Raw genomic sequence first — 54,960 nt, 5'->3', positions numbered from 1 at the left:
CCTCCGACATCGCCGGAGACACCTACGACTACAGCCTCGACAACGACACCCTGCACCTGTCCATCACGGACGCCATGGGCCACGACGTCAACGCCTCCCTCACGGCCACCCTGCTGGTCAACACCTCCCGCGGCGCCCGTCGCGCCGGAAGCGACCTCGTCGAGCAAGCCCGCCGGACCCACCGAGCCCTCCTCGACCACGGCAACCGGACCTTCGCCATCGGCCAACTGCTGCGCATCGCCCTCGACGGAACGGGCGCCCAGCTCGTCAACGCGGGCCACCCCTGGCCGCTGCGGCTGCGCGACGGTGCGGTCGACGAGCTGGACCTGGCCGTGGACATGCCCTTCGGTGTCGCCCATCAGGGCCCGTACCGCGCCCAGAACCTCGACCTGCGCCCCGGTGACCGCCTCCTGCTCCACACCGACGGCATGCAAGAACGCCAGGCGGGAGTAGTCGACCTGCCCGCGCTTCTCCGCAAGACCGCCACCGAGCACCCGCGCGAGGTCGTGCGCACCCTGGTCGCCGCGGTCAGCGGCGCCTACGGCGGCGGGCCGCCGAAAGACGATGCCACCGTCCTGTGCCTGGACTGGCACGGACCCCACACCTCAGGGCGGCAAGATCTCCACGGTGCGACGGAATGGGGTAATTGAGCACGGAGGGGGCAGGTGTCATAGAGGCCCCGATGTGAAAGGAGAAGCCGTGGCCACCGCCCCCGTCCTCGATCAGCCCGTGCCACGCACCGGCAAGCCCACGACATCAGCACGCAATGCCACTCGCCGCTTCCTCCACCACGCCGCACTCGCGAGGCCCCCGACCCGGCCCGAAAGCGCCGATGCGGTGCTCCTGATCGTCGCCGAACTCGTCACCAACGCGATCCGCCACACCAGCGGGCCCTGCACCCTGCACCTGGAACTGCGCGACGACCACATCGAGATCCGCGTCACCGACACCAGCCCCCGCCCACCCCAGCCACGCCCACCCCACACCGACGGAACCGGCGGCTGGGGGTGGTTGCTCATCAACCACCTCACCACCCACACCCACACCGAACCCACCCCCGACGGCGGCAAGACGATCTACGCCGATACCCCCTGGTAGCAGCGAGGTGTGCGGGGGCCGGTGCTGCTGCAGGACCACCACCTGCGGGAGAAGATCACTCACTTCGACCACGAGCGGATTCCCGAGCGCGCGGTGCACGCCCGGGGCGCGGCCGCCCACGGGATCTCCCACCTTCGGCCAGATCCCGATCAACCGGCCGCACGCCCCCGTCAACGACATACTCCGCGACGGCATGCACCAGACCGCCGGGCCCGCCCCGTACCGAGCCGCCGGTCGCCATCCGCCGCTTGGACGGTATTTCGGCCCACCGCCGCTCGCTACGGCATGTCCGGAGAGATCTTCGCAGCGTGCATGGTGAGTCGGCCGATCCGCGTTTCATGACTGGTCGCCGTCGAGCTGTGGTCGGTGGTCGAGTCCGGCCTGGCATCAGTGAGGTACCAGGTGGTGGGCGGAGCCGCCGACCCCGCCCTGATCTCCTCGATCTTGACGTTGCACGGCTCGGCGGGATCCTCCGTGGACAGGGCCCATTCCTGCGCCCCGGGCACGTCGGTGAGGACGCAGTCGTCGAGGATGATCGTGAGCACCTGCCCGGGCAGGCCGAGGTCCCCCTGAGGACCCAGGCCCGTCACCTCACCGCAGGTGAAGCGCTCTCCTCGGACGGTGACGTAGTAGCTGCTGGACACGTTCGCAACAGATTCGTTCATGCCCACCGCCTGCCCCGCCAGCCCCCTCCCAGACACCGTGACGGCATGGCTCTGAGAGAGCCTCGGGCCACGGACTGACCTCGCAGTGGCAGGTATGCGTCCGCCCTGTTTGGCTGGAGAGGACATACCCCTCCGACATGAGGATTGATCATGAGCACCGAAAGCCAGCCGAGCGAGCGCGCCCAGCAGATGCGTGACAAGGCACAAGAACTGGAGCAGGCAGCCCAGCGCGCAACGGATCCCGCGGAGCGGCAGCGGCTGACGGACAAGGCCATGCGCATTCGCGAGAAGAGCGAGCAGGAGAACGGCCCGGGCAGCGGAACCATGGACCCCATGTAGATCGCGCCGCCATCACCGGACCGACCCGGAGACCAGCGGTGGTCACTCAGCTGTAGCGGCGCTCCGAGCCGACCGGCCTGGCCGGGGACTTCGCCTTCCCGCCCGCCGCCGGGCCCGCACTTCCTTGATCTTGGCGATGGCGAACCCCACACCCTGGCCGGCGTACGGCGTCGTGGAGATCGGCCGGCGGCAGCCGGTAGGTCTTGATCGTCATGAGGTCACCCAGCAGCATGCTCAAGCTGGTCGGAGCGCGGTCTTCTTCCGGGCCGGGAGCGGGTCAGTCCCCCTCGCCGAGCACCGCACGGATCAGTTCCCGCTGGTCGCCGGTCAGGCCCGCCTCGTCGAGGTCGACCGTCTGGCCGTCGATCGTGATCCGGTAGTGGAAGCCGTCCGCGACCGGTCGTACGGCGCGCCGCGCGAGGCTCTCCCATTCCGCGGCGTCCCGCCGGACGGAGGTGTCGATCTTCCGCATCCTGTCCACGCCGGTGAAACCCCCGGAGCGACTGACAGTGATCAGCATGGCCGTTCTCCTTCGGATGTCGAAGCTGTCGGTGGACTCGCCTGCCCCCGATCGGGCGCTGCTCCCCCGCCGGGCACGCGCTGCGGGGCCAACGGCTGGAACTGGTCGGTTTCCGGCCGACGGCCGGCGGGTGGGGCGGGAACGGGCGGTTCGGTCGGGAGCACTTCGGGGTCGGGTCCGGTGAGTTCCGGCTCCAGGCCCTCGGCCACCACGCTGCGGCGCCGTCCGGTGTCGGACCGCCAGGCCTCGAAGACCAGCGCCGTCGCGGTGACCACCCCGAGGCCCAGCAGCCAGCCGCCCACGACGTCGCTGACCCAGTGGACCCCGAGCGCGACCCGCGTGTAGCCGACGCCCGCCACGGTGACCAGCGCGACCGCCCAGGGCAGCGCACGCCAGGCCCGCGGAATCAAAGGCAGCAGGACCAGCAGCAGGACGGCGCACGTGGTGGTCGCCGTCATCGCGTGGCCGGAAGGGAAGGAGAAGCCGGGCGCGTGGGCGACGGGGTCCGGCAGGTGAGGCCGCGCCCGCTCCACCGCGCTCTTGGCCAGGAGCCCGATCAGACCGCCGGCGACCGCCGTGACGCCGGCCCAGGCCGCCAGCCGCCAGGCGCGCCGGCTGACGAGCCAGGCCACGAGCACGGCGACCAGCAGGCGCATGGTGACCGGGTCCCACACCCAGTCCGAGAGCACGCGCAGGAGGGCCACCCGGTCCGGGTGGGCGAGCGCGGCGGCATGGAGACGTTCGGCCGCGCCCCGGTCCAGGCGGTGCAGTGGCACCCACTGGGACTCCACCACGACCAGGGCGAGGGCGAAGGGTACGGCTGCCACGGCCGTCGCGGCTGCGGCGAGCAGGAGTCTCGCGCCGAAGGTGGCGTCGGGCCCGGCGTGCCGCGCCAGCAGGCGCCGTAGCGGGGCTCGCGGAGGATCCGGGCGTCCTCCCGGACGCCCCGGCCCTCGCGGATGTCGCTGAACGCCTCGAGTACCTTCCGTGCGCCGTGCCATGGTGGCGGCTCCCTCTGGTGTGCGTGCGGTGGCGGGCCTCCGGCCGCCGGTGGCCGGGGCGGTCAGACCCCGGGGTCGTTCGTGACCGGCTCCCTCACCCCCGCCCGTACGGCTTCCAGCTGGGCGGCGAAGGAGAGGCCGAGGAAGAGCGCCATCGAGGTGAGGTAGGACCAGATCAGCAGGGCCACGATGGCGCTCAGGGGCCCGTAGACACTGGTGAAGGAGCTGCTCTCGCCGATGTAGAAGCTCAGCGCCCAGGTCGCGAGGTTCCACAGCACCAGGTGGACGACGGCCCCGAAGGCCAGCCACGTGTAGCCGGGTTGGTGCCGGCGCGGGGAAAGGCGGAAGATCGCGCTGGTGGCGAGGACGGCGAGCAGGATGCCCAGCGGCCAGCGCAGGAGTTGCCAGGCCTGCACGGTGTCGGGCGAGAGCCGGTACACCTCGGCCAGCGCGCGGGTCAGGTGGGTGCCCAGCACGGTGAGGATGAAGCTGAGTCCCAGCGGAAGTCCCGCGAGGGCCGCCATCACCAGGCCCCGGCTGTACTTGGCGAGGAAGGGGCGGTCCCGCTCGTTGCCGTAGATGCGGTTCGCGCCCCGTTCGACCTGGCAGAGGGCTGTGGTGACGTTGGCCAGGGAGAAGAGCAGGCCCAGCCACAGCGCGACCCGGCCGCCGTCGCCGGCGTGGCGTCTGCTCTCGCTGAGCGCGTCGTCCACGACGGCCTGTCCCGGGCCGTCGGTGAGCCCGCGGATGGTCAGCTCGGCGACCAGGCCCACGTCCTCGGTGTGCAGCACCCCCGACAGGCCGATGGCGGCGATGGCCAGCGGGACGATCGACAGGACGGTCTGGAGGGCGAGCGCGCGGGCGTGGCTGAAGCCGTCGGCATAGCGGAAGCGCACGAAGGAGTCCCGGGCCAGGCTCCAGCCGCCGTAGCGGCGCAGGGCGGTCCACGCCTCGTCGGCGGAGAGCTCCTCGCCGCTCACGTCATGGCGTTGCGGTACGCGTTTCGCGGTGCCCATCGTGTTCCTGCCTTCCGGTGTCGTGTGGAGCCCGCGGACCTACGGGGCTTGCGTCGGCCGGTGTTGAGGGGGGCGCCGGACTTCAGGACGCTGTGCCGGGGACCCTGGCCGGAAGCTGCTCGGCGGGTGGGGCCTGCGGCGCCCCGGGCGCGCGGGGCAGGTACACCTGCAGGGCTCCCGGTTCGATCTCGGCGGTGAGGCGGACGCCGTCGCTCACGGCATCACCGTCGAGCTCCCGCGGCTGCGGTACGGCGCAGCGGACGTCGATCCGGGTGGCGCTGAAGTACTCCAGCACTCCCCCGGCCTCGCTGTCCCCCTCCGGGGCGGCCGCGCCGGGGCCTGCGGGCGGGCGCCGGCGCAGCAGGCGGGCCGTCAGGTAGCCGGCCGCGGCGAGCCATCCGGCGGGGCCGCGCGGGTCGAAGAGCACCACGTCCAGGCGTCCGCTGTCCGGCTGCGCCGCCGGCAGGAGCGGCAGGCCGCCCTGCAGGGTGCCGACGTTTCCGATGACGACCATGCGGGCCCGGCGCCGCAGCCTGCGGCCCCCGTCGACGCGGATCGTGAGGCGGACGCCGGGGTCGCGCAGGTGCCGCAGGGCCGACAGGACGTACGCGGCCCAGCCCATCCGTGACTTGAGGCGCGGGGAGGCGTCCCGGACCATCGCGGCGTCGAATCCGGCACCTGCCATGACGGTGAACCGCATCGGCTCGAGCCCGTCGCCCCGGACCCGGCCGACGTCGATGCCGAAGCTCTCGCCTGCCAGGGATGCGGCCAGGGCGGCGGCCGGATCCATCGGGAGGCCGAGGTTGCGGGCGAGGAGGTTTCCGGTGCCGCAGGGTACGACGGCCAGCGGGATGCGCGTGCCCGCCAGGATCTCGGTGCAGGCGCGCAGGGTGCCGTCGCCTCCGCAGACCACCACGAGGGTGGGGCGGAGGGTGCCGAGCTCCTTCGCCAGGGTGCCGCAGGGGAAATCGCTGGAGGTCGGGATCCACCGGAGGTCCCGGTGGCCGTGCTCGCGCAGAACAGTGGCCAGCCGGTCGGCGAGCTCGTCGGGGCAGCCGTAGGGGTGGCGCACGACGAGGACCGGACCGCCGGTGCTGCGCGGGGCGGGCACCTCCCGGTCGGGCCGCTCCGTTGCGTCGTGCTCCGCAGCGGACCGTCGCCCGCAGAGCAGTGCGAACCAGGTGATCAGCAGGGTCAACGTGCCGTTGAGCAGGCCGCCCGCCACATCGCTGGGGTAGTGCATGCCGCGGTACATCCGCGACAGGCCGACGGCCGGCGGGATCAGCAGGAGGGTGCCGGTGACCGCGTAGCGCCACGGGCCGCGCAGGCGCATCGCGGCGATGACGGCCAGCCCTCCGTAGAGTGCGAGGGAGGCCCCGACGTGCCCGGAGGGGAAACTCGACGTGGGTGGTGCGGCTTCCTGGTGAGGAACGTCGGGCCGCGGGCGGTCCACGAAGGCAGTCACCGTCACGAACACCGCTGACTGCGCGGCCACCGAGACGCCGAGAAACAGTGCCTCGCTGCGCAGTGCGACGCGTGGGAGGACGAGCAGGGCGACGATGCAGACCAGGGTCACGCCGATGACGGCCTGGGTGCCGGCGAGTACGGAGAACAACTCCGTGACTCCGGACGTGACCGGGTCCCGGCCCTCCGCCAGGTCCCTGCCGATCGAGGCCTCCGCCGACAGCGGCCAGTGTCCGGCGCCCGGTCCGGTGACCAGCCGTCCCAGCCCGCCCATCAGGGCCGCCTGCACGGGAAGGAGCAGGAGCGGTCCGACACCACGCGCGGAGGATCCGCAGCTTCGCTTCATGGATGCCTTCTGGCCCGCGTCGACCGAAAGATGCGCGCCCCCCGTCTGCCGCCGCTGCTCCGGAACCGGAAACGGCCCCGACTCGTCGGGTCGGGGCCGTTCAGACGCCGGTTCAGGCGATGGGGTCCGGCCAGACGGTCGGCGCAGACCCTGTGCTCGGCCGGGTCGAGCTTTCAGAGCTCGGCACGCGTGGCGGACTGGGCGGCCCGAACGGCCACGTTGGCCGCGTCCTCTACGAGCGGCGCCGTCCGGCCCCCGCCGTCGGTCAGGGTCCAGCCGCACAGCGCCGCCCACGCCAGCGCTGCCGAGGCCGCCTTGGCGCGCTCGGTCCGGTGGGCCAGGAAGGTACCGAAGAGCAGCGCGTCCCCCGCGTCGATGGCAACCCGGCACAGTACGACCGTACGCAGCGCGCTGCCTTCGGGGACCGCGACCATGGCCGCGCCGACGACGGCGTCGCGGACGCCGAGGGCACGGATCAGCAGGGCGGAGGAGCCCTGTTCTGCCAGGCCGCAGGGGCGGGCCAGCACCTTGGGTCGGCAGGCGACCACCACGCCGTACCCGAGGGTGGCCACACCCATCACCCGTGCCGCTGTGGTGCGCATCCGCGATCACTCCCTTTCGTTGGTTCCGGCTGGGCCGGCCGACGGCTTCGGGCCGTACGGGCGGTCCTGCTCCTCGCGGCCGATCCCCGCGCGCTGCTGCTTCGCCTCGTGTCCGTCGGCATCCGCTTCGCCGCCTCCCGCGTCGGAACGCCGGACGACGGCTTCGTCGGCCTGCCGGCGGGCCTCGCGGTCGCCGCTCTCCCCCTGGGCCTCGGACGGGGTGGTACGCGGGTGACGCCGGGAATTCTCGTGGGCCGTCATCTCGTCCTCCTTCGGTGGTGCGCTCATGCAGCGACTACCCCGTGCCGTCGCCCCCAGACGCCCCGCGCGCCCCCGCATGTGCAGGCTCTCCCCCCAGGGGCAAGACTGGATGGTGCGTCCCGAGCTGCACTGGAGGACCAATGAATGCAATTTTCTTGCACGACGCGAACCTGAGGCTCGAGGTCGACTCACCAGAATGGTCCGCATTCATCAGGGAAAACGGCATTCACGTCACCGGATATCACGGCGACATGGCTCCGCTGACCGAGCAGCTCGAGAAACACACGGCGACATTCTCCTACCTTCCCGTACTCAACGATTTCTATCTGCGCAATGACCCCGCGTACGCGCCGATCGCCAGTGCCGTATACGCGGCGGACGGCACCACGGGCATCCCGAGCGTGCTCATCGTCCTCGCGGACAGCGAGGTCACCACAGCCGGCCAACTTCGCGGCAAGAGGCTTGCCATAGCGCACCGCTTCTGCACAACGAGCTTCCTCGCACCGACACTGCTGGCTCATGACCTGGGAAGCCGTATCGATGAATTCTTCAGTGAACTCGTCATCACGCCACCCTACGAGGGGCAGGTGGAGGCGGTGGTAACAGGTGCGGCGGACGCGACATTCATTCAGGAGGACGTCTGGATGAAAGACCAGGCCAATGCCGGAACAACTCGCCCGATCGCCCGGCGGGACCACCTGCCGACCCCCCTGTTCATTGTCAGCGAAGACGCTTCACCTCAGCTGCGCTCGGCCACCCTCGATTTCCTGCTGAAATACCGACCGCAGAAGAGCGGCTCCGCACTGTTCTCCGGATTCGCCCCGTACGACGCCGCGACGGTCGAGGAGACCTTCCGGACGGCCGCAGAAGCGATCTCCAACTGAATTCCCGGACCACAGCAGGAAGAATGCCGAACAGCTGCCGGGGTCACCCGTCGGTTCGGCCCGGCGGACTCACCGGCCGCACTCTCGGCACTTCGACGAAACGGCGCACCGCATGGCCCCCGTCGCTGTGGCCGGATGACGTTTGTCCGGAACCGGGTGTACCCCGGCGCCTCTTTCACGGCTCTTGGCGCACGTAGCTGTGCTCGCCACCCTTTGAGGAGAAGCCGTGCGTTCGAGAAGGAAACTGTCGGTTCTGGCCGCTGTCTGTGTGAGTGCCCTGGCGGCCGCGGGGCTGGCACAGCCCGCACTCGCGGACGGCTCGGTCAACGGGCCCGTCGAGAACTGCAACGCCGCGGCCGCCGTGTCGCCGGGGTCCTTCGGCACCGGCGCGCTGTCGTGGTGCATCCTGGCGTCCCAGCAGAGCGGTCAGGCCAAGAAGCTGGCCCGCGAGGGGTTCGTCAAGGGTCTGCTCGACATGCTGACGAACCACACCGGCGGCAATTACAACATCATGATTTTCGACATCAAGGGCAAGAACGCGTTCGGGGACCCCTGGTTCGTCCACCCCTACACCGCGAACCTCAAAGACGTGGCGTACCAGGGCGACATCGAGTACCACGACGCAACCTCGCGCGAGGACCAGACCTACCGTATCTGGATCTTCTCCGGCGGCGGCAGCTTCACCAACCACGGCGACGGCGGATGGATCAACTGGGGCTTCTACGGCCTGTGGGACCGCAACGGCTCCACCGTCGACTTCCGCCCCACGATGGTGCCGGCCACGACCCCCGGCGTCCCCAAGGGCGAGACGCCCGGTCCCGGCGACACCCCCATCACGCCGGGCGTACCCGCCCAGCCCGGCCCCCGTCCCGGCTTCCGCGCCGACAGCGCGGCGACGACGCCCTCCCGGTCAGGCCGCCCGCCCGTCGGAGTCCCGGTGCGCCTGAAGACCGTCAACAACCTCGGGGCTGCCGCGACGAACGCCGCCTCCGGCTCGACGGTGGTCGCGGGGAAGCTCGGTGACACCAACTCCACGTGGACGTTCAAGGAGGCGGGCGGCGGCCGCTACGAGATCGCCAACGGCCTCGGTCCGGTCCTCACCGAGAACACGAGCACCTACTTCGCGTCCATCACCACCTGGAAGGGCGGCGCCGCCCAGAAGTGGGAGGTCATCCCCATCAAGGGCGACACCTACCAGATCAGGATCAGCGACCAGGACTGCCTGACCTACCACGAGGACTACAAGAAGCTCGGCGTGTGGACCTGCGACGGTTCCCAGGGCCAGCAGTGGACCATCGCCCGCTGAGCAGCACCCCCACGGGGCCCGCAGCCGGGCCGCCGGTCGGGCCGATGTTCATGAAATGGTGCCGGGGATTTCAGCCGAGCCTGCGGCCTTGACGGCGTCGACGACGCGTTCCTGGAGCGCAGCCAGACCGTCTGTCAGCCGCGCGGTGGAAGCTGGTCGTAGGTCTTGAACGTGTAGTACGCGGACAGGTTGATCGAGTTTCCGGTCGTGGCGGGGAGGCCGAGGCGGTGGTTGACGAGGCCGCCGAGGGGGCCGCAGCCCGTCGCGGCCGGGGTGGTGAAGGTGTCGTCGTACGCGTTGAACTTGATGATCGGCGGGGTCTTGGAGACCAACTGGGCGCTGCCCAAGCGCTTGAGACGGAATTCGATCGGGGCGTCGCCGCCGCCGATGACGCAGCCGTCGGGCAGGGCGGGGCTGACGGCGCGGAAGCGCAGGGTGAACAGGCCCATGTTGTTCCCGACGGAGTAGAAGTCGGAGCGCCCGCCGTACTCCGGCTGGAGTGACAACGCCATCCACGGGTTGTGCGCGCCGGCGGGTCGGCCCAGGATCCCGCCGGGCACGGTGGTCGGTCCACCGCGCAGGGCGCCCCAGACCTGGCCGTTCGAGCCATCGGGGAGGGGGCCCTCGGCGTGGGTGATGGTCATCGGGGCGAGCTCGGGGAGGGTGCGGTTGCCGAGGGTCAGCGAACCGGTGGCGGTCAGGACTTCGCACTTCCAGCGGGTCGCGTCGACGCCGTCGGGGATGGCGGGGCAGTCGCTGAAGTCGTAGGCGGGGGCGGCGGAGGGGGCGTTGGCGGCGGGCGCTTCGGCGGCCTCGGCAGCCCCGGTGGCGGTGAAGGCTGCGACGCCGAACACGGCGGCGAAGGCGATCCCGGCGCCGGTGCGGTGGAGGCCGGCCTGCGTGCGCTTGTCAGTGGTGATCTGCATGCCCTCAGCGTGCCGCCGGGCCCCCGACGCGGGCTATCGGGGCGGCCCCTTGGTGCACCCCGAGCTGACCCTGATGCCACATCAGGGTGCGTCCCCTGTAGGGAACTTGGTCCCACCCAGGCGGGTGGCAAAGAGTGCCTTCACTTCATGGGGCCCGGCCCTGCACCCGGCTCAGGTTCCGGGGAGGATGCGGCGCGTTTCGTAGGCCCACATCGCGATCTCGACCCTGTTGCGGGCGCCGAGTTTGGCCATCAGGCTGGCCAAGTGCGTTTTCACCGTGCTGAGGCTGATGTGCAGCGCGTCGGCGATCTCGGTGTTGGTCAGCCCGCGGGCGACCGCCAGGAGCACCTGCTCCTCGCGGGCGGTGACGGGGGCGATCGGCTGGGCCGCGGGCCGGCCGGCGGGCAGGTCCGCGAACGCCTGGAGCAGACGGACGGTGACGCTGGGGGCGATGAGCGCCTCGCCGTCGGACGCCGACCGTACGGCCTGCGCCAGAAGGTCCGGTCCCGTGTCTTTGAGGAGGAATCCGCGGGCGCCTGCACGCAGCGCGCCGTAGACGTACTCGTCGAGGTCGAACGTGGTGATGACGACCACGGCCAGTGGGTCGGCGACGCCCGGGCCGGCGACCAGCCGGGTGGCCTCGAGCCCGTCGATCACGGGCATGCGGATGTCGAACAGGCAGACGTCGGGGCGCAGTTCGCGGGCGAGACGTACCGATTCCTGTCCGTCGGCGGCCTCTCCGACCACCTCGATGCCGGGCTGGGCGTTCAGCATGATGCGCAGCCCGGTGCGGATGATGGTCTGGTCGTCAGCGACGAGGACGCGGATGGGCACCGGTCCGGGTCCTTCCTCTCGGGAGCTCGGCTTCGACGTGCCAGCCCTGGTCGGTACCGGGGCCGGCTCGTAGTGTGCCCCCGAGCAGGGTCGCGCGTTCGCGCAGTCCGGTAAGTCCGTATCCGTCGCGGCCCCGGCCGGTGCGTTGGCCGTTGTCGCGCACGCTCACCCGTACCGTGTGCCGTTCGGCGGCGACCCGGACGACGACCTCGGTCGCGTCGACCGCATGGCGCATCGCGTTGGTCACCGACTCCTGCACGATGCGGTAGACGGCCGCGTCCACGGCCGGGGGCAGCGCGTCCAGTTCGCCGTCGAGTGCCAGGTCCACCCTGAGGCGGCCACCCGGGGTCCGCACCAGGCGCTCCAGATCCGCGATGCCGGCAGGCGGTGCCAGCTCGGCGCCGGCCCCGCGGTTGCGCAGTGTGGCGACCATGGCGCGCATCTCCTCCAGAGTGCGCGCCCCTTCCTCCTCGATCCCCTCCAGCGCCTCGACGGCGGCGGACGGGTCGGTGGCCGCGAGCACCCGGCCCGCCTGGGCGATGATCACCATGGCCGACACGTGGTGGGCCACCGTGTCGTGCAGTTCCCGGGCGAGCTGCTCGCGCTCGCGGGAGCGTACTTGGTCCAACTGCCGCTCGCGAGCGGTCACCCGGAACCGCACGGCAGCTCCGGCCACGCCGTTCAGCAGCAGGAAGGCGAAGCCCGCAAGCTCCTCCACGACCGGCGTCTCGTCCGTGACGGTCACAAGGGCGCAGGCCGCGAGGATCACTGCGCCACCGAGCACGGTCTCCCGTCCCGATCCCCAGCGGGGCAGCGCGTACACCAGCAGGAGCACGACCGCGCCGGTGTCCAGGCCGACCGGTCCGCGCGGTGCGGCGACCAGCGAGGCCAGTTGGAGGAGGATCACCGAGCCGAACGCCAGATTGACCATCGCCAGTGGGCGGGTCCGGCGCCACAGGGGCAGCAGGCACAGCCAGACGGCGAACACCACCGCCACCGGCCGCCACACGACGTTCTCGCGCAGGGTGGCCTCCAGCACCACACCGCCCAGGGCCACGGCGAGCAGCGCCCAGTCCCGCCACACCCGGGCGGGCGCGTCGGGCGGCCGGGGTTCGGTCCACAGGGTGCGCAGGTCGTCTCGTAGCACGGTTCTCAGCGTAGGGACCGCGCCGTGCCGCGCATCGGCCGAAAGTACGGGCACTCACTCCGACTTGGGGACGAGGGATCCGCGGCCCGCGAGCCGATGCCGCCGAGGGCCGTGGCTACGAGCCTTGGCATCGGCGGCCGTACAAGGACGGCCGACGAGGTGGTTGGAGAACCCGATGCTCTCGAACGTTCTGTTGCGCCTGGGCGGGGGCGCCGCCCGCCATCCCTGGCGGGTGATCGCGGCATGGCTGATCGCCGCCACGCTTGCCGTCCTCGCCGCGATCGCCTTCGGCGGGCGGACCGCGGACTCGATGACCGCTCCGGGGCTGGACTCCCAGCGGGCCGCGGAACTGATCGAGCGGGCCGGTACCGGCCAGGAGGGGATGACCGCCCAAGTGGTCGTCACCCCTCTCGACGGCGGTGCGACGTTCTTCGGCCACAGCAGCGCCCGCACCGCTCTCACGCGGCTGCAGACCGAGGTGGAGCGGCTGCCGCACGTGCTCGGCACGAGCGACCCGGCGGGGGCGCTCGACGCGGGCGGGGACACCGCCGTGCGCGGCGGCCTTGTCTCGGCCGACGGGCGGATCGCGGTCGTCCGGGTGCAGTACCCCGACCAGAGCCGGCTGTCGGCCGAAGACCTCGGCGCCCTCGTCGATCTCGGCGACCGGCTGCGCGCCGAACTGCCCCTGCGCATCGAGATGGGCGGGAACCTCTTCTACGCCTTCTCCGAACCCAACGGCGGCGTGAGCGAGCTGATCGGCATCCTCGCCGCGGCCGCGATCCTGTTCCTGGCGTTCGGTTCGCTCGTAGCCGCCGCGCTGCCGATCGGCATGGCGGTCTTCGGGCTGACCATCGGAGTCGCCACGATGACGGTGCTGGCGGGGGTGACGGACGTCCCGACCTTCGCTCCCGTCCTGGGCAGCATGGTCGGGCTCGGAGTGGGCATCGACTACGCGCTGTTCGTGCTCGCCAGGCACCGGGAGTACCTCGCGCGCGGGCTCACTCCCCACGAGGCGGCGGGGCGAGCGGTGGCCACGGCGGGGAGGCCCGTGGTCTTCGCCGGCGGCGTCGTCGTCGTATCGATCCTCGGCCTGGCGGTCGCGAACGTGCCGTTCATGACGGTGGGCGGGATCGCCGTCTCGATCGTCGTTCTGATCATGGTGGTCGCGTCGGTGACGCTTCTGCCGGCCTTCCTCGGCGCCGCCGGCCCGCGCCTGGCCCGGGCCGGCCGGATCGGCCGGGCACTGCAGTCCGGGAAGCCGGGCCGACTCGCGCGGCGCCGGGACCCGGTGGCGGGGGCCGCTCCCGCCGCCGGCTGGCGGCGCTGGATCGGGCACGTCAGCCGGCATCCGGTGCTGTACGCGATCGGGGCGGCGGGGCTGCTGCTGGCCGCGACGCTGCCCGTGCTCGGCCTGCGCGTCGGCCTGCCCGACGACGGCTCGCAGCCCCCCAGCCGTACCGAGCGCCGCGCCTACGACCTCGTAGCCGAGGGGTTCGGCCCGGGCACCAACGGTCCCCTCGTCATCGCCGCGGACCCCGCCGGTGATCCGGGAGTGCTGGACCGGCTCGTCGGGGCGGTCTCGGCGGATCCGGGCATCACGTCCGTCGCGCCGACGCACATCGACCGGGCCACCGGCATCGCGACCCTCGTGGTGTTCCCGGCCACCAGCCCCCAGGACAAGGCCACGGCCGACACCATCGCCCGGCTGCGCACCGGCGTGCTGCCCACGGCGATCGGGGACGGCCCGGCCAGGGCCCACGTCGGCGGCGCCACCGCGAGCCTGTCCGATGTGGGCCGACGCACCAGCCAACGCCTGCCCGTGCTCGTCGCCGCCGTGCTGGCGATGTCGTTCCTGCTGCTGATGCTGGTCTTCCGCTCGGTACTCGTACCGCTCAAGGCGGTACTGCTGAACCTGCTGAGCATCGGCGCGGCCTACGGCATCATGGTCGCGGTCTTCCAGTGGGGCTGGGGAGGCGCACTCATCGGGCTGGAAGCGACGGTTCCGATCGTGTCGTTCATCCCGATGTTCCTCTTCGCCATCCTGTTCGGCCTGTCGATGGACTACGAGGTGTTCCTCCTCTCCCGCGTAAGCGAGGAGTACCTGCGCACCGGCGACAACGGCACGGCGATCGTCGAGGGCATCTCGCGCACCGCCCGGATCATCACCTCGGCCGCCCTCATCATGGTGGCGGTCTTCCTGTCCTTCGCCGTCGCCGAGGACCCCTCCACCAAGATGTTCGGGCTCGGCCTGGCCACCGCGATCTTCATCGACGCCACGGTCGTACGCATGGTGCTGGTACCGGCGACCATGACGCTCCTCGGCCGGGCCAACTGGTGGCTGCCGAGGTGGCTGGACCGGATGCTTCCCCGTGGCCCGGTCGGCACCGAGGGCGCCGACGCGGACGCGCAATCCAGGGGGTGAGTCCCCCTCGTCCACGGCTGGTTGACCGTTGACTCAGCTCCGGCCCACCCGGTCTTTCACATCCAAGACGGTGGCACCGTCTCGCAGCCGAGACCTCCGAGCCGGTCGAGGCGCCCACGAGCGCGCCGCGCTTCTGAAGCCGGCGCACCCTGGGCACGGGCTCGGACGCATACTCACACGGGGCCGCCGTCGGCCGGTCGGGGCACCGCTGGGGAATGGCCTTGAGTCTCCAGTGACTGGAGACTGCAGAGTGGGGGACATGGACGCTACGACCCTCTACTCGATCGGGGAGCTTTCCCGGCGGACCGGCTTGTCCGTGAGGACCATCCGGTTCTACTCCGATTCGGGGGTGGTGGCGCCGACCACCCGTACCCCCGCCGGCTACCGGCTCTACGACCTCGACGCACTGCTCCGTCTGGAACTCCTCCGCACCCTGCGCGAGCTGGGCATGGACCTGCCCACGATTCAGCGCGTACTGGACCGCGAGCTCTCGGTGGCGGAAGTCGCCGCAGCGCACGCCGACGCCTTGGAGCTCCAGATCCGGATGCTGCAACTGCGTCGGAGCGTTCTGCGCGTCGTGGCCGGCCGCGGGTCCAGTCCCGAGGAGACCCAGCTCATGCACAGGCTCACGCAGTTGTCCGGCGAGGAACGCCGACGCCTGATCGACGATTTCATCGACGGCACCTTCGGCACCGTGGATGCCGACCCGGCCGCAGTGGCCATGGTGCGCGCCGCCACGCCCGACCTCCCCGATGATCCGACCGACGAGCAGGTCGCCGCGTGGGTGGAACTCGCCGAGCTGGTCGGCGACGAGGACTTCCGTGCCCGGATGCACCGGACGACCCTGCGCCAGGCCGCCGGGCGCCCGCTCGACATCGAACGCGACGCCGGCGAGGAGCTGATGGAGTTCACCCGCCAGAAGGTGACCGAGGCCAGAAACTCGGGCATCGACCCGCTCAGCAACAGGGCCGCACCCGTCATCGACGACCTAGTGCACCGCTTCGCCGAGGTGTTCGCGCGCTCCCCCGACTCGGAATTCCGGCATTGGATGGCGCAACAGTTCGAAGAAGCACACGATCCCAGGGTGGACCGGTACTGGCGGCTGGTGTGGATCGTCAACGGCTGGCAGGTAGTACCGAACCTGACCCCGGTGTACCCCTGGCTTACCCAGGGCCTGCGAAATGACCGCGCCGCATAGTCACTGCATTGCGCGACTCGCGGGGACCGTCCGCTTCTCGGCCGGTTAGTCTCGGAGCATGCGGATCTCCGTTTCCTCGGACATGGACGAACCCGTGGCTCGCGCACTCCTCGGGCAACTGCGCGACCTCGGACACGACGTGGTGACGTACGGGGCACTGAGCCCCGGCGATGATCCGCAGTGGGCAGCCTGCTCCGAGGCAGCGGCCCGCGAGGTCGCCGCCGGTAACGCCGACCAGGCCGTCGTGTGCTGCTGGACCGGGACAGGCGCGTCGATCGCCGCGAACAAGGTTCCCGGCGTACGCGCGGCACTGTGCACGGACGCCTACACGGCGGACGGTGCGCGCCGCTGGAACGATGCCAACGTGCTCGCACTCAGCCTGCGTCTGACCTCCGAACCGCTACTCAAGGAGATCCTCGACGCCTGGTTCGCCGCTGAGGCGAGCACGGATCCCGATGACCAGGAGAACGTCGCGCGCGTCGAACTGCTCGACAAGAGCAGAAACCGGTAGGCCATCGCGATCGCCTGCTGGGCGCAGGCTCGTTTCTGCGGTGAATTCGGCCACCCGCGCGGGTGAGTTGTCCGCCGAGGGCCTTTCGGGGCAGGTGTCGGGCCCGCTAGATCCCAGTTCGGTTGGTCATGATGGCCGCTCGGACCTCGCCATCGTCGCCACCATCCGCTCCAGGCGGGCCACCCGGGTCTTCTCGGTGCGGGCGGTGACCAGGCTGAGGTACAGGGCGAACTGGTCGGACTTGCCGAGCGTTTCGTAGAACGCCCGCGCCGCCGGGTTCGCGTCGAGCGCCTCGACGAGATCCGGCGGGGCGGTGGCGTTCTTCTGCGAGGCGTATGCCGTCGCCCAGCGGCCGTCCGCCCGCGCCGCCTCGACCTCGGCCAGGCCGCGGGGGCGCATCCGTCCCTCGGCGATCAAGGCCTCGGCCTTGCCGACGTTCACCTGCGACCAGGGCGAGCGGGGGCGGCGGGGAGTCGCGCGCTGCAGGAAGTACGTGTCGTCGAAGCCGCGCCGCAGACCGTCGATCCAGCCGAAGCAGAGCACCGTGTCGACCATCTCTTCCCAGGTGAGCGACGGGATGCCGGAGTGCTTCTTGGCGATCTTCACCCAGAGCGCGGTCCGCTCCCCGTGATGCTCGTCGAGCCATGCCTCCAGCTCGGCCGGGCTCGCGGGGACAAGAATCTCGACGCCGTCCTCGTGTTTCTGCATGAACCACAGGCTAGAGGTCGTATAGGACAGATTCTGACCTATATGCCAGCACCAGCCCGGGGAACGGAGCCCAGCATGAGCGAGCAGACCCCCGCCACAGGCCGCAAGAATTGGGTGGGTGCGCATCTTCCAGGTGGCTAGGATTCGGGTGGCCATGCGTCGTCCAGAGGCCCAGGACACCGCACGCGGGTTCGCCCCGCAGCGGAAACCCCGGTTCGAATCCGGGCGCTGGCCGGGCACGTATCGGCTACCTGGCGGCCCCACCGGGGCGAACATCGTCGATGGTCACGTCCTGGATGGTGACCTTCTTCTTGGGTGCTCCGTCACCTTCACCGTTGGCCTCGTCCGTCCCTGCTTGCGCGACCCTCTCCAGGATGTCGAGACCAGTGGTGATCTGGCCGAAGACGGTGTAGTTCGGGGGCAGCTCGCAGTCGCCGTAGACCATGAAGAACTGGCTCCCGTTGGTGCCCGGGCCCGCGTTGGCCATGGCCAGGGTGCCCTTCGCGTATGTGGCGTACTGGCTGCCCGGGGCGGTCCTCGGCAGGTTCTCCTCGCCGAACCGGTAGGCCGGCCCGCCGCTGCCGGTGCCGGTCGGGTCACCGCACTGGAGCACCTTCAACGCCCCGGTCGTCAGGCGGTGGCAGTCGGTCTTGTCGAAGAAGTTCTTCTGCGCGAGGTAGGTGAAGGAGTCGACGGTGCAGGGTGCCTTCGCCCCGTCCAGGTCCAGCCTGATGTCACCGAGGTTGGTCTTGAGTACGGACCGCACACTGCCCGTGTACGGAGGCGCGAGCGGTGGCGTTCCCACGTTCTTCGCGCCCCGCGCCGTGTTGGGCGAGAACACGCACTCCCCGGCCTTGGGCGTGGCCGCGGGAGTCCTGGGCGGAGCGACGGCCTGGGACTGGGCGGGGGACGGGAAGCCGGTGAGGAGCCCGACGGTGAGCGCCGTTCCGGCCGCCGCACGCAAAGTGGTCGAGAGCATGGAAATCCAATCGCAGACGGGGCCCGGGGAGCTGATCCACACAGGCCAACCACCATGCTCAACGGCCGACGACCTCCTCAGTCACCACCGACCAGGACCGAGCGTCCCGGCCGGCCTAGGCTCCCCGGGCGTTGACGCTGACCTGCTGCGGTCGGCCCAGTTGCGTGCGCCCCTGGCATCGGGCTGCTTCAGGCCGGCGGGACGAGGGTGAACCAGTGCTCGAGGAGTGCGCTGTCACCGGTGACGGCCAGGCCGGTGGCGGGGAGCCGTTGCCAGAGGAACAGGGTCAGCTCCGAGGCCGTGCCCGCGGCCTCGACGTCCACCGGCCCGGTGCCGTCGGGTTCCAGCCGTACCTCGGCACCGGTGAACTCCAGCGTCCAGGACTCGGGGCCGTCGGTGCGGCGGAAGCGGTAGCGCTCCCCCGTCCCCTCCGGAGCCGGCTTCCAGCCGCGCCGGGCAGGGACCATGACCTCGAAGGTCTGGGCGACCGCGTCTGCGGCGAAGGCGGGGTCGAAGGGGGTCGGGGCGCCGGTGACGGATTCCGCGTCCCAGCGGTGGACGGCCTGTTCGATGGTCTGCACGCGCAACCAGAAGCCGCTGGTCCGCTCCGACGACCAGCTCCACACCGGTACGTCCGGCCCGAGCTCCCGCAGCGCCTGCGCCAGTTCCCGGGCGGCCGCCGCCGACCAGTCGAAGAGCTCCTGGGGGACGGGGCCGCGGTGCGGTGTCGCGTCGTGCCGGGGCCAGGCGGCCCGTACCGCCGGGTCCTCAGGGAGCGCGTAGAGGGCGAGGTCCGTGGGGTCGGGTGGCTCCGTGTGCCGTTCGCGGAGGATGTGGGTGAGGTAGCGCTGGACGCTGCCGAGGTGGCCGACGAGGTCTGCGACCGACCAGCCGGGGCAGGACGGCACCAGCGGGGCTTCGCGGCCACCGTCGGTCGCCCGCCGTACGGCGTCGTCGAAGGCCTCCGCCTCGCTCCGGAAGACGGCGAGCCTGGTGAGGTGATCCATACGGTCCACCCTGCCCCGTACGAGGGGGGTTTCGTATCAGCTTGTGCCACAAGCGAACGCCGTCAGAACCTCCAGTGGAGGCAACCTCGGATCGGTGTCCGGTTCACGCTCGCGATCATCACCGGCCGGTGATCGGAGGGGGTGCCTGGCGCCGCCGGCGCCGGGCACCCATCCTCGCTGCCTGGACCTGGCCGGAGCCCGCCTAGCCGACGCAGCCGGGAACCGGGGCCGGGCCGGCGCAGTTGTTCGGGGTGTTGTTGGTGATCGTGGACCCGATCTGGGTCACGACGTTGGCGTTGTAGATGCCGCCGCCCGTGCCACCTCCGGGTGCGGTGTTGGTGCTGATCGTGCTGCGGGTCAGGCGCAGGACGCCGGAGTCGTTGTTGATGCCGCCGCCCTGGCCTCCGGGCGCGGTGTTTCCGGACACCGTGGTGTTGGTCAGCGTCGCGACACCGGAGTTGAGCAGCAGGATCCCGCCGCCGAACTGCCCGGTGTTCCCGCTGACGGTCGCGCTGCTCGACTGGAGCGTGCCCCAGTTGACGATGCCGCCGCCGAAGCCGGCGATGCCGCCGTCGTTGACTCCGGCGAAGTTTCCGGTGACCCTCGCCCCGTTCAGCGTCAGGGTGGCGCCCGGCGCGTTGTAGATGCCGCCGCCGCCACCCGTGCCGCCCGCGGTGAAGATTGCCCGGTTGCCGGACACGACGGTGGAGTTCAGGCTCAGCGTGCCGTTGTTGAAGATGCCGCCGCCGTTGCTCGCCCGGCCGCCGGTCACGGTCAGCCGCATCAGCGACACCGAGACGCCCGGGGTGACCGTCAGCGCGGTCCCGGAGCCGGCGGCGGTCAGCGTGGTGGTCGTCGCCCCGCCCAGGGTCAGGTTCTTGTTGACGGTGAAGTTGCCGGTGCACGTCCCTGTGATCAGCAGCAGCTCCCCCGGGGCGGCGTTGTTGATCGCCGTCTGCAGACTGCTCGTGGCGCAGTTGACGATGGTCAGGGCGGCAGCCTGTGGTGCCGCCGCCAGTGAGCCCGCCGCCACCGCCCCCGCCGCCACCACGGCTGCTACTGCCTGCGCCGACCGGCGCCGGACCGTCTGCCCCGTACCCTCGAACATGCGTACTCCTGACTCTGTGCGCGGGACGCGCCCAGGGTCGTTCTCCACATCCGCCCGGGCGCCATTGCCTGGAGAACCCATGCCACGGCCGGTTGGAGGTCGGACGGGACGGCGTCCAGGCTCCCCCGAACGGCCCGGAGAATGACCACACCGGCCCATCAGGCGTCCAGCGCCGCCGCGAAAGCTTCGTAGGCACGCTCGTCGAACAGCACGAACCGCACCTCCTGCACCTCGGTCCGCGCGGACCGTACGGTCTCCATCGCGATCCGCGCCCCGTCGTCCATGGGCCATCCGTAGATGCCGGTGGAGATCGCGGGGAAGGCGACGCTACGGGCTCCCAGTTCGTCGGCGATCCGCAGCGACTCCCGGTAGCAGGAGGCCAGCAGCGCGGAGCGGTCCTCGTCCCGCGACCAGACCGGGCCGACCGTGTGGATCACGTGCCCGGCCGGAAGCCGGCCGGCCGTGGTGGCGACCGCGCGGCCCGTCGGGAGGCCCTTGCCGTAGTGCGAGCGGCGCAGATCCTCGCAGGCGGCCAGGATCTCCGGGCCGCCGCGGCGGTGGATCGCTCCGTCGACCCCGCCGCCGCCCAGCAGCGAGGAGTTCGCGGCGTTGACCACGGCGTCGGCTTCCTCCGCCGTGATGTCGCCCAGAACGAGCTTGATACGAGGCATGGGCATCCCTTCCGGTGCAGGTGGTGAGGCTATCCGCACCGTGCCGTGTTCGGCGACGCAGCCCTCGCCACGCGGGACTTGGTCCTGCTCGTGGGCGCGGGGCCCTGGACGGGTGGCCGTTCGATCACGGGAAGTACGATTCGAGCGCGCCGCGGCGGCGGGTGTCGAGCGTCGCCCAGTGGAACGAGCCCCCGAAGGGCGCGTAGTGCAGGAAGGCACACGGGACCGGTTCGAACCCCCATCGTTCGAGGGCGCGCAGCATGCCCGTGTGGTGGCGCTCCACGATCACCCGTTCCTCGTCGATCACGAGGACGTTCATGCTGAGCCACTTTCCGCACTTCGACGTGACCTTGAGGAACCGCTCGTCGATGGGGTCGGGCTCGGGCGCGATCAGTACGTCCCACGAGCTCAGGACGTCCGGCAGCCGGTCGACATCGATGTACTCGGGGTTGACCACCACCTTGCCGGGCGCGAGCGGCACGAACGTCGTGTCGATCTCGGTGAGGATGTGGCGGATGGGCTCACCGGGCTCGGGAATCCGGAAGCCGGGCTCGTTGCAGAAACCGCGCGACGACCAGTCGGGGGGCCGAACCGCTGCCTGTGGTCGACCGGGTCCGGCCGTCTGACCGTGACACCGAGCGACTGGAGGAGCGCGACGAACGCGTCGAGCTCGTGCCGGGCCGGCTCGGCCATGGCGCGGGGGTAGTTGAACCCGGCCGCGACGCCCTGGAGCCGGGCGGCCCAGGGCGGGATGTTGCAGGCCACGACGGGATGACGGGAGGGGATCGTGGCACCGCCGACGCCCCCGACGATGACCTCCTCCAGCGGGTCCCACTCGCTGTGTGAATTGACCGGCGGCATCACCCTGTCGACCCGGCCTTCGGCGGCCGTGGGGAGCTGCTGGAAGCCCCCGTGCGAAGTCTCTGCCATGGGGGCGCCTGCCCGCGCCCCGCAGGGTCATGCCTGTGTTCTGCGCCGGCCCCGACCGGAGTCCGCATCGGCCTCGCGGGCAGTCAGCTGGCCCTGGACGAAGGCATCGGTGTCCGGCGAGTACGGGCCACCGTGGTCGAAGAGCAGATCCGTGATGCGTCGCCATTCCGCGACGGTGGCGCGGGTGGCGTCGTCAGCGTTCTCCAGAGCCCCCGATGTCTCTTCGGCGGCTGCCTCCGCGGCTTCGAGTGCCGACTCGGTGTCGTGGTGGGTCAGGCCGGTGGCCTGCTTCCGCACCTCGGCACGGGCCGCGCGCTCCGCCTCGGAGGGAGCATGCGGTCCGTTCGCCGGGTCCTCGGTCATGGTGGTCCGTCCTCGCTTCCCAAGAAGATGTTCACACGCTGCTCGACAAGGAGGATCAGGTTCCTCCAAGAGGTCGAGAACGGTGCCTGACCCTGTTCGAACAGGGTCAGGCACCGTGCCCTCGAGGAGCTCCGGGCGTCACCAGTAGTGCCGGCGGCCGCCGACCGCGTGTCCGACCGAGCCCAGGATCCAGAGCACTGCCCCGATCACGACCAGGATGATTCCGATGGTCCAGAGGATGGAGATTCCTGTCAGGAATCCGATGAGCAGGAGGATGAGTCCGACGAAAAGCATGATGGCCTCGCTCTCGTATCGAGGTTCTGCGAACGGTCACTGCGCGCGGCGTCCCCTCAGCTGTCGCCGCCGAGGGCGCGCCGCAGCTGTGCCTTGTTCATCTTCGAGCGGCCCTCGATGTTGCGGTGCTTGGCTTCCTGGTAGAGCTGGTCGTACGTGCGGCCCTCGGCTCCGCTGTGCGAGCGGTGACCCCCGCGTTGGCCGGACGACATGTCCTGCAGGGAGAGGCGGCTCGCCGTCTTCGACTCGCCGTGGCGTGCGCGTTCCTTGTTGACGGTCCGGGCGGCGATCTCCTCCGCACGCTTCGTGCTCTCCCCCCGGTCGAGCGCGCTCTCCTTGATGTGCTCGTACTGGCGCTCGCGCTTGGGGCTGGATCCACGGGGCATGACGCTGCTCCTTTCGGTTCAGCGCGCGGCTACCCGAGGACGCACGTTCCAATCCTCTGCGAACGCTTCGGCGTCGCGATCAGTCCTCGACGGCGGACGGAACGGTGTCCCTCACGTCCAGGACGGTGTCGGCTCCGGTGATCGCGAACAGGTGGCGGAGCTGGTGCCGGGGAGCTGCGATGCGCAACTCGGTGATCCGGTGGACCTGGAGCAGCAGGTTCAGGAGGGAGGAGTCGCCGAAGCTGATCCCGGAGGCGTCCAGGACCACCCTGCTGTGCGACCGGGCCGCCTCGGCCAGGGCGTCGGAGAGCGGTGCGACGGTGCCCAGGTCGAATTCGCCCCGGGCGGCGATGACGCAGGTACCGGGGGTCTCGTAGGAGACGGTCACCGCCGTATGTGACGGCAGCTTCGGATCCTCGGGGGAACGGTCGTCACCGCCATCGTCCATGGGTACGAGTATGCCGCCGCGACGCGAAGCGGGCGCCGTGGAGGGCCGGAAGGGCAACGGCGCTCACTCGCGCGGGGCAGGAGAGGGGGCCGGGCGGCCCTCGGGGCCCCGAGGCCACCGGATCGGCGGGCCGTAGCCGTCGGCAGCCACGCGCGCTCACCGTCGCCGGTGCCCGAACGGTGAGCCGTAGACTCGGACGCAGGGAATCCGGCTACCGGACGTGTCGCCCGACAGGAGCCGATATGACGTCGTCTTCAGCCGAAACGCCCGCCCCGGGCCGGGCCGGGGAGCCGGACGAGCACGTTCTGGCCACGACCATCACGGAACTCTCCGGGGAGATCTCGGCCCTCCATGCCGACCGGGCGCGCCGCCGGATCCTCGATCTGGCCACGGGCGTGCTGACGGACCAGATGGGCACCTCGCCGGACGAGGCAGCCGACCATCTGGTGCGGCTTGCCGTATCCACGGGGCTCGGGGCCGCGGATCTGGCCGCCGACATCGTCAACGCCGCCGCCGGCGCGCTGGTCGTCGACGCCCCCGACGGCCGGCCGCAGGAAACCTCCCGGGCCCGACGGGCCCGGCGCAGCACCGCGGCGGTCCTCGCCACCGACAGTGCCATGGCGGCGGTCGGCACCCTGCTGGAAGGCGGCCTGCGGCAGCTCGGCGTGCGCTCGGTCTTCCTGTGGCGGCGCTCCGAGACCGACTGCCTGGAGCTGGTCGGCCACGGCGCCGTGAGCCGTCAGGAGGCCGCCCACTGGCAGTGGGTTCCGCCGGAGGGCATGACCGCTCTGCACCGGGTCGTGGCCGGCGGGGAGCCGCTCTGGCTGCCCGAAGGCACTCCGCCCGGGGAGGCCGGGCTTCCCGGGTCTTCGGATGCCGCGGCCCGCGCGCTGGTTCCCCTGCGGCGGGACGGGCGGGTCTGCGGGGTGCTGCTGGCCGCGTGGGGGGAGCCCACTGCCCTGGACCAGCCCCTGCGTACGGCGCTCACCGAGCTCAGCGGCCCGGCGGCCCTCGTGCTCGAGCCGGCCGGGGGGCCCGCACGCCGTGGCGGCGCTGCTGGACCTGGCTCCGGAGCCCGCCGCGATCATCGACGCGACGCCGGGGAGCCCCGCCGTGGTCGCGCACCTGAACGAGGCCGCCCGCAGGTCGGTCCCCCGGGTGCACGATCCCGTGGGAAGGCCGGTCTCCCAGGTCTTCCCGTACGCCCATGACGGTCTCGTGGCGCTGCTCGCGCAGGCCGCCGGGAGCCCGGGACCGCAGTACGCCGTGTGCCTGCCCGAGAGCGGGACATCGCCCGGCTCCATGGCGCACGTCCGCGTACTGGCCCTGGGCCACGGAATGTCCGCCGTGATGTGGGACGCGGTGGACAGGAGTCCCGTCCTCGGCCGTGTGCTGGAACGGCTGGAGCGGGTCGCCTCCTTCGAGGACGACCTGGTGACGGGCCGGTCCCGCTGGAGCGGTCAGGCCTACCCCATCTTCGGCCTGGGCCGGTCCGAGGAACCTGTACCGCTCCGCCGGCTGACCACCTGGCTGCACCCGGGCGATGCCGATGCCCTTCGGGAGCTGCTGGCCGCCCTGACCGAGCAGCACGAGGGCGCCCAGGCGCTGGTGCGCGTGATCCGCGCGGACGGGGGCGTGCGCCACGTCCGGATCGCAGCCGAGCCCGTCCTGACCAACGGCACGCTCAGTTCCCTCGCAGGCGTCTACCAGGACGTCTCCGCCCAGCACCGTACCGAGGTGGCCCTCAGCGCGAGCTTCGACCGGCTCAACGCCGTGCAGGCCCAGGCCGTCCTGCGCAACCGGGTCGTCCTTCAGCTCCAGCAGACGATCGTGCCCGAGGCGCCCGTGCTGGAGACCGCGTCCGGGCTCGAGATCGCGGCCCGCTACCGGCCCGCGGCCGAGGAGTACCGGGTGGGCGGTGACTGGTACGACGTCCAGTCACTGCCCGACGGGCGGGTCCTGGTGACGGTCGGGGACATCGCGGGGCACGGGATCGCCGCCGCGACCTGCATGGTCGCGTTGCGGGGCGCGCTGCACGGTTTCGGATTCACCGGCCGGCCCCCCGGCAAGCTGATGGAGTGGCTCAACGAGGTGGCCCTGCACACGGCCGGTCAGCCGACGGCCACCGTCCTGTGCGCGCTGTACGACCCCGCGGTCCGTACCCTGCGCTGGACCAGTGCCGGACACCCTCCGCCGCTTCTGGTGCGGGGCGGGCGGGCCCGGCTGCTGGAGACCAACCCCAACGTCCTGCTCGGTGCGCTGCGCGGGGCCTCGTACGAGGAGACGGTCACCCGGCTCCTCCCCGGGGACACCCTGCTCCTCTACACGGACGGGCTGGTCGAGCGGCGGCGCGTCGGGCTGGACGAGAGCCTGGCGGGGTTGCGGCGGGCGGCCGAGCGGCTGGGGCCCGGGACGCCCGACGAGCAGGCGGACCAGCTGATGGCCGTGCTCAGCGGGGACACGGACGACGACACGAGCCTGGTGGTGGTCCGCGTGGCGTGAACGGGGTCTCCGGGGCCCCGCCTTCGGCGAGCGCGGCTCCCGGAGGGATTCAGCGGTCTGCAAGGCAGGCCCGGACGACCTCGATCAGTTCGGCGACGTCCACCGGCTTGGTCACGTACTCCGTCGCTCCGGCAGCGAGCGCATCGGCCCGGTCGTCCGCCATCGCCTTGGCGGTGACGACGATGACGGGCAGGTCGGCGCGGCCGGGCATCCGGCGGATGGCCCGGGTGGCGGCGTACCCGTCGAGGCCCGCCATCATCAGGTCCATCACCACCAGGTCCACCTCCTCGCGGTCGCTGACCAGCGCGATTCCCGCCTCGCCGTTGTCTGCGGCCAGTACGTGGATGCCGGCCGCTTCCAGCATGGCGGTGAGTGCGAAGACGTTGCGGGTGTCGTCGTCGACCACCAGTACGGTGCGGCCGTCCAGATCCGCGGCCGGCGGTCGCGGCCCGTCTCCGGTCGAGCGGGTGCGGCCCGCGCCACCCGTTCGGGCGGCCGGGGCCCGGCCGTCGCGTACGGGCAAGTACAGGGTGAACCGGCTGCCCTCGCCTTCCACGCTGTCCGCGGTGATCACTCCGCCCAGCAGCCGCGCCACCTCCCTGCTGATGGACAGCCCGAGCCCGGTCCCCCCGTAGGCGCGCGCGGTCGTGGCGTCGCCCTGCTGGAAGGCGCCGAACACCGACTCCAGCCGGTCCGTGCGGATGCCGATGCCGGTGTCGGTGACCTGGAAGGCGACCACCTCTCCGCTGCCTTCCATGCCGGCCGGCAGCGCGGACTCCGTGACCCGCTCCACCCACAGGGCGACCTGTCCGGCTTCGGTGAACTTGAGTGCGTTGGAGATCAGGTTCCGCAGCACCTGGCGCAGCCGGGCTTCGTCCGTGATCAGCTCGGTGGGCACGTCCGGGGCCGCGGCGACCACGTACGCCAGCTGCCGCTCGTCGGCCACGGGCCGGAAGGTGGCGTCCACGTAGTCGAGCAGCTGGTGGAGCGAGACCGGTTCGGGATGCACGTCCATCTTCCCGGCTTCGACCTTGGACAGGTCGAGGATGTCGTTGATCAGCTGGAGCAGGTCGGATCCGGCGGAGTGGATGACGGTCGCGTAGTCGACCTGCTTGTCCGTCAGATTGCCTTCCGGATTCTGCGCGAGGAGCTGGGCGAGGATCAGCAGGCTGTTGAGCGGCGTGCGCAGTTCGTGACTCATGTTGGCCAGGAACTCGGATTTGTACATGGAGGTGCGCGAGAGCTGCTGGGCCCGGGCCTCCAGTTCCTGGCGGGCCTGCTCGATCTCCAGGTTCTTGCGCTCGATGTCGTGATTGCGCTCCGCGAGGAGGGCCGCCTGGTGCTTCAACTCGGCGTTGGATCGCTTCAGTTCCTGCTGTCCGCTCTGCAGTTCCTGGGAGCGGGAGCGCAGTTCGGCAGTCAACTGCTGGGAACGGTCGAGCAGTTCGTCGGTGCGCGCGTTCGCGATCAGGGAGCGGACGTTGACGCCGAGCATCTCGGTGAACTGGTCGAGGAAGTCGCGGTGCAGGGGCCGCAGCGGGCGCAGTGAGGCGAGCTCCACGGCGCCCAGCACCTGGTCCTCGGCCACGATCGGCAGGACCACCAGGGTGGTCGCGTCGGTGGCTCCGGTGCCGGAGGCGATGGTCGCATAGCCGGGCGGGAGGTCGTCGACGGCGATCGTACGGCGGCTGGCGGCGGCCTCGCCGACGAGGGACTGTCCGATCCTGAACCGCCGCGGCCCCGTGCCCGGTTCGTCCGGCAGCCCGTAGGAAGCCATCGCCACGAGCTCGGTGCCTTCGGGGCCTTCCTGGGCGAGGAAGAAGCTCCCGTACTGGGCGTTCACCAGCGGCGGGACTTCACGCATGATCAGGCGGGCGACGGCGGGGAGTTCGCGGATGCCCTGGATCTGCCGGGAGACACGGGCGAGGCTGGATCCCAGCCACTCCTGGTCCTCGTTGGCCCGGGTGGTGGCGCGCAGGGACTCGACCATGGCGTTGATGTTGTCCTTGAGCTCGCCGACCTCGCCGGCGGCCTCCGCAGTGATGGAGCGGGTGAGGTCGCCCTCGGCGACGGCGCTCGTCACCTCGGCGATGGCGCGTACCTGCCGGGTGAGGTTGCCGGCCAGTTCGTTGACGTTCTCGGTGAGGCGCTTCCACGTGCCGGAGACCTCGCCGACCTCGGCCTGGCCGCCGAGCCTTCCCTCGCTGCCGACCTCGCGCGCCACCCGGGTGACCTCGGCGGCGAAGGAGGAGAGCTGGTCGACCATGGTGTTGATGGTGGTCTTGAGCTCCAGGATCTCGCCGCGGGCATCGACGTCGATCTTGCGCGTCAGGTCTCCGCGGGCCACGGCCGTGGTGACCTGGGCGATGTTGCGCACCTGGTTGGTGAGGTTGGTGGCCATGGAGTTGACGTTGTCGGTGAGGTCCTTCCAGGTGCCCGAAACACCGCGGACGGTCGCCTGACCCCCGAGGTTCCCCTCGGTGCCGACCTCGAAGGCGACCCGGCTGACCTCCTCGGCGAAGGCCGAGAGCCGGTCGACCATCGTGTTGATGGTGTCCTTGAGCTCGAGGATCTCACCGCTCGCGTCCACCCGGATCTTCTGCGTGAGGTCGCCCCGGGCCACGGCCGTCGCGACCTGCGCGATGTTGCGGACCTGCGAGGTCAGGTTGTCGGCCATGCTGTTCACGCCGGTGGTCAGCTCCCGCCAGACCCCGCCCGTGCGCGGAACCCGGGCGTGGCCACCGAGCAGGCCCTGCCCGCCGACCTCCTGGGCCACCCGGGTCACCTCTGCCGTGACCAGGGACAGCTGATCGACCATTCCGTTGTAGACGGCCGCGATCTGACCGGGTAGGCCGGGCGCGTCGTCCGGGAGCCTGGTGCTCAGATCCCCGTCCCGTACCGCCGTGAGCCCGGCCAGCAGCTTTTCGAGAATCCGGTCGGAATCGTTCATGTCGAACCTCGCTGCGATCCACTGTGACAGGGCGAGGGTCATCCCGCTCCACGAGGGGTATGTACCGTTCGGGAAGACGACGACGGCCCCCACTGCGCCCTCCGGCAGCAGCCCCAGCCGTCGGAGGTCTCACATGTCACCCATCTCCCGCGACACCGCGGACCCCCTCCATACCGGGCACCCGGACCTTCTCGACGTCCCGGAGGACCCGGCCAGCGTGAGCACCACGGACGCGCGCACCCTGTCCGCCGCGCTCTTCCGGCGTCTGAACGCCCTGGAAGAGGGCACCCCGGAGTACTCGTACGTGCGCAACACCCTCGTCGAGCTCAACCTCAGCCTGGTGAAGTACGCGGCCCGCCGCTACCGCACGCGCAGGGAGCCTCTGGAAGACATCATCCAGGTCGGCACGATCGGCCTCATCAAGGCCATCAACCGGTACGACGTGGAGCGCGGGGTCGAGTTCACCACCTTCGCCATACCGACCATCATCGGCGAGATCAAACGGTTCTTCCGGGACACGAGCTGGTCGGTGAAGGTGCCCCGACGCCTGCAGGAACTCAGGCTCGACATCGCCAAGGCCTACGACGCCCTCGAACAACGGCTCGGCCGCCTGCCCAGCGAGCACGAGCTGGCACAACGCCTCGGAATCACGGACGAGGAGCTGATGGAGGGCCTCCAGGCCGCCAACGGCTACACCGCCGGCTCCCTCGACGCGCCCCTCGACAAGGATGCAGCCGTGACCCCGCTGCAGACCTCGCTCGGCACGGAGGAAGCGGCGTACGACCGCATCGAATGCCTGGAGACGCTCAAACCGCTGCTGACTACGCTCAGCGACCGGGACCGCGAGATCCTGGCCCTGCGCTTCGGGGAAGAGCTCACCCAGTCCGAGATCGGCGACCGGCTCGGCATCTCCCAGATGCACGTGTCCCGGCTGCTGAGCCGGATCACGAAGCGGCTCAGGACCGGCCTCCTGACCGACGACACCGATGACATCCACGACACCGTCGCCGCGTCGTAGGCCGGGGTCCCACCCCGAGGTGCCCCGCAGCACGAGGTGGTGCGTCCGGTCGGATGGCGGGCGCATGTCGCGCCGACGCGGCCTCGTTCTCTCGTTCCGCTCGCGCCTGCCCCGGGGTACGGGAGTCAACCCGAAACCAGGATGTCCACGCGCTCCGACATAACCCCCTGGTTCCCGGGCAGCAGCACCCGTGCACGAGGCGTATGGCACGGCACCTTCCGAGGAGTGCGGCACAGGGAAGGGATCTCGATGTCCCCCTTTGCACACCCCGCGTTCTTCTACCGGGGTGAGGACGAGTACCTGGCCACCCTGCTGCCCTTTGTCAGGGCCGGAGCGGCGGCGGGAGAACCCGTCGCCGTGGCCCTACCGACGGGAAACCTCGGGCTGATCAGGGCGGGACTCACCAGCCTGGACCCGGAGCACGCGCTTCCCGGGGTGCGCTTCGTCGACATGGCGCTGGCAGGGCTCAATCCGGGCAGGATCATCCCCCGGATCCTCCTCGCTTTCGCCGACGCCCAGCGCTCCCGGCACGTCCGCATCATCGGTGAACCCGTCTGGCCGGGGCGTACCCCGCAGGAGTACCCGGCGTGCCTCCAGCACGAAGCCTTGATCAACACCGTCTTCAGAGGCCGTGATGTGACCATCCTGTGTCCCTACGACGCCGAACACCTGCCCAGGGAGGTGCTCTCCGACGCGAGGATCGCCCACCCGGTCGTCATCGAGGAGGGCAGGGAGCGGGCGAGCGGACCCTTCTCGGTCGACCGTGCTCTCGCACGCGGCAACGAGCCGCTGACCCACCCCGACGAGGCCCGCGCCTTCGAGTTCGACGATGGGCTCCTGCACGACGCACGGACGTTCGCCATCCTGATCGCGTCGCGGCTCGGCATCGCCGACGAAGCCACGTCCGCGCTGTCGCTGACGGTCGCCGAGCTGACGACGAACAGCGTGGTGCACGGCGGTGGCAGCGGAACCCTGCGGCTCTGGGCCGAGGGGGATCAACTGGTGTGCGAAGTGCAGGACTCCGGACTGCTGTGCGATCCCGTAGCCGGCCGTGTGCCGCCCCCGGTGGACAGGCCCGGTGGCCGCGGACTGCTCCTGGTCAACGAGCTCGCCACGCTGGTCCGCATGCACGCCGGTACCACGGGAACCACGGTCAGGGTCTACCTCGACATGCAGGGCTGACCCCACGCACGGGAAACCGCGGTGGGCGGCCCGCGCCACGCTCCGGACGATCCCTCAGGCAGAGGCGGACGCGGACACCGCCGACCTCTTGCGACCGCGTCCCGCGGCACGCAGCCGCCGCCTCTCCTGCTCCGTGAGTCCGCCCCAGATGCCGAACGGCTCCTGCACCTCCAGCGCATGCTGGAGGCATTCGCGCCGGACCGGACACCGCGCGCACACCTCTTTCGCCGCCGCGTCCCGTTCCTCGCTGTCCGGGCCCCGTTCTCCGACTGGGTGGAAGAAGAGGCGCGAGCCCAGTTCCCGGCAGGCCGCATCTTCCTGCCACAACCAGTGGTGCTCCGCAGTACCTGGCAGACGCGATATGTTTCCCACCTCGGAACCTCCTTTGGAGCGGGGCCGGACGCGGCCCCGGATTCGGATGCGCGATCCCTTCGCGTCTGGCCAGGAGTACGCGGCTCAAACAGCCGGCGCGTATCCGAGGCCGAGGTCGCTATCGCGGGCCGGTGCCTTGACCCCGCCGCACGGGTTTGCCCGGCGCCCGCCGGGGCAGCCGCATCGACGGATACGAAGGCCCCCGGACGGAGGCAGGAGATGTCAACCAATTTGCTGATAGCCATCATCGTCGTGGCGGCGGTCCTCCTGATCGCGCTCATCTCGGTGCTCCGGATGCTGGCCCGGCGTCGGCACCTGCGCGAGCGGTTCGGGCCCGAGTACGAGCGCGCCGTCGCAGAGCGCGGTGACCCGCGGTCCGCCGAGCGCGACCTGCGTGCCCGTGAGGTACGGCACGACCACCTCGACATCAAGGAGCTGACCCCCGCACGGCGGAACCAGTACGCGGATGAATGGAGCGGCGTTCAGCAGCAGTTCGTGGACCGTCCGGAGCGTTGCGTGGTCCAGGCCGACGAGCTGGTGACCAGGCTGATGGGTGAGCGCGGATATCCGACCGAAGGGTACGAGGACCGGTTGCGGGACCTCTCGGTGGAGCACGGCCGCACTCTGGAGGAGTACCGGGCCGCCCACGCGGCGAAGGCGCGCAGCAGTGCGGGCGAGGCGACGACCGAGGAACTGCGCGGGGCGATGGTCCACTACCGCGCCCTGTTCGAGGAACTGCTGGCCGATTCCAGGAGCCGATGACATGCAGAACCGACACGATGACGAGAGGACCGGACGGGAGTCCGAGTCCGCCCTGACAACGGAAGACCTCACGAGTCCCGAGCCGAACGGCCGTGGCGCTCCGGCCGTCTACCCGGGCGAAGCCACTGCCGGCCGGAGCGCCGCGTCGGAGCCTCCGTCGGAGCCGCCGACCATGATGGGAAGTCCGGAGCGGGCGGGCGACGAACTGTGGCAGGAAGAGGAAGGTCAACAGGACGTCGCACCGGCGCCCCTGGCCTCCGGCGACCCCGACGAGCGGGACGAACCGCTCCTCAGGGCGACGGAAGCGGAGAGCTACCGCAGCCGGTGGAGCGAGATCCAGGGCCGTTTCGTGGACGATCCCCGGGAAGCGGTCCGCTCGGCGGACACGCTGGTGGCGGAGGTCATGCAGACGTTCGCGGCCAGGCTCTCCGAACACCGCAGCGGGCTCGAGAAGCAGTGGGACCGCGGTGAGCAGGTGCCCACGGAGGACCTGAGGCAGGCCCTGCGCGCCTACCGCTCGCTGGCCAACCGGCTGCTCGACACCTGAGTGGCGCGCCGCCCGGCCACGGGGCCGGACGGGGCGTACTCCCCTACCCCGTCGCACGCGTGGACGGCGCGCAGCGGGGTAGGCGCGATGGGTCCAAGACGCTCAGGACGGGAGGAATCATGGCTACCCCAGCGGATCGCCCGACCGGTCGAGGAGCGGCGGTGGACAGGTGATGTCCGCCGCGAACGAGGGACGCTTCACGGTCGAAGCGCAGCCCCTCCCCGGGGCCAGGGTCCTGGTCCTGGCGGGGGAACTCGACCACGACACCGCCGAGGCCTTCCTGCAGACGTTCGACGAGGCATGGCAGGACGGCGGACGGCTCCTGGTGGACTTGAGCCGCCTGGACTTCTGCGACTCGACGGGGCTGAACGTGCTGCTGCGCGGCCGGATCGAGGTCAAGGAAGCCGGCGGCAGCCTCGAACTGGTCGGTCTGCACCCACCTGTCACGCGGATGTTCCACATCACGGGAGCGGACCGCCTCTTTCCGATCCACGCCGATGTGGCAGCCGCACTGGCGGCTCCTCCCGGGGATCCGGATCAGGGACCGCCGGTGTGACGGATACGTGCCCCGGCGCAGCGGCCCACGCGAGGCCCCGGGGCTGCCCTGACCCGGTCACGGGCCGAAGTCGAGGTCGAGGTCGAGGAGGGCCTTCTCCACGAGCTCGGTGAGCGCCGGGTGGATCCAGTACGGGGACCGGGCGAGGGTGGTCGCGTCGATGCCCAGGGTCATCGCCAGGACCAGGGGCTGGATGAGGGTGGCGGCCTCCGGGCCCATGAGGTGGGCGCCGAGCAGGCGGCCTGTGCCGCGTTCGGCGAGCACCTTGCAGAAGCCCGTCGTGTCCTCCATCGCCCAGCCGTAGGCGATGTCCGCGTACCGGGCCACGCCGACCAGCGGGTCCAGGCCGCGGTCGCGGCAGTCCTGCCGGGTCATGCCGACCGATGCGATCTGGGGGCGGGTGAAGACGGCCGCGGGCACCAGGTCGTGGTCGGTGGCGAGCAGGTTCTCCGGGTGGCGCAGGTTGTGGGCCACGACCCGTGCCTCGCGGTTGGCCACGTGCTTGAGCGGTACGGGGGCGCAGACGTCGCCGAGTGCGAAGACTCCTTCCACCGTGGTGCGCTGGTGGGCGTCGACGACGATGCGGCCGTCGTCGCGGGTGTCGATTCCTGCGGCTGCGAGGTTCAGCCGGTCGCTGTTGGACACCCGGCCCGTGGCCACGAGCAGCATGTCCGCCTCGACCTTCGAAGCGTCGTCGAGGGTCAGCAGCAGGGCCCCCGGGCGGCCGCCGACGGCAGTGACCTCCCGGCCGAGTCTGAGGTCGTAGCGGCTCCGGGCCAGCTCGGTGAAGCGTTCGGAGACCGTCTCGTCCAGGGTGCCGAGCAGGCGCTCCTCCTTCTCGACGATGGCCACGGAGCTGCCGGCCGCCGCGAACACCTCCGCGAGCTCGGCCGCGATGTAGCCGCCGCCGAGGACCGCCAGACGGCGGGGCGGGGCTTCGATCCGCATGACGGTGTCGGACGTCTCGTACGGCAGGCCGGACTCCGCGACGGCCGGGGGCACCGCGGGGCGGCCGCCCACGGCGATGACGATCTGCCGGGCGCTGACGTCGACGGATCCGTCCGCCAGTTGGATGCGCAGCTCTCGCGGGCCGGTGAAGTGCGCGCTCCCCTCGTACACGGTGACGAAGTGCGACTCCCGGCGAGCCCGGCGACCCTCCTCCCGGTCGGCGTCCAGGCGCCCGAACACCCGGTCCCGCAGGTCCCGCCAGCGCACGGCGAGCAGCTCTGCGTCCACGTCGTAGGTCCCGGCCCCGTCGACCGTACGGGCCACGTGGGCGGTGTGGGCGAACATCTTGCTCGGGATACAGCCCGCGTTCAGGCAGGTTCCGCCGAACCACCGCTCCTCGACGACGGCCACGTCGAGGCCGGCGAAGGAATCGTCGATGACGGCATTGCCGGAACCCGCACCGATGACGACGAGATCGTGCTGGCGCATCGCGCCAGACTACGAGCCCGGGTCCGGCCGGGCTCGCCGGCCACGCGGACGTGGTTCCGGCGGTTCGGAGAAAGCCGGTGGATCCGAGGATGGGGATCCCGATCTCGGGCAGGCGCTCCGTGTCCCCCCACAACTGGATCCGCCTGCCGCGGACCCACTGATTCCGGAGGCTGAGGGTGTCCAGTACAGCCATGTCCCTGGGAACACTTCCCGCGCAGCTGATCACGCTGCCGGGCGTGTACCGCCCGCAGACCGACACCTTGCTCCTCGCGCAAGCCCTGTCGCGGGAGAGGATGGAGCCCGATGCCGAGGTACTGGACATCGGTACCGGAACGGGTGCCCTCGCGCTGGCCGCAGCCCGTTCCGGGGGTCGGGTCACGGCCGTCGACGTCTCATGGCCCGCGGCGATCGCCGCCCGCCTGAACGCCTTCCGGCAGGGACTGCCGCTCCGGGTCCTGCACGGGGATTTCGTGACCCGGACCCGCGGCCGGCGCTTCGACATCGTCCTCGCCAACCCGCCCTACGTGCCCTCGGCGCGAGCCCGGCCGCCGTCGCACGGGGCGGCACGAGCCTGGGACGCCGGATCCGACGGGCGCGCCGTGATCGACCGCATCTGCGCCTCGGTCCCCGCCCTGCTGCGCCCCGGCGGCGTCCTGCTCATGGTGCACTCCGGTATGTGCGGGCCAGGGGTCACCGTGACCCGCCTGGAGGCAGCCGGGCTGAGTGCCCGGGTGGCGGCGCGGGCCCGCGTCCCCTGGGGCCCGGTCCTGCGCGCCCGCAGGGACTGGCTGCAGGCCCAGGGCCTGGCGGACGGCGACGAGCACGAGGAGCTGGTGATCATCCGTGCCGAGTACATCTGACAGCGAGCGTGCTCCCCGCCGCGTGGCCGTCGATGCGCGGGGCCCGGTCCTGGTCGAGGGTCCGGTGGAGATCGTCCTTGACGACGGGACGGTCGTCCGGTCGGACCGGTTCATGGTCGCGGTGTGCGTGTGCCGCCGCAGCCGCTCGTACCCCTGGTGCGACACCAGCCATCGCACGCGCGAATGAGTCGCCGCGCTGCATCCGGGGACAGGCGCTGAGGACAGGAGCTTTCGATGACCGCGCCCAGCACGAACGCCACGGTGAGTTCTGCCGGACCGCTCCTCGTCGCGGGCCGGGGCGAGCTGTCGAACTCCGTGGAAGAGGCCCTGCGGACCGGCCGGCCGCCCACCCGTTCCACGGGGAGCGTGCTGAGGGCCGACCCCTGGGGAGAAGACCTGCAGCTCACGCTGTACCTCCTCTACGAACTCCACTACCGGGGCTTCGAGGGCGTCGACGACGAACGCGAATGGGATCCGGATCTGCTGGGGCTGAGGCAGGCGTTGGAGACCCGGTTCCTGCACGCGCTGCGCACCGCGCTCCGCGGTGCGCCCCGATCGGTGGACGAGGCCTTCGCTCCGCTCCTCGTCGAGCCGATCGATCCGACCGGCAGCGTCAGCCATCACCTGGAGACCGACGGTGAGCTCTGGCAGCTGCGCGAGTACGCGGCCCTGCGCTCCCTCTACCACCTGAAGGAGGCGGACCCGCACGCCTGGGTGATCCCGCGGTTGAGCGGCCGCGCCAAGGCCGCGATGGTGGCCATCGAGTACGACGAGTTCGGCGCCGGCCACCCCGACCGCATCCATGCCCGGCTCTTCGCGGAACTCATGACCGACCTCGGGCTGGACCACGCGTACGGCCACTACCTCGACCACGCCCCCGCCGCCCTGCTCGCGACCGTCAACCTGATGTCCCTCTTCGGCCTGCACCGGGCCTTGCGCGGCGCGCTGGTCGGTCACTTCGCCTGTGTGGAGGTGACGTCCTCGCCCGGGTCCCGCCGGCTGGCCAAGGCCATGCGCCGCTGTGGAGCGGGACCGGCCGCGGAACACTTCTACGCCGAGCACGTCGAGGCGGACGCCGTCCACGAACAGGTCGTACGGCACGAGGTCATCGGCGGGCTGCTCGCCGACGAGCCGGCGCTGGAGGCGGACATCGCCTTCGGCTGCGCGGCGACCGTCCTGCTGGAAGAGCGGCTCGCCACCCACGTCCGCGAGGCCTGGGAGGCGGGCCGCTCCGCGCTCCGCACCCCCCTGCCGACACCACAGCCTCCACACGCGAGGAGCTGACCGTGACCGGACTGGACGGCTTCACGCGGGCGCTCGACTACCCGATGTACGTCGTGACCGCGGCGGCCGACGGCGAGCGGGCCGGCTGCCTGGTGGGATTCGCGTCGCAATGCTCGATCGATCCGCCCCGTTTCATGGTGTGGATCTCCACAGCGAACCGCACGTACCGCGTCGCGTGCCGCGCCTCGCACCTGGCGGTCCACGCCCTGCGCCGTGAGCAGGTTCGGACGGCGGAGCTGTTCGGCGGGAAGTCCGGCGACGAGGTCGACAAGTTCGCGATGGTGGCTTGGCGGCCCGGAGAGGGCGCGGCGCCGGTCCTCGCGGACTGCTGCGCTTGGTTCGTCGGCCGCGTCCAAGGCCTCGTCGAAGGCGGGGACCACGTCGGCTTCCTGCTCGTGCCCGTCGCACAGAGCCCGCCCGGACCTGAGAGGCCTCCGCTCGTCCGGTTCGGTGACGTCGCGGACCTCGCACCCGGGCACCCGGCCTGAGCCGTGCGTCGGCGCATCTCCGTTTGCGGCGCTCGATCGGGGAAAGGCGCGGTGCATGGACGAAGTCGTGAGCGCGCCCCGGACCCTGATCATCACCGAGGCCGGCGCTGGTGTCGGCCGTGCTGGGAGCAGCTGTGCAACCGGGCCGGGAAGCGCGGTGTCCACCGCCGACGATCAACAAGAAGGAAATCCAACACGCCCTCGACCGCTAGGAGCCGTGATCATGGGAACCGTCCCTGTGCCTACCGATCCCGACGCCACCCCGGCCCCACTGCCCGATCTCCCGAAGCCGCCGGGCCCGCCCGAACCGGTCGAGCCCCCGACACCACGGGATCCTCCGGCTCCACCCGGCGAGCCCGCCCCGCCGACCACGCCGGGCCGTCCGGGTGGCCCCGAGCCTGCCCGCCCGGAACCCGGACAGCCCCGCCCCACAGAGCCGCCCGACTGAACACGACCAGGTCACCTTCGTCCTCCCCCGGGACGCACCCGAGGAGCCGGTCAGCGTGGTCGGGGACTTCAAGAATCTCGAGGAGGCCGTCATGGATGAACAAGGCGGTGCCGGAGGCATCCCGCACCGAGCACGGGAATCCACGCGGCGTGACGAGAAGCGCACGCCCGCAGCCGATACCGACGAGGCGAGCCGTCTCGACCGCCCGGAACCCCAACCGGACCCGGTGACGGGACGACGTCGCTGGTCCAGCCCGAAGGGCGACGAGGAGAAGCGAGGCGAGAGCGATGCGTGACACGAACATCTGGGGTTACGGACAGGACATCGGCCACCAGCCGGGGACCGACTTGATCGGCTACAAGGTCGAGGCGACGGACGGCCACATCGGAAAGATCGACAAGCACTCCGAGGACGTGGACGCCTCGTACCTCGTCGTAGACACCGGAGCCTGGATCTTCGGCAAGCACGTCCTGCTCCCCGCCGGCACCATCCGCCGCATCGACACGGTGGAGGAGAAGGTCTACGTCGATCGGACCAAGGAGCAGATCAAGAACGCACCCGAATACGACGACGCCAAACATGAGGGCGAGCCCACCTACCTTGAGCAGTTCGCCCGCTATTACGGCATGCCCCACATGTAAGGGCGCGCATTGCGGCAGCGGATCGGGGTCGTCCTGTGGGTGCTCGGCTCCGTCGGGCACGCGGTGGGAGGACGGCGGCACTATTGGTAGCGCGGACGCGCGTACCGGACGGCTCCCGGGAGACGTTTCCATGATCCAGATTTCCATACCGCTGGTCCCCTCGGATGACGGCGTCCTGCTGATCCCCGCAGATCACGTCACCGGCCTCCTGCGCCGCCTCTCGGCCGACTGGCTGGAATCGAAGCACGCCGGGGAGATGCGCGGCGACGAGCAGACCGTCCGGGACCTGGCGGACGTACTGACCGAGCTCGCCGATCAGATCGACGTCGAATGCATCGGGTTCACTTCGGCCGCTCCGCATCCGTAGGGCAGCGGCCGCACCCGGGAGCCCGGCAGGAGAGGGGCTTCGTCATGGACCTGGTGCCGCACGCACGGCATCGGCGCGTGACACGGCGGGGTGGGCGCGGAACGCAGGCGGGGCGGGACCTGAATCACCGCCCGGCGGAGGAGCACGCAATGGACCAGCGCGGATCGTCGGAGTGGACCCGGCGTCTGCTGGTGGGCGGTGCCACGGACGCCGTCGGACGGTGCCGCGCCTTCACCCGCCGAGCCCTCACCGAGTGGCAGTGGCTGCCGGAAGGCGGCATCGCGTACGGGAGCGGCGTAGGAGACGAGACCGCGAACGACGTGCTGCTCCTGGTGTCCGAAGTGGTGGCCAATGCCTGCATGCACACGGCCGGCCCGATCTCGCTGCTGTTGCGCCGCACCCCCGAGCGGCTGCGCATCGAGGTCAGGGACCCCAGTCCGGTCGTACCGGTCTACCGCGTCCCGGGCGATCCTGCCCGGCCCGGCGGCCACGGGCTGCTCATCGTGAAGCGGCTGGCCCTCGCGTGGGGAGCAGACCCCGTCGGGGGCGGGAAATGCGTGTGGGTGGAGGTCGCCACTCCACCGGCCCTGCGGAAGGCCCGGCCGGCCGCTGCCCCTTCCGGGCGGCCTCGCGGGGCTCACCGGCCGGCTTGAGCGCGCCACAGCGGGTCGGGCCAGTCGGGCAGGCCCCCGTTCCGTCTCGCGGCCCGGCCTGGCTGCCCCGCCCGGCCTGGCTGCCCTGGCATCGCTCGGGACCGGACTGCGCCCCGGGCCGTAGCGCCACGGTGCCCGGTTCGGGGCCGGCCGTGCGGTCCGGGTCTCCCTCGCCGTCCGGATCGCCCTCGTCCTCGCCCAGCATCCCGGCCCGCAGCCTGGCCATGATGCGGCTCAGCAGGCGCGAGACGTGCATCTGGGAGAGGCCGAGGCGATCGCCGATCTCGGACTGGTTCAGCTCCTGGCCGAAGCGCAGCGAGAGGATCAGCCGGTCGCGGTCACTGAGCGTGGCGAGCAGGGGTTTCAGCGTCTCCAGGCATTCGATGCGGTCGTACGCCTCCTCCTCCACTCCCAGCGGCCACTGCCGGGGGGCGCCGTCGGCCTCCGGACCCACGGGGGCGTCCAGGGATCCCGCCACGTAGCCGTGGGCCGCCCGGAGGCCCTCGTCCAGCTCCTCCGGCGTGATGCCGAGGCACTGAGCCAGCTCCTGGTCGGTCGGGCGCCGTCCCAGTCGCTGTTCCAGCGCGTCGTGCGTCTTGGCGATGTCGAGCCGGAGCTCCTGGAGACGCCGCGGGACCTTCACAGCCCAGCTGGTGTCGCGGAAGAACCGCTTCATCTCGCCGGTGATCGTGGGGATGGCGAACGTGGTGAACTCGACCCCCCGCTCGACGTCGTACCGGTTGATGGCCTTGATCAGACCCACCGTCCCGACCTGGACGATGTCCTCCATCGGCTCGGAGCGGTTGCGGAACCGGCGCGCCGCGTACTTCACGAGGCTGAGGTTGAGCTCGACCAGCGTGTTCCGTACGTACGAGTACTCCGCCGTCCCCTCGCTCAGCTCCTTCAGCCGTCGAAAGAGCGCGACGGACAGGGTCCGTGCCTCGCTGGTGCCGACGCTGAGCGGATCGTCCGGGACCTCGGGCATCCCGGTGCGGATCTCGCTGGGGAGGTCGGTACGGAGCGGATCGGTTGTGTCGCTGCAAACGGGTGACATGGGATTCCTCCGACGGATGGGTGGGCACCGGCCGCTCCTGGGCGGGGCGGCGGGAACCGTCGTGGTCGTCACGATGAGATATACCCGCACGGGGGAAGGCTGACCCCCTTCGTCTCGTGCGGACCGACTTCTTCCGGTACGCGGAGGCGCGTGCGCCACTCCCCCTCGCACACCTCCGCCGGCCCCGGCCGCGTCCGGGGTTAGGCTCGGAGCAGGCCGCGAAAGGGATGATTCGCATGTGCCGCTGGCTCGCCTACTCCGGTTCGCCCATGCTGCTCGACGCCGTGCTCTACCGTCCTGAGCATTCGCTGATCAACCAGAGCCTCCATGCCCGGATGGGCGTCGAGACGACGAACGGCGACGGCTTCGGGCTCGGCTGGTACAGCGGGGACGCCGGAAACGGGGACGGCACGCCGGCCGTCTTCCGGGACATCGCACCCGCCTGGAACAACCGCAATCTGCGCGAGCTCGCCGCGCACGTGCGCTCGCCGCTGTTCTTCGCTCACGTGCGCGCCTCGACGGGTTCGGCGGTGCAGCAGACCAACTGCCACCCGTTCCGCCACGGCCGGTGGCTGTGGATGCACAACGGGGCCATCGCGGACTTCCACCGGCTCCAGCGCGACCTCTGCCTGGCCGTGGACCCGGCGCTCTTCCCGTCCATCGAGGGGTCCACGGACTCCGAGGTGATGTTCTACCTGGCGGTGACCTTCGGGCTCGACCAGGACGTCCCGGGGGCGGTGGCCCGGATGACCGGGCTCGTGGAGCGGCTCGGCAAGGAGCACGGCGTCGCCGAACCGGTCCAGATGACCCTGGCCATCAGCGACGGGGAGCGGGTCTGGGCGTTCCGCTACTCCAGCCGGGGTGCGTCCCGGTCGCTCTTCTACAGCAGCCGCGCCGAGACCGTGCGCCACCTCCATCCCGAGGTGGAGTACCTCCAGGAGATCTCCGACGACTCGCGCATCGTGGTCTCCGAGCCGCTGGGGGACCTGCCCGGCGTCTGGAACGAGCTTCCCGAGTCCACCTACACGGTGGTCCCGTCCCCGGAGGACCAGGAGTACCTGTCCTTCGTCCCGGTGCTCGGCTGACGGCCTCGCCGGGGACGGTTCCGCGGCGGCCTCCCCCGGCGTATGCGGCGATCCGTGCTGCTGGCAAGCCCTGGCGGCCAACTCCCCCTTCGACCGGGGCCGGGACGCGGGCTACGCCAACTGGCGGGCCGTGGAGCACGCCCGCTGGCCGACCGTCGGGCCCGCCCCCGTCCGAGCACGTGCCGACGCTGGAGATCCGCGTGGCCGATGTGAACGCCCGGATCGGTACGGTCGTGCTCCTGGCCCTCCTCGTACGGGGCCTGGCCGCCACCCTGCGTGCGGAGGCGGCCGCGGGGGTTCCGGCCCCCGGACCGCATGCGGGGCGGCTCCGCGAGGCCCACCTGCTCGCGGCCGCGCACCGGCGTCACGGACGGCTCAGCCGGGTCGTCGACAGCCTCGTGGATAGCGTGGCCGCGGGCTGAGTCCCCCAGGCCCGCGCCGGAAGTTCCGCCCGGGGCGCCGGGTCAGCGCTTGGCGGTGTAGCGGATGCGCGCCCAGACGGGCAGCACGAACCAGCACAGCACGTACCAGGTGAACACTCCGCCGACGAGCCACGTCGCGAGGGCGTTGCCGGTCGCGACCCGGAGGACGAGGAGCAGGGCGGAGGTGCTCGTGGCCAGGAGCAGCACCAGGCCGGCGGAAGTCAGGCGCGCGGCCCACGTGACGGCCTCGGGCTTGATCCTGCGCCCCGAGACGAAGCGGTGGAAGGCCACGGGGCCGATCAGGGCGCCGGTCGCCAGGGAACCCAGGACCACCGTCACGACGTAGATCGCCTTCTCTGTCTGCGGGAGCCCCGCGAAGACGGGGGCGAAGGCCACCGTGAGCAGGAATCCGAACAGGATCTGGACGCCCGTCTGCGCGACCCGGATCTCCTGGACGAGCTCCTGCCACTGCCGGTCCGCGCGTTCCTCCGGGGATTCGTCGCGTCCCTGCTCATCCGTACCGTTCGACATCGAGCGCCTCCCTGCAAGGTCCCCCGGGCTTCGTCTGCCCCCGGGGCGCGGCATCATGTTCCGCGGCGGCGGGGATCCGCGGGCGCTCGGCCAGGACCCGCGACGCATTCCGAGACGGCCGTCTGGGCACTACGCTCCACGCGTGATCGATCATTCGAATGCACGTCTCGCCGACCTTCTCGACCGCCGTGCGGACGGGCACGAACCCGCGCCGGACACGGTGCTCGCCGCGCTGTTCGAGGGCGGGGTGTTCGTTCCCGTCACCGACACCGGATCGGTGATGTTCCTGCCCGACGACGAGCAGCCGCCCACGCTGCTCGGCTTCACCGACGCGGCGCTCGGCGCGCAGCTGCTGCCGACGGCCGCCGGGATGGTGCACTGCGATGCGGCGCGGCTGAAGGACATCCTGGAGAAGACCGGCGTCGCCGTGCTCGGGGTCCGCTCCGGAAACGGGCAGGCGATCTTTCCTGAGCAGGTGCTGCGGGACTGGTCGGCCTACGGGCCCGGGGCGGAAATGGAGCTCGACTGGTCCACCGACCCAGTGGCGGTCGCCCTGCGCGACGCACTGGTCCGGCGGGTTCGCGAATTCCCCGCCGTCCGCTCGGTGTGGGTGTCACAGGTCCGGTGGCCGGCCAGCGGCGAGGAACACCTGATGCTGCACGTCGCGGTGGACGAGGACCTGCCCTCGACCTCCGCCGACCGCCTGATGCAGATCCTGCTCGGCGAGGAGATGGAGCTCGGCCCGAGGCACCCGAAGGTCGGGATGCTCGCCCTGAACACCACCACCCACGCCGACACCATTGCCCACCTGGACCGTCAGGGCCTGGACACGGTGCGGCACGACGTCGAGTCGGGCCAGGTCCAGGTGATCTCCCGCGAGTACGACGACCCGTCGGCGGCCCCGGCGCATGGCACCGCGTCCCTGCCCCGGACCAGGCGCCGCTGGTTCGGCCGCTCCTGACGGGGCCCCTCCGGTCGTGGGGTTGCCTGCTTCAGAGCTCTGGTCAGCTCTCGGTTCTCGGTTGGTCTCGCGTGCGGTTCCGTTCCCTCCGCCCGCGGGGGTTCGTACGCCCCCTCGCTCACCGGCGGTCAGCCGTACCCGGCTCCGTCCTGCGGGCGGCGCGCTCGACGCGTTCCGGGTCGGACGGTGGGGACCCGGAGCCCGTACCCGTCCGCGACGGTGTTCCAGGCGGGCGTCCGTGCTCGTCGACCATGGCGCCCTGGTCGGGCAGTAGCCCGGGGCGACGACCGCTCTGGAGGGGGCCTCCCGGAGGCGGGCCGTCCTGGGGGTGGTGCCGAGGTACCTGCTCCTCGTGTCCGATGCCGGCACGCGGATGCTTTGCGGCGCTCCCGGCGGTGCTGCTCCCGGTGTCGGGTCCGTGCCCGTTCATGTCTGCCTCCTCCGTGGCGTCCGCCCCGTTCTGGGGGCCTGCCCCGTCCGACCGCGCTCCCGGGCGCCACCCCGCCGCGCGACGCCTCGTACGCCCACGGCCCCCGTCGCCCGGTTTCGGGGAAGGGGGCCGTGAAATCGACTGCCGTGCTAGTCCTTGAGGACGTCCTTGACCTTCTCCTTGGCCTGGCGGGCGTCACCCTTCATCTGGTCCGCGCGCCCCTCGGCGGTGACGCGTTCGTTGCCGACGGCGCGGCCCATCGCTTCCTTCGCCTTGCCCTTGGCCTGTTCCTTCTTGGCCTTCATCTTCTGCTCACCCGACACGGTTCTCACTCCGATCGCTGGCGATCATCTGACGTGCCGCGTCTGTCCGCGCAGCCCTCCCGTAAACCTCCCCGGCCCGCTCGTCGCCGGTTCAGCGGTCGGGGTCGTCGCCCGCCCGGGGATCCTCCGGCGAGCCTGATGCGGGCACCGGGGGTGCAGGGGGCCACGCGACGGCACGGGCGGGGTGGGACCGGAGGTGGGACACCACCGTGTTGCCCACGGCGACGAGCGGGACCGCGACGACGGCCCCGCCGATGCCCGCGATGGTGCCGCCCGTGGCGACGGCCAGGACCACGGCCAGCGGGTGCACCCGCACGGCCCTGCCGAGGATGAACGGCTGGAGCACGTGCCCTTCGATCTGCTGCACCACGAGGACGACCATCAAGGCCATCAGAGCGGTGAAGACGCCATCCGTGACGAGCGCGACCACGACCGCCAGCGCGCCGGAGACGACGGCGCCCACGAGGGGCACGAAGGAGGACAGGAAGATCACCACCCCGATCGGAACGGCGAGCGGTACGCCCAGGAAGTAGATGCCGACGCCGATGAAGACCGCGTCGATCATCGCGACGATCATGGTGCCGCGCACGTAGGCGGTGAGGGTCCGCCAGGCGCGCGGACCGGCTCCGGCGACCCCCGGGCGGGCCGCCGCGGGAACGAGCCGGAGGGTCCATTGCCAGATGCGCCTGCCGTCGTAGAGCAGGAAGAGCGTGGCGAACATGGCCAGCAGCAGTCCGGTGATGACCTCCACCAGAACGGTGGCGCCCTGGAGCCCGGTGGAGGTGATCTCACTCGTGCTCGTGCCGATGCTGTCGCTCAGACGGTCGGCGATGTCGTTGATCTGTTGCTCCGTGACGTGCAGCGGACTGTCGATCAGCCACTGCCTGAGCTCGCCGATGCCTTCCCGCACCCGGTCCGAGAGGTTGTCCAGGTTGTCGAGCACCTGCCAGACGACGAACCATCCGACCAGCCCGAGCAACACGAAGCCGCAGGTCGCGGTGAGGGCGGTCGCCGCGCCGCGGGACAGTCCGCTCCGGTGCAGCCGCGCGACCGTCGGCTGGAGCAGCGCGGTGACCAGGAGCGCGACGACGAAGGCGAGGGCGACCAGCCGTACCGCCCCGATGACCCGCATCAGCACCCAGACCGTCGCGGCGAGCACCAGGAACCGCCAGCCGGCCTCCGCGGCCACCCTCACCCCCCAGGGCACCGCGGCCGAGGGGTCCCGCGCCACGGCGCCGGGCCCGTGCGGCGGCTCCGGCGCGACCGGTTCCTCCCACTGCTCCTCGGCATCCGCCTCGCGCCGGGCATGGAGGCGGGCCCGGCGCTCGGCGAGCCCGGCCACGCGTTTCTTCGCACGCCCGAGCCATCCGCGCGTTCCGGGCAGGGGGCGGTCCACCGTGGAGTCCTCCGAGTCCTTGCAGGGAATCCCCTCCAGGCTGGACCGTGCGCGGCCGACCGGCACCCCGGCATCCCCCGGACCTCGGCCGGACGGGCCGGTCGGGCTCCCGTGTGTGGAAGGACGGAGAGCGGGTACGCGAGCGGGTGGAGGCCCGCCATGCCCACCTCGGACTGGATGCTGGCGCCTGGGGAACGCGGCAACACCGCCACCCGGCTGGAGCATCGCCGGGCGGACGGGGCGGCCTGGTCCGAGGGCAACGAGGCACGGCCGCTCGTCCACGGCGCCACGTACTTCGCGGAGCTCCTCGCGCGGGTCCGTGCGATGCGCGCAGGCGACCTGCTGCTGTTCACCGACTGGCGCGGCGATCCCGACGAACGGCTCCGCGGACCCGGGACGGAGGTCGCGGCCGTCCTGGGCGCGGCGGCCCGGCGCGGTGTCATCGTCAAGGGGCTGCTGTGGCGCTCCCACCTGGACGGCTTCCGGTTCAGTGAGAAGGAGAACCGTTCCCTCAGCGAGGACATCGAGGCGGCGGGCGGGGAGTGTCTGCTCGATCTGCGCGTACGGCCCGGTGGCTCGCACCACCAGAAGATGGTGGTGCTGCGGCACCCCGGCCACCCGGAGCGCGATGTCGCGTACGTCGGCGGCATCGACCTCTGCCACAACCGCAACGACGACGCCGACCACCGCGGCGACCGTCAATCGGTGCCCCTGGCACCCCGCTACGGTCCGCACCCACCGTGGCACGATGTCCAGCTCGCCCTGAGCGGGCCGGTCGTGGGCGACATCGAAGCCGTGTTCCGCGAGCGCTGGGAGGATCCCGCGCCGCTCAGCCGCAGCCCGCTCGTGCGCCTGCGCGAACGGCTGGCCCGGGAGGACGTCAGTGCGGACGCACTGCCGCCGCAGGAGCCCGATCCCCCACCGTGCGGCACGCACGCCGTCCAGGTGCTGCGCACCTATCCGAACCGTCTGCTGCGGGGCTATCCCTTCGCCCCCGACGGGGAGCGCAGCATCGCCCGGGGCTACCTCAAGGCGCTGCTGCGGGCTCGGACGCTGATCTACCTGGAGGACCAGTACTTGTGGTCCCCGCGCGTCGTGGACTGCTTCGCCCGTGCGCTGCGCATGAGTCCGCGGCTGCGGCTGGTCGCCGTCATCCCCACCGTTCCGGAGCAGGACGGCCTGCTCACCGGGCCCATGAACCTGATCGGACGGATCACCGCCCTGGAGGAGCTGGGCCGCGCGGGAGGAGACCGGGTCGCGGTGTACGGCCTGGAGAACCATGCCTCCACCCCCGTCTACGTGCATGCCAAGGTGTGCGTGATCGACGACGTCTGGGCCGCCGTCGGGTCCGACAACGTCAACATGCGTTCGTGGACGCACGACTCCGAGCTGAGCTGCACCGTCCTCGACCAAGCCGCCGATCGGAGGCGGCCGCTCGACCCGGGCGGTCTCGGGGACGGGGCCCGCCCGTTCGCCCGGGAGCTGCGCCTGGAGCTCATGCGCGAGCACCTCGACGCGGGTGCCGCTGTCGGGGAGGGGGCCGGGTCGCCCGGGGCGGAGGCGCTGTGCGATCCGTCCACCGCGTTCGACCGTCTCGGCGAGTCCGCCGCGGCCCTGGACGCCTGGCACGCGGCCGGGCGCCGCGGCCCGCGGCCGGCGGGCCGCTTGCGCCGCTACGTCGCTCCGCGGCTGCCGACCGTACGACGCCTGCTGGCGACCCCGCCGCACCACGCCCTGGTCGACCCCGACGGGCGTCCCCTCGGCATGCGCCTCCGCGGCGGATTCTGACCCCCGGTCGGCCTGTGCGGCTGCGGAGGTCAGGGACTTTCGGGGCGGGTGCGTCAGGTGAAGAGGGTCCGGGTGCCGGTGAGGTGGAGGAGCCTCTCGACGGGTCGGCCGGCGGCGGTGATGCGCAGGCCGCGGCCGACGCGTAGGGCGGCGTGCCGGACGGTCAGCAGGGCGTTGAGGGCGGAGCAGTCGCAGAAGGAGACCCGCTCCAGGTCGAGGAGGAGGTCGCCGCGGTGCGCGGCGAGGGCTATGAGGAGGGTGTCGCGGAGCGCGGCCGCGTTCTGGAGGTCGATCTCACCGCTCACGCAGACCCGGACGGTTCCGGGCGGCCCCGCCTCCACGCCGATCTCCAGGCCGTCGGCCGTGGAGGTGTCGAGGTCGGTTGCGTACACGATCCCGGTCATCTGTGCCTCCCCGGACGTCCTGGGGCTGCCGGCTGCTGCACACCTTCAACAGCATCGTCCGCACCGGAAGAACATACGTCAATAATTTCGCAAGAAACGGGACGTACATACGATAAAGGGGCATTCTGGAGGTATGGGTGAACCGCTTCGCCGGGCTCCGTGGACCTTCCTGACGAGTCACGCACGCGTACTCATGGCCCTCGAAAGGGACCCCGGCGTCCGCCTGAGGGACGTGGCCACGACCTGCCTGCTCACCGAGCGGACCGTCCAGGCGCTCGTCGCCGACCTCGAGGAGGGCGGATACCTCACCCGGGTACGCGACGGCCGGCGCAACCGCTACCGGATCACACCCGGAGCCAAATTCCGCCACCCCGCCGAGGCCGAACACGACATCGCCGAGCTCCTCCACCTCTTCGCCCAGCCGGGCCGGCCGGGACAGCCCGGCCCGGCCCGCGGGCTCCAAGTCGAAACCCCGGCCCTCGACACGGGCAGGGACGCCCGACGGCTGGGACTGTGAACGCCCCCAGCCGCTAGCGCGGGTGCAGGCGGCGGACGTGGTGCGACCTTGAGACGGGAGGCGATCTCGAACTCCGCCGGGCCGCCCCGTGCAGGGCGATCGCCCCCCGCGGGTGCGCCGGTCAGGGCACGTCGAAGGCCGGGGAGCCGCCGAAGGACGTGGTCTCCGTGCCCTCGTGGGCCAGGAACCATTCGCCGGGCGCGCGGGGCGGGGTGGAGGTCAGGACCGCGCCGCCCCGGCCCGTCGTCAGGTCGGCGACCCGATGCCAGATCCCCGTGCCGTACTGGGTGTAGTCCAGCCTGACCGCGAGCCCGGCGGGGGCGCCGACGTAGCCGCCGTTGTCCCAGTCGGCGAGGGTCAGCCGGCCGGGCGCGCGGCGGGGCCGATCAGTTGCGAGCCGGGGCCGATCAGCGCGGCGTCCGCCTGGTTCCGCTGGATGCCGGAGTCGTCCGCGGCTTGGACAGTGACGGTGAAGGTCTGGGACCCCTCGGGGCCGACCGCGACGGCGACGGGGGGGATCATGCCGTTCAGGATCCGCGGCGGGATGGCGCGGTCGGCCCGGGCAGCGGTGACCGGAAGGGCGAGCAGAGCGAGAACGGCGAGAACGGCGGCAGGGACAAGTGGTCTGCGCATGGCGGCCTCCTGATGTCTGGCCGCACCGTACGACCGGCTCCGGGACCGGTGAAGACGGCCGGACAGGATCGGTACGCGTTCATGACGGACGGGCCCCGGCCGTCGCCCGCATCCGTGCGCGTTGCACCCTGTGGGCGCCCGGCCTGCAGGTGCCCGATTGGAAGCGCTCTCAGATTTCGGCCCGTCCCGGCGCTAGGCTGTAGCCGATCCGGCGACGGCACAAGTCCGCACCACCGTGCGTGCCGCCGCCCCCGCCGACGAGGAGCGACCGCCTTGCCCGAGCAGTCCCCCGGGTCCCGCCCCACCCTGGAAGCCGTCGCGGCGCGTGCGGGAGTCTCCCGGGCCACTGCCTCGCGGGTTGTCAACGGGGGCGACGGGGTGCGCAAGCCGCTGGTCGACAAGGTGCTCCGGGCGGTCGACGAGCTCGGCTACGTCCCCAACCACGCGGCCCGGACGCTGGTGACGCGGCGGACGGGTGCGGTGGCCGTCGTCATCGCGGAGCCGGAGGTGCGGATCTTCTCGGACCCCTTCTTCTCCCAGCAGATCCGGGGCATCAGCAAGGAGCTGACCGCCCACGACACCCAGCTCGTGCTGCTGCTGGTGGAGGGGCCGGGGGACTTCGACCGGATCACCCGGTACCTGTCCGGCGGGCACGTGGACGGCGCTCTCGCCTTCTCCCTGCATACGGACGATCCGCTGCCCGCGATCACCCGGCGAGCGGGGATCGCGACCGTGTTCGGGGGCCGGCCCGGATGGACCGCGGACCCCGGCGAACGGGCCGTTCCGTACGTCGACGCCGACAACCGGGGCGGGGCCCGGGTCGCCGTGCAGCACCTGCTGGATCTCGGGCGGGAGCGGATCGCGCACATCTCCGGGCCGCCCGACCAGACCTCGGCGATGGACCGCCTCGACGGCTACCGCGACGTGCTGCTGGACATGGATCCGACCCTCGTCGCCGAGGGCGCCTTCACCGTGGAGAGCGGGGCCCGGGCGATGGCGGAGCTGCTGGATCGGCGGCCCGACCTGGACGCGGTGTTCGTCGCGAACGACCTGATGGCCTCGGGGGCCCTACGGGTCCTGCGGGAGCGCGGGATCGCGGTGCCCGAGCGGGTGGCGGTCGTCGGGTTCGACGACATGGATCCGGTGGCCGGGGAGACCGACCCTCCGCTGACCACCGTCCGCCAGGACATCGAGGGCCAGGGGCGGCTGATGGCACGGCTGCTGCTGCGCAACCTCGACCGTACGGGAAGCAGTGCGGCACCTGACTCCGTGATCACCCCGACCGTGCTGGTGCGGCGGGCCTCGGCCTGAGGAGCCGGAGACCCGCCGCACCGATCGCAGACGTACGCCCGTAGGCCGTACGCCCGTAGGCCCGTATTGGCTACACGTACGGGATCTTCAGCACCGCCGCGTCCGTGCCCGTCTGTACCTGGGTCGTGCCGTTGCCCAGCGCGTTCCAGATCTCCAGGCGGACGGTGCCGTTCCTGAGTTCGCCCAGGCTGCCGGTGACGGCCTGCGCGCCGACGGCCTGCGTGTACTCCTCCCAGCCCGCGACCGGGTCGGTCGCGAAGTAGCGGTAGGTTTCGGTGCGGTCGAAGGTGCCGTCACCGGTCAGGTCGTAGCTGACCCGGACCTGCGGGGCGAGCGCCACCTTGGTGCCCGCGTCCACCCGGAGGCGGAACGAGGTGGCCGCCCCGGCCGCGAGTTGGCCGCTCACCTGCTTCGCCTCGTAGACGGTCGGCTTGTAGGGGGTGCCGTCCCGGTTCACGCCGTCGGCCGAGGCCACGGTGTCCGCGCTGGCCGGGTCGGTGGTGGCGGTGGTGAGGATGCCGCCGGTCTTGAGGCGGAAGGTGTTGCCGGTGGACGGGCCCGGCTCCTCCGGGTCCGGGTCCGGGTTTCCGGCGCCGGTGCCCGTGGCCGTCGAACGGGCCGGTACGGAGAGGGTCTTGCCGTCGGAGAAGGTCACCGTGCGGGTGGTGGAGCCGTGGTTGTGCGCGGTGTAGGTGCGGGTGCCGTTCTTGGTGAAGACCGCAGAGGTGGGCAGGTCGCCGCTGACCGTCATGTCCGGTGCGCCGAGCGTGTCGAGCGTGCTGATCCAGTGATAGGTGTGCGCCTTGGACTCGCCCTGCTCCGGCGTGTAGTTGCCGTTGACGCCGTCCCACTTGACCTTCGCCCTGGCCGGATCGGCCAGGGCCTCGAACTCCCAGAGCAGGTCGCGCCACTCCTGGGCCGGACCGCCGTTCTCGCGCTCCATCTCGGCGATGTTCCGGGTGATGGCGGCCTTCTCACGGGCCAGGTGCAGTGAACCACCCGTCACCGGAAGGACGTTGATCCCGTGGATCTCCTCCGGGTTGGCGGTCCACCAGGTGGAGTACGCGGCGCCGCTGCCCCAGACCATGCCGACCGTCCCGTACTTGTACGAGGCGGGGAAGACCTGCTCGTTCGCGTCGAACCAGTACTGGGTGATCGCCTCGGATTCCGTCGTCAGCAGGTAGCTGCCGAGGTCGCGGAGCGAGGTGTCGCCGGTCGCCGCGCCCCAGAGCACGAGGCCGGCACTGAGGTTGACGGACTCCGAGGAGGACTCCTGGTTGTTGCCCGCGGCGAAGCCCTGGTGCCCGGAGGCCCAGCTGTGGCCCGCGTACACGTCGAAGCCGCGCAGGAAGGGGTACGCCGAGTCCGTGCGGCTCTGGTTGGCCGTGTCGCGGATCAGGTGCTTGATCATGGTGCCCCAGGCCGGGTCGGCGGCCCAGGCCGGGTCGTACTGGGCGATGATCGCCGCCGCGTAGACGTAGTAGCTGTAGTGGAAGTGGTGGTCGTTGAGTTCGGTGTCGCTGCCGTACGAGGCCGGGTACCCGATGAGGGTCTTCCAGTCCTTGTCGTAGCTGAACTCGCTCGCCCCGCCCGCCGTGAACCACTCCTGGAGCCGGCCCTTCATCAGGCCGAGGAGCTTGTCGCGGGTCGCGGTCTGGCCGATCTGGTCGGCCACGGGCACCAGTTGGGCGAGCCGGCCGAGCGCCTTGCCGGTCCAGTAGGTGTCGGTGGCTCCGGAGAACGGGTCGGAGGCGTTCGCGACCTCGTTCAGGTAGCCGGTCAGCCGGGCCCGGTCGACACCGCTGGAGGCCGGCAGGGCGGGCACGACCCCGTTGTTCTTCTGGCTGGTGGTGAAGGAGGCGGACTCGCGCACCTTCATGGTGCCGCGCGGTGAGACGTAGGTGTACGGGGTCAGCGCGTCGGTGGTGTGCAGCCACTGGTGGCGGTAGAGGGCCTGGAGGGTGCCGCGCTCGGTGCCCTCCTTGGCCTCGGTGGTCAGGGTGTAGGTCGCCCGGATGGCGCCGCCGGCGCTCTGCCAGGCCACCTGGGAGCCGGTGACGAAGCTGAACGCGTACTTGCGGTAGGTCGCGAGCGCGTCCGTGGAGGGCAGGACGGCGAGCGAGAAGTAGTCCTTGCCCGCGAGTCCCGCGGTGATGGTGGTGCCCGACACGTTCCAGTCGGCGCCGGTCGGGGCGAAGAGGGCGTAGTGGTGACCGGCGACCGTGATGCCGAGGACGTTGCCGTTGTCGGCGAAGACGGTGGGCGTGGAGGCCGTCGTGATGCGGGCGTCGCCGCCGGAACCCTTGGCGTACACGAACGGCATGCCGTGGCCGATGGTGGCCCGGAAGGTGCGGGAGCCGTCGGCCCAGTAGGGGGTGACCGTCCAGTCCGACCAGGCGTCGGCCTTGGTGTCGGGAGAGTTCAGGCCGGTGAGGCCGACGGTGAGGTCGGCCTTGTGGGCGTACTCGTACTGCCGGCCGTCGCCGACGATCGCGGGCGCGGTCGGGTAGCCGACCTCCAGGCCGGAGGCCTTGGCCTGGTAGGTGAGGGGGTGACCGTACATGGGTGTGGAGTACGGGTTGTCCCCGTAGCGCTGATAGGCGAGCGAGGTCCACCAGTCGTTGGTCGGAACCGGCTTGTTCCGGGCGGCCTCGGTGAGTTTCGGCGTGACGGGAGTACCGGTGTTCGTCGTAGGACCGGACCTGCCGGCAGGTCGGGTGTCGCTGTAACTTCCCGAACCCGCGGGGATGGTGGCGGCGGCCGCGGGAGAGGCGGCGGGCCCCAGGCCGACGGCGGCCAGGGCTACCGCCAGGAACGTCGCCGCTGCGGGTCTGGAGAGGGAGGCCCGGAGAGGGGCTCTGGGGGAGGTTCGGAGGGAGGCTTGCACGAAACAGCACCTCGATCACGTGGGGTGGGGGGAAGAGCGCCTTCGAGAGCGCTCTCAAGTGCCAGGAACGTAAATCTCCTGAAACATTGATGTCAAGGGACCCGGCATTAGGGGCAGTTGAAGGCAACGCCAAGCCGTTATGTGTTCGAGTCTTGACGAGGAGCAGGCGGTGGGAGACGCTCCAGTCGCACGGATTGAGAGCGCTCTCAAAGCGCTCGGTTCATCCCGAGATCAAGGGAGGCTTCCCATGTCCATCGCCCGAGCCGCCAAGAGAGCCACGACCCGCCTCGGCGCGGTCGTGCTCGCAGGGGCCCTTCTCGCCGCCTGTGGATCGAGCTCCTCGTCGGACTCCTCCGACGGCGCGGGCGGAAAGGTCACCCTCACGGTCGACCTCTTCGGATCCTTCGGTTTCAAGGAGGCCGGGCTCTACGAGGAGTACCAGAAGCTCCACCCCGAGGTGACGATCAAGCAGAGCGACACCCAGGACGAGGCGGACTACTGGAAGTCCTTCCAGACCCGCCTCGCGGGCGGCGGCGGTCTCGCGGACGTGCAGGGCGTCGAGGTGGGCCGGATCGCGTCGGTCACCCAGCAGCAGTCGGACAAGTTCGAGGACTTGAAGAAGTACGGGGCGGACAAGCTCAAGGGCCAGTTCGCCGAGGCCAAGTGGTCGGCCGCGGCCACCAAGGACGGCAAGGTCCTCGGCCTGGGCACGGACGTGGGCCCCGAGGCCATGTGCTACCGCACCGACCTCTTCCAGCAGGCCGGCCTGCCCACCGATCGCGAGGAGCTCGCGAAGAAGTGGTCCACGTGGGAGGGCTACCTGGAGCTGGGCAAGGAGTACAAGAAGAAGGCACCTGCCCAGAGCGCCTGGCTGGACAGCATCGGATCCCTCTACGGGATCATGATCGGCCAGGAGAAGGAGCGGTACTACGACGCCTCCGGCACCTTGGTCTACGCGACGAACCCGGCGGTCAGGACCGCCTGGGACACCTCCGTGAAGGCGGCCGAGGCCGGCCTGAGCGCCAAGCTCGACCAGTGGTCTCCCCAGTGGAACCAGGCCTTCGCCGCCGGTTCGTTCGCCACCATCCCCTGCCCGGCCTGGATGCTCGGCTACATCAAGGGCCAGGCCGGTGACGCGGGCAAGGGCAAGTGGGACATCGCCAAGCTGCCGGGCGGCGCGGGCAACTGGGGCGGCTCCTACCTCTCGATCCCGCGTGCGGCCAAGCACAAGGAGGAGGCGTACAAGCTGATCGAGTGGCTCACCGCGCCCGAGCAGCAGGCGAAGGTCTTCCAGAAGCAGGGCAACTTCCCCTCCTCGACGGGCGCGATCGCGAAGATCGTGGACGCCAAGGACGAGTACTTCTCGGGCGCCCCGATCGGCCGGATCTTCGGTGACGCGGCCAAGGCGTCGCCGGTCCAGGTGCTGGGCGTGCACGACCAGAACGTGATGCAGCAGCTGACGAACGCGCTGAGCGAGGTCGAGCGCAAGGGAGTCGCGTCGGACACGGCGTGGGAGACGGCCAAGAAGGGCGTGGCCAACGTGACCGGCTGACAGCCGTTGCGGGACCGGTCGCGAGGCCGGTCCCACCCCTCCCACCGCCGCTTGGCCGTCTCTTTCGGATCTTGCCGGGCCCGCGGCCTCTGGCACCGCGCCTGGCCGCACTGCCAGGGCAACCGAGTACGTCCAGTACGCGGACGCCCCGACAGCACGGCCAGG

At 71.2% G+C, this 54,960-nt stretch carries 57 protein-coding genes, 1 tRNA gene and 5 pseudogenes (1 of these 63 only partly in view); 33 read left to right on the top strand and 30 right to left on the bottom strand.

Annotated features, from left to right (window positions below):
- From NLX94_RS31130 to NLX94_RS31120, 3 genes and pseudogenes are all read left to right on the top strand, one after another.
- Positions 1–650, top strand: a pseudogene (locus tag NLX94_RS31130) (PP2C family protein-serine/threonine phosphatase) (it extends 565 nt beyond the left edge of the window).
- A gap of 49 nt (positions 651–699) precedes the next feature.
- Complete coding sequence (locus NLX94_RS31125; protein ID WP_254386463.1) at positions 700–1,098, top strand: ATP-binding protein; 399 nt, start codon at positions 700–702, stop codon at positions 1,096–1,098.
- A gap of 6 nt (positions 1,099–1,104) precedes the next feature.
- Positions 1,105–1,224 (top strand): annotated as a pseudogene (locus NLX94_RS31120) (catalase); the annotation flags it as partial.
- A gap of 152 nt (positions 1,225–1,376) precedes the next feature.
- On the opposite strand, the gene NLX94_RS31115 reads toward NLX94_RS31120, so the two are convergent.
- Positions 1,377–1,763, bottom strand: coding sequence for a hypothetical protein (locus tag NLX94_RS31115; protein WP_254386462.1), 387 nt, complete (start codon positions 1,761–1,763; stop codon positions 1,377–1,379).
- 150 nt (positions 1,764–1,913) lie between these two features.
- Here NLX94_RS31115 and NLX94_RS31110 point away from each other — a divergent pair, with 150 nt between their 5' ends.
- On the top strand, positions 1,914–2,102 hold the full coding sequence (locus NLX94_RS31110) for a DUF6381 family protein (RefSeq protein WP_254386461.1): 189 nt from the start codon (positions 1,914–1,916) through the stop codon (positions 2,100–2,102).
- A gap of 277 nt (positions 2,103–2,379) precedes the next feature.
- Here the strand turns inward: NLX94_RS31110 and NLX94_RS31105 are convergent, their stop codons facing one another.
- The 6 genes and pseudogenes from NLX94_RS31105 to NLX94_RS31080 form a co-directional block, all read right to left on the bottom strand.
- Positions 2,380–2,622 (bottom strand): protealysin inhibitor emfourin, encoded by a 243-nt coding sequence (locus NLX94_RS31105; protein WP_254386460.1) that lies wholly within the window; start codon positions 2,620–2,622, stop codon positions 2,380–2,382.
- A 149-nt stretch (positions 2,623–2,771) separates the two neighbouring features.
- Positions 2,772–3,521 (bottom strand): annotated as a pseudogene (locus tag NLX94_RS31100) (phosphatase PAP2 family protein); the annotation flags it as partial.
- A gap of 164 nt (positions 3,522–3,685) precedes the next feature.
- Positions 3,686–4,639 carry a YihY/virulence factor BrkB family protein gene (locus tag NLX94_RS31095; protein WP_254386459.1) on the bottom strand — a complete coding sequence of 318 codons (954 nt, stop codon included), beginning with the start codon at positions 4,637–4,639 and terminating at the stop codon, positions 3,686–3,688.
- Positions 4,640–4,721: 82 nt separating this feature from the next.
- A complete protein-coding gene (locus NLX94_RS31090; RefSeq protein WP_254386458.1) occupies positions 4,722–6,449 on the bottom strand; it encodes a diacylglycerol kinase family protein in 1,728 nt (575 codons plus the stop codon).
- 173 nt (positions 6,450–6,622) lie between these two features.
- Positions 6,623–7,051, bottom strand: a complete 429-nt coding sequence (locus tag NLX94_RS31085) for a hypothetical protein (RefSeq protein WP_254386457.1) — start codon at positions 7,049–7,051, stop codon at positions 6,623–6,625.
- Between the two features lie 6 nt (positions 7,052–7,057).
- Entirely contained in the window at positions 7,058–7,339 is a 282-nt protein-coding gene (locus NLX94_RS31080; RefSeq protein WP_254386456.1) for a hypothetical protein, read from the bottom strand.
- 113 nt (positions 7,340–7,452) lie between these two features.
- Between NLX94_RS31080 and NLX94_RS31075 the strand changes: the two genes are divergently transcribed.
- Positions 7,453–8,196 carry a phosphate/phosphite/phosphonate ABC transporter substrate-binding protein gene (locus NLX94_RS31075; protein WP_254386455.1) on the top strand — a complete coding sequence of 248 codons (744 nt, stop codon included), beginning with the start codon at positions 7,453–7,455 and terminating at the stop codon, positions 8,194–8,196.
- A gap of 268 nt (positions 8,197–8,464) precedes the next feature.
- The gene (locus tag NLX94_RS31070; RefSeq protein ID WP_254386454.1) at positions 8,465–9,502 is read left to right on the top strand and encodes an RICIN domain-containing protein; all 1,038 of its coding nucleotides are present in this window, start codon (positions 8,465–8,467) and stop codon (positions 9,500–9,502) included.
- A 134-nt stretch (positions 9,503–9,636) separates the two neighbouring features.
- Here the strand turns inward: NLX94_RS31070 and NLX94_RS31065 are convergent, their stop codons facing one another.
- The 3 genes from NLX94_RS31065 to NLX94_RS31055 form a co-directional block, all read right to left on the bottom strand.
- The gene (locus NLX94_RS31065; protein ID WP_254386453.1) at positions 9,637–10,428 is read right to left on the bottom strand and encodes a hypothetical protein; all 792 of its coding nucleotides are present in this window, start codon (positions 10,426–10,428) and stop codon (positions 9,637–9,639) included.
- Positions 10,429–10,599: 171 nt separating this feature from the next.
- Positions 10,600–11,262 (bottom strand): response regulator transcription factor, encoded by a 663-nt coding sequence (locus tag NLX94_RS31060; RefSeq protein WP_254386452.1) that lies wholly within the window; start codon positions 11,260–11,262, stop codon positions 10,600–10,602.
- The gene (locus NLX94_RS31055; RefSeq protein ID WP_254386451.1) at positions 11,237–12,409 is read right to left on the bottom strand and encodes a sensor histidine kinase; all 1,173 of its coding nucleotides are present in this window, start codon (positions 12,407–12,409) and stop codon (positions 11,237–11,239) included. The genes NLX94_RS31060 and NLX94_RS31055 overlap by 26 nt, the downstream gene beginning before the upstream one ends.
- Before the next feature lie 175 nt (positions 12,410–12,584).
- Between NLX94_RS31055 and NLX94_RS31050 the strand changes: the two genes are divergently transcribed.
- The 3 genes from NLX94_RS31050 to NLX94_RS31040 all read left to right on the top strand — a co-directional run bounded on the left by NLX94_RS31050 (position 12,585) and on the right by NLX94_RS31040 (position 16,540).
- The gene (locus tag NLX94_RS31050) at positions 12,585–14,831 is read left to right on the top strand and encodes an MMPL family transporter (RefSeq protein WP_254386450.1); all 2,247 of its coding nucleotides are present in this window, start codon (positions 12,585–12,587) and stop codon (positions 14,829–14,831) included.
- Positions 14,832–15,090: 259 nt separating this feature from the next.
- Complete coding sequence (locus tag NLX94_RS31045; RefSeq protein WP_254386449.1) at positions 15,091–16,029, top strand: MerR family transcriptional regulator; 939 nt, start codon at positions 15,091–15,093, stop codon at positions 16,027–16,029.
- 58 nt (positions 16,030–16,087) lie between these two features.
- Positions 16,088–16,540: an RpiB/LacA/LacB family sugar-phosphate isomerase gene (locus tag NLX94_RS31040; protein WP_254386448.1), complete on the top strand. Its 453-nt coding sequence runs from the start codon at positions 16,088–16,090 to the stop codon at positions 16,538–16,540.
- Positions 16,541–16,666: 126 nt separating this feature from the next.
- On the opposite strand, the gene NLX94_RS31035 is transcribed toward NLX94_RS31040, so the two are convergent.
- Positions 16,667–17,248, bottom strand: a complete 582-nt coding sequence (locus NLX94_RS31035; protein WP_254386447.1) for a YdeI family protein — start codon at positions 17,246–17,248, stop codon at positions 16,667–16,669.
- Positions 17,249–17,398: 150 nt separating this feature from the next.
- Between NLX94_RS31035 and NLX94_RS31030 the strand changes: the two genes are divergently transcribed.
- Positions 17,399–17,483: transfer RNA gene (locus NLX94_RS31030), tRNA-OTHER, on the top strand.
- Between the two features lie 12 nt (positions 17,484–17,495).
- Here NLX94_RS31030 and NLX94_RS31025 read toward each other — a convergent pair.
- From NLX94_RS31025 to NLX94_RS30985, 9 genes and pseudogenes are all read right to left on the bottom strand, one after another.
- On the bottom strand, positions 17,496–18,227 hold the full coding sequence (locus NLX94_RS31025; protein WP_254386446.1) for a peptidylprolyl isomerase: 732 nt from the start codon (positions 18,225–18,227) through the stop codon (positions 17,496–17,498).
- 188 nt (positions 18,228–18,415) lie between these two features.
- On the bottom strand, positions 18,416–19,234 hold the full coding sequence (locus tag NLX94_RS31020; protein ID WP_254386445.1) for a maleylpyruvate isomerase family mycothiol-dependent enzyme: 819 nt from the start codon (positions 19,232–19,234) through the stop codon (positions 18,416–18,418).
- 202 nt (positions 19,235–19,436) lie between these two features.
- The gene (locus NLX94_RS31015) at positions 19,437–20,342 is read right to left on the bottom strand and encodes a hypothetical protein (RefSeq protein ID WP_254386444.1); all 906 of its coding nucleotides are present in this window, start codon (positions 20,340–20,342) and stop codon (positions 19,437–19,439) included.
- 158 nt (positions 20,343–20,500) lie between these two features.
- The gene (locus NLX94_RS31010) at positions 20,501–21,013 is read right to left on the bottom strand and encodes an O-acetyl-ADP-ribose deacetylase (protein ID WP_254386443.1); all 513 of its coding nucleotides are present in this window, start codon (positions 21,011–21,013) and stop codon (positions 20,501–20,503) included.
- Between the two features lie 124 nt (positions 21,014–21,137).
- Positions 21,138–21,874: pseudogene (locus NLX94_RS31005) on the bottom strand (hypothetical protein).
- A gap of 96 nt (positions 21,875–21,970) precedes the next feature.
- The gene (locus NLX94_RS31000; RefSeq protein ID WP_254386442.1) at positions 21,971–22,306 is read right to left on the bottom strand and encodes a hypothetical protein; all 336 of its coding nucleotides are present in this window, start codon (positions 22,304–22,306) and stop codon (positions 21,971–21,973) included.
- A gap of 138 nt (positions 22,307–22,444) precedes the next feature.
- Positions 22,445–22,600 (bottom strand): DUF6131 family protein, encoded by a 156-nt coding sequence (locus NLX94_RS30995; RefSeq protein ID WP_254386441.1) that lies wholly within the window; start codon positions 22,598–22,600, stop codon positions 22,445–22,447.
- A gap of 56 nt (positions 22,601–22,656) precedes the next feature.
- Entirely contained in the window at positions 22,657–22,986 is a 330-nt protein-coding gene (locus tag NLX94_RS30990) for a plasmid stabilization protein (protein WP_254386440.1), read from the bottom strand.
- 79 nt (positions 22,987–23,065) lie between these two features.
- Complete coding sequence (locus tag NLX94_RS30985) at positions 23,066–23,434, bottom strand: STAS domain-containing protein (RefSeq protein ID WP_254386439.1); 369 nt, start codon at positions 23,432–23,434, stop codon at positions 23,066–23,068.
- Between the two features lie 242 nt (positions 23,435–23,676).
- Between NLX94_RS30985 and NLX94_RS30980 the strand changes: the two genes are divergently transcribed.
- Complete coding sequence (locus NLX94_RS30980) at positions 23,677–24,645, top strand: ANTAR domain-containing protein (RefSeq protein WP_254386438.1); 969 nt, start codon at positions 23,677–23,679, stop codon at positions 24,643–24,645.
- 91 nt (positions 24,646–24,736) lie between these two features.
- Positions 24,737–25,936, top strand: a complete 1,200-nt coding sequence (locus NLX94_RS30975; RefSeq protein WP_308402594.1) for a SpoIIE family protein phosphatase — start codon at positions 24,737–24,739, stop codon at positions 25,934–25,936.
- Positions 25,937–25,985: 49 nt separating this feature from the next.
- Here the strand turns inward: NLX94_RS30975 and NLX94_RS30970 are convergent, their stop codons facing one another.
- Positions 25,986–28,886, bottom strand: coding sequence for a HAMP domain-containing protein (locus NLX94_RS30970; protein ID WP_254386437.1), 2,901 nt, complete (start codon positions 28,884–28,886; stop codon positions 25,986–25,988).
- A gap of 133 nt (positions 28,887–29,019) precedes the next feature.
- On the opposite strand from NLX94_RS30970, the gene NLX94_RS30965 reads away from it, so the two are divergent.
- Both NLX94_RS30965 and NLX94_RS30960 read left to right on the top strand, forming a co-directional pair.
- On the top strand, positions 29,020–29,904 hold the full coding sequence (locus NLX94_RS30965; RefSeq protein WP_254386436.1) for a SigB/SigF/SigG family RNA polymerase sigma factor: 885 nt from the start codon (positions 29,020–29,022) through the stop codon (positions 29,902–29,904).
- Between the two features lie 249 nt (positions 29,905–30,153).
- Positions 30,154–31,086 (top strand): anti-sigma factor RsbA family regulatory protein, encoded by a 933-nt coding sequence (locus NLX94_RS30960; protein ID WP_254386435.1) that lies wholly within the window; start codon positions 30,154–30,156, stop codon positions 31,084–31,086.
- A gap of 54 nt (positions 31,087–31,140) precedes the next feature.
- On the opposite strand, the gene NLX94_RS30955 is transcribed toward NLX94_RS30960, so the two are convergent.
- Positions 31,141–31,458, bottom strand: coding sequence for a WhiB family transcriptional regulator (locus NLX94_RS30955; protein WP_308402591.1), 318 nt, complete (start codon positions 31,456–31,458; stop codon positions 31,141–31,143).
- Between the two features lie 219 nt (positions 31,459–31,677).
- On the opposite strand from NLX94_RS30955, the gene NLX94_RS30950 reads away from it, so the two are divergent.
- From NLX94_RS30950 to NLX94_RS30940, 3 genes are all read left to right on the top strand, one after another.
- Positions 31,678–32,220: a hypothetical protein gene (locus tag NLX94_RS30950; protein ID WP_254386433.1), complete on the top strand. Its 543-nt coding sequence runs from the start codon at positions 31,678–31,680 to the stop codon at positions 32,218–32,220.
- A gap of 172 nt (positions 32,221–32,392) precedes the next feature.
- Positions 32,393–32,767, top strand: a complete 375-nt coding sequence (locus NLX94_RS30945) for a hypothetical protein (RefSeq protein WP_254386432.1) — start codon at positions 32,393–32,395, stop codon at positions 32,765–32,767.
- 172 nt (positions 32,768–32,939) lie between these two features.
- Positions 32,940–33,323, top strand: coding sequence for an STAS domain-containing protein (locus tag NLX94_RS30940; protein ID WP_254386431.1), 384 nt, complete (start codon positions 32,940–32,942; stop codon positions 33,321–33,323).
- A 57-nt stretch (positions 33,324–33,380) separates the two neighbouring features.
- Here NLX94_RS30940 and NLX94_RS30935 read toward each other — a convergent pair whose 3' ends face one another.
- The gene (locus NLX94_RS30935) at positions 33,381–34,760 is read right to left on the bottom strand and encodes a mycothione reductase (protein ID WP_254386430.1); all 1,380 of its coding nucleotides are present in this window, start codon (positions 34,758–34,760) and stop codon (positions 33,381–33,383) included.
- Between the two features lie 191 nt (positions 34,761–34,951).
- Between NLX94_RS30935 and NLX94_RS30930 the strand changes: the two genes are divergently transcribed.
- From NLX94_RS30930 to NLX94_RS30890, 9 genes are all read left to right on the top strand, one after another.
- The gene (locus NLX94_RS30930) at positions 34,952–35,620 is read left to right on the top strand and encodes a HemK2/MTQ2 family protein methyltransferase (RefSeq protein WP_254386429.1); all 669 of its coding nucleotides are present in this window, start codon (positions 34,952–34,954) and stop codon (positions 35,618–35,620) included.
- The gene (locus NLX94_RS30925) at positions 35,604–35,807 is read left to right on the top strand and encodes a CDGSH iron-sulfur domain-containing protein (protein ID WP_254386428.1); all 204 of its coding nucleotides are present in this window, start codon (positions 35,604–35,606) and stop codon (positions 35,805–35,807) included. The genes NLX94_RS30930 and NLX94_RS30925 overlap by 17 nt, the downstream gene beginning before the upstream one ends.
- A 47-nt stretch (positions 35,808–35,854) precedes the next feature.
- A complete protein-coding gene (locus tag NLX94_RS30920) occupies positions 35,855–36,904 on the top strand; it encodes an iron-containing redox enzyme family protein (protein ID WP_254386427.1) in 1,050 nt (349 codons plus the stop codon).
- Positions 36,905–36,906: 2 nt separating this feature from the next.
- Entirely contained in the window at positions 36,907–37,392 is a 486-nt protein-coding gene (locus NLX94_RS30915) for a flavin reductase family protein (protein ID WP_254386426.1), read from the top strand.
- 503 nt (positions 37,393–37,895) lie between these two features.
- Positions 37,896–38,135: a hypothetical protein gene (locus tag NLX94_RS30905; protein WP_254386425.1), complete on the top strand. Its 240-nt coding sequence runs from the start codon at positions 37,896–37,898 to the stop codon at positions 38,133–38,135.
- Positions 38,128–38,481, top strand: a complete 354-nt coding sequence (locus tag NLX94_RS30900; protein WP_254386424.1) for a PRC-barrel domain-containing protein — start codon at positions 38,128–38,130, stop codon at positions 38,479–38,481. Before NLX94_RS30905 ends, NLX94_RS30900 begins: the two co-directional genes overlap by 8 nt.
- 9 nt (positions 38,482–38,490) lie before the next feature.
- Entirely contained in the window at positions 38,491–38,571 is an 81-nt protein-coding gene (locus NLX94_RS39655; RefSeq protein WP_374684050.1) for a DUF6131 family protein, read from the top strand.
- 40 nt (positions 38,572–38,611) lie between these two features.
- Complete coding sequence (locus NLX94_RS30895) at positions 38,612–38,848, top strand: DUF6213 family protein (protein WP_254386423.1); 237 nt, start codon at positions 38,612–38,614, stop codon at positions 38,846–38,848.
- On the top strand, positions 38,812–39,501 hold the full coding sequence (locus tag NLX94_RS30890; protein ID WP_308402589.1) for an ATP-binding protein: 690 nt from the start codon (positions 38,812–38,814) through the stop codon (positions 39,499–39,501). Before NLX94_RS30895 ends, NLX94_RS30890 begins: the two co-directional genes overlap by 37 nt.
- A gap of 175 nt (positions 39,502–39,676) precedes the next feature.
- On the opposite strand, the pseudogene NLX94_RS30885 reads toward NLX94_RS30890, so the two are convergent.
- A pseudogene (locus tag NLX94_RS30885) lies at positions 39,677–40,486 on the bottom strand (SigB/SigF/SigG family RNA polymerase sigma factor); the annotation flags it as partial.
- Between the two features lie 305 nt (positions 40,487–40,791).
- On the opposite strand from NLX94_RS30885, the gene NLX94_RS30880 reads away from it, so the two are divergent.
- A complete protein-coding gene (locus tag NLX94_RS30880) occupies positions 40,792–41,640 on the top strand; it encodes a class II glutamine amidotransferase (RefSeq protein WP_254386420.1) in 849 nt (282 codons plus the stop codon).
- A gap of 200 nt (positions 41,641–41,840) precedes the next feature.
- Entirely contained in the window at positions 41,841–42,062 is a 222-nt protein-coding gene (locus NLX94_RS30875; RefSeq protein WP_254386419.1) for a hypothetical protein, read from the top strand.
- Between the two features lie 42 nt (positions 42,063–42,104).
- Here the strand turns inward: NLX94_RS30875 and NLX94_RS30870 are convergent, their stop codons facing one another.
- Positions 42,105–42,593, bottom strand: coding sequence for a DUF6328 family protein (locus NLX94_RS30870; protein WP_254386417.1), 489 nt, complete (start codon positions 42,591–42,593; stop codon positions 42,105–42,107).
- Between the two features lie 142 nt (positions 42,594–42,735).
- Between NLX94_RS30870 and NLX94_RS30865 the strand changes: the two genes are divergently transcribed.
- A complete protein-coding gene (locus NLX94_RS30865) occupies positions 42,736–43,554 on the top strand; it encodes a hypothetical protein (protein ID WP_254386416.1) in 819 nt (272 codons plus the stop codon).
- Positions 43,555–44,133: 579 nt separating this feature from the next.
- On the opposite strand, the gene NLX94_RS30860 is transcribed toward NLX94_RS30865, so the two are convergent.
- Positions 44,134–44,289 (bottom strand): CsbD family protein, encoded by a 156-nt coding sequence (locus tag NLX94_RS30860; RefSeq protein WP_302170848.1) that lies wholly within the window; start codon positions 44,287–44,289, stop codon positions 44,134–44,136.
- A 109-nt stretch (positions 44,290–44,398) separates the two neighbouring features.
- Complete coding sequence (locus NLX94_RS30855; RefSeq protein ID WP_254386414.1) at positions 44,399–45,703, bottom strand: AI-2E family transporter; 1,305 nt, start codon at positions 45,701–45,703, stop codon at positions 44,399–44,401.
- Between the two features lie 159 nt (positions 45,704–45,862).
- On the opposite strand from NLX94_RS30855, the gene NLX94_RS30850 reads away from it, so the two are divergent.
- Complete coding sequence (locus NLX94_RS30850; protein ID WP_254386413.1) at positions 45,863–47,491, top strand: phospholipase D-like domain-containing protein; 1,629 nt, start codon at positions 45,863–45,865, stop codon at positions 47,489–47,491.
- Between the two features lie 53 nt (positions 47,492–47,544).
- Here NLX94_RS30850 and NLX94_RS30845 read toward each other — a convergent pair whose 3' ends face one another.
- Complete coding sequence (locus NLX94_RS30845; RefSeq protein ID WP_254386411.1) at positions 47,545–47,895, bottom strand: STAS domain-containing protein; 351 nt, start codon at positions 47,893–47,895, stop codon at positions 47,545–47,547.
- A 133-nt stretch (positions 47,896–48,028) separates the two neighbouring features.
- On the opposite strand from NLX94_RS30845, the gene NLX94_RS30840 reads away from it, so the two are divergent.
- Complete coding sequence (locus NLX94_RS30840) at positions 48,029–48,412, top strand: helix-turn-helix domain-containing protein (protein WP_254386410.1); 384 nt, start codon at positions 48,029–48,031, stop codon at positions 48,410–48,412.
- A gap of 357 nt (positions 48,413–48,769) precedes the next feature.
- Here NLX94_RS30840 and NLX94_RS30835 read toward each other — a convergent pair whose 3' ends face one another.
- Positions 48,770–49,045 (bottom strand): hypothetical protein, encoded by a 276-nt coding sequence (locus NLX94_RS30835; RefSeq protein ID WP_254386409.1) that lies wholly within the window; start codon positions 49,043–49,045, stop codon positions 48,770–48,772.
- Positions 49,046–49,318: 273 nt separating this feature from the next.
- Between NLX94_RS30835 and NLX94_RS30830 the strand changes: the two genes are divergently transcribed.
- Positions 49,319–50,356: a LacI family DNA-binding transcriptional regulator gene (locus NLX94_RS30830; RefSeq protein WP_254386408.1), complete on the top strand. Its 1,038-nt coding sequence runs from the start codon at positions 49,319–49,321 to the stop codon at positions 50,354–50,356.
- 70 nt (positions 50,357–50,426) lie between these two features.
- Here the strand turns inward: NLX94_RS30830 and NLX94_RS30825 are convergent, their stop codons facing one another.
- Positions 50,427–53,243 (bottom strand): glycosyl hydrolase, encoded by a 2,817-nt coding sequence (locus tag NLX94_RS30825; protein WP_254386407.1) that lies wholly within the window; start codon positions 53,241–53,243, stop codon positions 50,427–50,429.
- A 247-nt stretch (positions 53,244–53,490) separates the two neighbouring features.
- On the opposite strand from NLX94_RS30825, the gene NLX94_RS30820 reads away from it, so the two are divergent.
- Positions 53,491–54,795: an ABC transporter substrate-binding protein gene (locus NLX94_RS30820; protein ID WP_254386406.1), complete on the top strand. Its 1,305-nt coding sequence runs from the start codon at positions 53,491–53,493 to the stop codon at positions 54,793–54,795.
- The last annotated feature ends 165 nt before the right edge of the window (positions 54,796–54,960 follow it).

The organism is Streptomyces sp. TBY4 (genome assembly GCF_024213195.1).
GTDB lineage: Bacteria > Actinomycetota > Actinomycetes > Streptomycetales > Streptomycetaceae > Streptomyces.
This window is presented reverse-complemented; position numbering and strand designations above follow the sequence as displayed.

Coding starts and splice junctions, on each gene's coding strand:
- NLX94_RS31045 (WP_254386449.1), top strand. CDS start 15,091: ATGGACGCTACGACCCTCTACTCGATCGGGGAGCTTTCCCGGCGGACC.
- NLX94_RS30930 (WP_254386429.1), top strand. CDS start 34,952: ATGTCCCTGGGAACACTTCCCGCGCAGCTGATCACGCTGCCGGGCGTG.
- NLX94_RS30960 (WP_254386435.1), top strand. CDS start 30,154: ATGTCCCCCTTTGCACACCCCGCGTTCTTCTACCGGGGTGAGGACGAG.
- NLX94_RS30965 (WP_254386436.1), top strand. CDS start 29,020: ATGTCACCCATCTCCCGCGACACCGCGGACCCCCTCCATACCGGGCAC.
- NLX94_RS30970 (WP_254386437.1), bottom strand. CDS start 28,886: ATGAACGATTCCGACCGGATTCTCGAAAAGCTGCTGGCCGGGCTCACG.
- NLX94_RS30895 (WP_254386423.1), top strand. CDS start 38,612: ATGATCCAGATTTCCATACCGCTGGTCCCCTCGGATGACGGCGTCCTG.
- NLX94_RS31065 (WP_254386453.1), bottom strand. CDS start 10,428: ATGCAGATCACCACTGACAAGCGCACGCAGGCCGGCCTCCACCGCACC.
- NLX94_RS30850 (WP_254386413.1), top strand. CDS start 45,863: ATGCCCACCTCGGACTGGATGCTGGCGCCTGGGGAACGCGGCAACACC.
- NLX94_RS31025 (WP_254386446.1), bottom strand. CDS start 18,227: ATGCTCTCGACCACTTTGCGTGCGGCGGCCGGAACGGCGCTCACCGTC.
- NLX94_RS30990 (WP_254386440.1), bottom strand. CDS start 22,986: ATGCCCCGTGGATCCAGCCCCAAGCGCGAGCGCCAGTACGAGCACATC.
- NLX94_RS31090 (WP_254386458.1), bottom strand. CDS start 6,449: ATGAAGCGAAGCTGCGGATCCTCCGCGCGTGGTGTCGGACCGCTCCTG.
- NLX94_RS30945 (WP_254386432.1), top strand. CDS start 32,393: ATGATGGGAAGTCCGGAGCGGGCGGGCGACGAACTGTGGCAGGAAGAG.
- NLX94_RS31080 (WP_254386456.1), bottom strand. CDS start 7,339: ATGAGCGCACCACCGAAGGAGGACGAGATGACGGCCCACGAGAATTCC.
- NLX94_RS31110 (WP_254386461.1), top strand. CDS start 1,914: ATGAGCACCGAAAGCCAGCCGAGCGAGCGCGCCCAGCAGATGCGTGAC.
- NLX94_RS30870 (WP_254386417.1), bottom strand. CDS start 42,593: ATGTCGAACGGTACGGATGAGCAGGGACGCGACGAATCCCCGGAGGAA.
- NLX94_RS30860 (WP_302170848.1), bottom strand. CDS start 44,289: ATGAAGGCCAAGAAGGAACAGGCCAAGGGCAAGGCGAAGGAAGCGATG.
- NLX94_RS31035 (WP_254386447.1), bottom strand. CDS start 17,248: ATGCAGAAACACGAGGACGGCGTCGAGATTCTTGTCCCCGCGAGCCCG.
- NLX94_RS30935 (WP_254386430.1), bottom strand. CDS start 34,760: ATGCGCCAGCACGATCTCGTCGTCATCGGTGCGGGTTCCGGCAATGCC.
- NLX94_RS30950 (WP_254386433.1), top strand. CDS start 31,678: ATGTCAACCAATTTGCTGATAGCCATCATCGTCGTGGCGGCGGTCCTC.
- NLX94_RS30900 (WP_254386424.1), top strand. CDS start 38,128: ATGCGTGACACGAACATCTGGGGTTACGGACAGGACATCGGCCACCAG.
- NLX94_RS31040 (WP_254386448.1), top strand. CDS start 16,088: ATGCGGATCTCCGTTTCCTCGGACATGGACGAACCCGTGGCTCGCGCA.
- NLX94_RS31105 (WP_254386460.1), bottom strand. CDS start 2,622: ATGCTGATCACTGTCAGTCGCTCCGGGGGTTTCACCGGCGTGGACAGG.
- NLX94_RS30975 (WP_308402594.1), top strand. CDS start 24,737: ATGGCGCACGTCCGCGTACTGGCCCTGGGCCACGGAATGTCCGCCGTG.
- NLX94_RS30820 (WP_254386406.1), top strand. CDS start 53,491: ATGTCCATCGCCCGAGCCGCCAAGAGAGCCACGACCCGCCTCGGCGCG.
- NLX94_RS30980 (WP_254386438.1), top strand. CDS start 23,677: ATGACGTCGTCTTCAGCCGAAACGCCCGCCCCGGGCCGGGCCGGGGAG.
- NLX94_RS31075 (WP_254386455.1), top strand. CDS start 7,453: ATGAATGCAATTTTCTTGCACGACGCGAACCTGAGGCTCGAGGTCGAC.
- NLX94_RS31050 (WP_254386450.1), top strand. CDS start 12,585: ATGCTCTCGAACGTTCTGTTGCGCCTGGGCGGGGGCGCCGCCCGCCAT.
- NLX94_RS31015 (WP_254386444.1), bottom strand. CDS start 20,342: ATGTTCGAGGGTACGGGGCAGACGGTCCGGCGCCGGTCGGCGCAGGCA.
- NLX94_RS30845 (WP_254386411.1), bottom strand. CDS start 47,895: ATGACCGGGATCGTGTACGCAACCGACCTCGACACCTCCACGGCCGAC.
- NLX94_RS30880 (WP_254386420.1), top strand. CDS start 40,792: ATGTGCCGCTGGCTCGCCTACTCCGGTTCGCCCATGCTGCTCGACGCC.
- NLX94_RS31115 (WP_254386462.1), bottom strand. CDS start 1,763: ATGAACGAATCTGTTGCGAACGTGTCCAGCAGCTACTACGTCACCGTC.
- NLX94_RS31000 (WP_254386442.1), bottom strand. CDS start 22,306: ATGACCGAGGACCCGGCGAACGGACCGCATGCTCCCTCCGAGGCGGAG.
- NLX94_RS31085 (WP_254386457.1), bottom strand. CDS start 7,051: ATGCGCACCACAGCGGCACGGGTGATGGGTGTGGCCACCCTCGGGTAC.
- NLX94_RS30995 (WP_254386441.1), bottom strand. CDS start 22,600: ATGCTTTTCGTCGGACTCATCCTCCTGCTCATCGGATTCCTGACAGGA.
- NLX94_RS30920 (WP_254386427.1), top strand. CDS start 35,855: ATGACCGCGCCCAGCACGAACGCCACGGTGAGTTCTGCCGGACCGCTC.
- NLX94_RS30840 (WP_254386410.1), top strand. CDS start 48,029: ATGGGTGAACCGCTTCGCCGGGCTCCGTGGACCTTCCTGACGAGTCAC.
- NLX94_RS31020 (WP_254386445.1), bottom strand. CDS start 19,234: ATGGATCACCTCACCAGGCTCGCCGTCTTCCGGAGCGAGGCGGAGGCC.
- NLX94_RS30890 (WP_308402589.1), top strand. CDS start 38,812: ATGCATCGGGTTCACTTCGGCCGCTCCGCATCCGTAGGGCAGCGGCCG.
- NLX94_RS30985 (WP_254386439.1), bottom strand. CDS start 23,434: ATGGACGATGGCGGTGACGACCGTTCCCCCGAGGATCCGAAGCTGCCG.
- NLX94_RS31095 (WP_254386459.1), bottom strand. CDS start 4,639: ATGGGCACCGCGAAACGCGTACCGCAACGCCATGACGTGAGCGGCGAG.
- NLX94_RS30940 (WP_254386431.1), top strand. CDS start 32,940: ATGTCCGCCGCGAACGAGGGACGCTTCACGGTCGAAGCGCAGCCCCTC.
- NLX94_RS31010 (WP_254386443.1), bottom strand. CDS start 21,013: ATGCCTCGTATCAAGCTCGTTCTGGGCGACATCACGGCGGAGGAAGCC.
- NLX94_RS30835 (WP_254386409.1), bottom strand. CDS start 49,045: ATGCGCAGACCACTTGTCCCTGCCGCCGTTCTCGCCGTTCTCGCTCTG.